The sequence below is a fragment of the Psychrobacter sp. VH5 genome (assembly GCF_050572635.1).
GTDB classification, from domain to species: domain Bacteria; phylum Pseudomonadota; class Gammaproteobacteria; order Pseudomonadales; family Moraxellaceae; genus Psychrobacter; species Psychrobacter celer.
The window spans coordinates 403,701-461,371 of sequence record NZ_CP192145.1; the positions used below are offsets into that span (position 1 = coordinate 403,701).

Sequence of the window (57,671 nt, forward strand, 5' to 3'; positions counted from 1 at the left end):
TCATGCCGATATCGCGACCATTGAGTTTGCTCGTAGTAGCATCATGGCGATGCTGGCGACGCGGGTGAGCTTTATGAATGAGATGTCACGCTTGGCAGATAGTCAAAACGTCGATATTGGGCAAGTCAGCTGTATCATGGGTTTAGATCAGCGGGTGGGCAGTAGTTACTTACAAGCAGGGTGGGGCTTTGGTGGCAACACTCTGCCAAGTGAGCTGCAGCAGCTGCAGCAAACTAGCCAAACCCATCGTTTAAATATGCCGCTCTTAGAGTCGGTCATACATATCAATGAAGATCAAAAAGAGCTGATATTTCGTAAGTTTTGGCAGTATTTTGATGGGTTTATTGACAATAAAACCGTGATGATCTGGGGCGGTAGTTATAAGGCCGGCTCAGGACGCACCTCAGGCTCGGCCATTCATCCGTTACTCGCTTTGCTATGGTCGTACAATATCCGCACACTGGTCTATAGTGATAAAGCGCAACATGAGCTGACCGGGCTGTATGGGCAGCAGCCGCTGCTGGAGCTGGTTACCCAGCCTTATCAGCATATAGCAGAGGCGCAGGCTATTTTTATCATCAGTTGGTCGCCGCGTGATCAGTTAGATATTGGCAAAATCAATCAGTACGCCATGCCGATATTTGATGCGCAAAACGCCATGAGCCGCTCACAAATTGCGGCCTTAGTAGGAAGCTATATGGGCATCGGTCGTGCGAAATAAAGGCGCGCTCATATTCACTAGCGAGCCTTTATTATCTGACCATTCACACTCTTTGTACCAAGGTACAGGCTTTATGCTGGCATCGCCCCTTGTGCCGCCAGCCACTGCTCGATCTCTTGTATCTTATCCGCCAAAAGTGGCTGATCGCCGCGCGTTTCGATATTGAGCCGAATGAGCGGCTCGGTATTAGAAGCGCGCAAATTAAAGCGCCAGTCGCCAAAGTCGAGGCTTAGGCCGTCAAGGGTGGTTTTGCTGGGGTTTTGGCTGCGATACTTGTCTTCAATGGCTCTAATAATAGCGGGCGCGTCATTTGTGGTTAGGCGAAAGTTCATCTCCCCTGAGCTGGGGTAAGCATTGATATAGCCGGTGACCAGCTCCGACAGCGTCTTACCGGTGATGGATAGCAGTTCAATGGTCAGTAGCCACGGAATCATGCCGCTGTCGCAATAGAAGAAGTCACGGAAGTAGTGATGAGCGGACATCTCGCCGCCATAGACCGCGCCCGACTCGCGCATCACTTGCTTGATAAAGGAGTGCCCAGACTTACTGATGACCGCCTCACCTTGATGCGTGTCAATCACCGCTTCGGTGTTGTATATCACTCGTGGGTCATAGACGATGGACTCGTTTGGATATTTATTTAAAAAGGCCTGCGCCAGCATACCCACCACATAGCTACCATCGATAAAATCGCCTGTCTCGTCGAACAAAAAGCACCGATCAAAATCGCCATCAAAGGCAATACCCAGATCAGCTTTGTGAGTCAAAACCGCTTGCTGCGTTGCGGCTCGGTTGGCGGTAATCATCGGATTGGGGATGCCGTTGGGGAAGCTGCCATCAGGGGTGTGATGCAGTGTGATGATGTCGATCGGCGCGCCCGCTTGCGTCAGTTTGTCAGTTAATAAATCAACGACAGGGCCGGCGCTACCATTACCAGAGTTGATGACCAGCTTTAGCGGTTTGAGCTTGTCGGTGTCGATAAAGGTCATCAAGTGATTGATATAGGCGCTTTTATCTGTCAGCAGCTGCAATGCCCCTGATTTATCACTGCTGGTAAATCGTCCAGACTCTGCCAATGCCTGAATCTCGGCCAGACCATCATCAGCGCTGACGGGTTTTGACTGCTCTTTGACCAGCTTTAGGCCATTGTAGTTGATTGGATTGTGACTGGCGGTGACTTCGATACCGCCTAAAGCCGCATAGTGGCTGGTGGCAAAATACACCTCCTCAGTACCGGTCATACCAAGGTCGATGACATCGACGCCTGCATCGACTATCCCTTTGATGGCCGCTTGTTTCAGCTCCTCACTTGAGTGGCGAATGTCGCTGCCGATGACGATAGCGGGCTTTAGCGTCGCCAGCTCACTATCTTGAGTAGCGGCTGCTTGCTGATACCGCTGAAACAATATCTGTGCAAAGGCGCGACCAATACGATAAGCGATGTCTTCATCGAGGCTAACGCCGAGCTCACCGCGAATATCATAGGCCTTAAATGAGCCAATCGTCATCGGTAGAAACTCAGACGCTGGTCGATAGCTGGGGATGGGAGAGGTGGGCATAATGATATATTCCTTTAATAAATAATAAACAATAAATAATAAACAGTGAATAATAAACAGTGAATGGCGGTATTTATCATCCAGCGCCGTAAAACCACGTCCTTCTAGGGCGTGGATATCAGGCGTCAGTCATTGTCGTACAATATTGCGAGTGCCTTGATAACCAACTGCATTAAGATCATAATTAATCCATGAAAACGCTCAAGCTACGCATCAAAGACAAACACGCCACTCAGCTCAATATCTTGGCTGGGTCGGTTAATTTTGTCTGGAATTACGTCAATGAGCTAAGTTTTAAACATCTTAAGTGTACAGGAAAATTCTTTTCAGCCTATGAGTTGGCTACTTATACCAAAGGTAGTGGCGAGTATTTAAACTTGCACAGCCAAACCCTACAAGCCATCTCTGAAACCCATGCCAAGGCTCGTAAACAGTTTAACAAAGCCAAACTCAACTGGCGTACCAATAATCCTAAAGCCAAGAGAAGAAGCTTGGGCTGGATTCCCTTTAAAAAAACAGCCATTAAGCATATCAGTACGCACCAAAGTGGTAAAAAGTCTTTAAAAAGCACCCTGCAATTTAGCTTAGCTAACCGTCAAAAGCTAACCATTGATTTGTGGGACAGTTATAACCTAGCCCTGTACAGCATCAACACGTGCGAATTAGTACAAGACAATCGCAGCCATTGGTATGCCTGTGTCACCGTCAAAGAGTTTCCAAAGATTAAGTGTGGTACTGGCCAAGTCGGTGTTGATTTAGGCTGTAAGGATTCAGCAGTCAGTAGTAATGGCGATGTTCTAACCACTAAGCTGACACATCAATATGCTGGAAAACTGGCCACCGCCCAACGTGCTAAAAACAAAAAGCGGGTTAAGGCGATTCACGCCAAGATTAAAAATACCCGCCAAGACTTAATCCATAAATTCACATCAAAGCTTATCAAGGCCAACAACTTAATCGTTGTTGGAAAGATTAAATCAACATCATTCACTTCATCCAAACTGGCCAAATCCGTCTATGATGCTGGTTGGTTTGAAATTAAGCGGCAACTGGATTATAAATGCGCGAACGCAGGTTGCCACTATATCGAAGTCAATGAAGCGTACAGCACCCAAACCTGCTCGTGTTGCGGCTCCCGCCAAGACAGTCCGAAAGGTAGATCAGGTCTTGGTATAAGAGAGTGGTTTTGTCGTTCTTGTAAAACGACCCATAACAGAGATGTTAATGGAGCAAAAAACATTCTCGCGGTCGGGCTTGGCCGTCTTTAGTAGGAATCCCCTCACTTTAGGGAGGGGAGGAAGTCAAAAGCCAGTTGCTATTCAATGATACACTAGCTGTCACAGGAACCAACCCGCAAAAACAAGAGCGTCTTTTATGAAACCGTTAGAGCAAACCACGTTGCCACCCACGCCTGTACAGGGCACCCCTGATGCCACCGGCCAGATCGATGATTTACTTGCCTTGATGGCGCGGCTGCGTGCTGACTGTCCGTGGGACAAAAAACAGACCAATCATAGCCTGATTCCTTATGCCATTGAGGAGGCCTACGAGCTTGGCGAAGCAGTACAAGCGGATGATGACGAAGATATCAAGGGCGAGCTGGGTGATGTACTGCTGCAAGTGGTGTTTCATTGCCAGCTCTACGCTGAGCAAGGGCGTTTTGATATGAGCGATGTGATTGCTACCTTGCAAGAGAAGCTCATTCGTCGTCATCCGCATGTGTTTGAAGCGGAGAGTCTTAAAGACGAGGCTGCGGTAAAAGCGCGCTGGGATGAGATAAAAGCGGAGGAGCGGCGAGTCGACGAAGCGCGGGGCAAACCGCGTCGGCGTTTGGATGCGACGAAGGCAGGTAGTGCGTTGATGCAAGCGCAGTCAGTACAAAGCCAAGCGTCAAAACTGGGCTTTGATTGGGACGGCATCAGCGGCGCTTTTGAGAAGTTAGAAGAAGAGATCGAGGAGTTAAAGGCGGAGGTTACGGATAAATCTAAGGCGGAGATAAAAGCCAATATTAGCGATATCGAAAAAGAGCTGGGTGATTGTATGTTTGCGCTGGTCAATGTGGCGCGCAAGCTCAGCCTCGATGCCGAAGCGGCAACGCTGACCTGTGTGCATAAATTCAAATCCCGCTTTGGCTATATCGAAGCACAGTTAGCGCAGTTAGGTAAAAGCTTGGAAGATAGCGATATTGAGGAGATGGATGCCTTGTGGGAGGCGGCAAAACGACATGAACGCTCATCATAAGCCTGGCTTGATCGGTGCTATGCTCAGCACAGCCATCAGTGCAGTCGGTGCGTCTGCTGCTGGGGCATTGCTTATCATGACACTCATGCTAAGCGAGGCTTTGGCAGCGACTTGTTTTGCCAGCCCGCAGCAAGCATACGCGTCTTTATTGGCGCAAGAGGCCGCGCAGTTGCAAGCACGCACGCAAACGGTGGTCAATATCAATCGTGCTGGTGAGGGCGAGCTGGTCTCGCTGCACGGTATCGGTAGTAGTAAGGCGCAGGCGATTGTTTTATACCGCGAGATGTTTGGCGGCTTTCAGACGGTCGATGACTTGGCAAAGGTCAAAGGCATCGGTCAGAAGACCATTGAGAAAAACCGAGCGCGCATCAGCGTACAAGATGAATAAAGGCGTTTGGCAATAATCAAGGCGAATATTGACAAAATAGCACGTAAGTAACGGTCATAACACACCCAGCAGGCGCAAAATTTGTTAAACTAGTCGTTACATCCGCCTGATAAACACTGTGTCTGTTAGGGGTGATCAAAGAATACCGGCGAGGAGTAGATGCATGGCCGAGCGTGCCGCCAAGCAGTTAGAACTGAATAAATCTGAATTACCCAATTCCATTACTGAAGTCATTGCCACATTGACCCGAGCTGGGTTTGATGCCTATATCGTCGGGGGCGGGGTGCGTGACACATTATTGGGTCTGCGTCCAAAAGACTTTGACGCAGTGACGGATGCCAAGCCGCATGAGATCAAAGACGTCTTTGGAAAGCGCTGCCGTATCATCGGCCGCCGCTTTCAATTGGCGCATGTGTATTCTGGCCGTGAGCTGATTGAAGTGGCGACGTTTCGCGGGCCACCGACCAACAACGCCAATACCAACCAAGATGGTATGATTTTGCGCGACAATGTCTGGGGCGATATCAAACAGGACTTTGCCCGTCGTGATTTTTCTATCAATGCGCTCTATTATCAACCACTCAAAGGCGTGGTCCATGATTTTTGTGGGGCGCTTGACGATATCGACAACCGCATCATTCGTCTGCTTGGCCACGCGCCTACTCGTATCGAAGAAGACCCTGTACGTCTGCTACGGGCGCTGCGTTTTAAGGCCAAGCTTGGCTTTGAGTTTGATGAAGCATTGGCGGAGCAGTTCCACGAGGACAACTGGGCGCTAATTGAGCAAATATCGCCGCATCGTCTCTATGATGAGACGCAAAAGATGTTTACAGGTGGCTATTTGGTACCGCTATTGCCGTTATTGTTTGAGTCAGGGGCGATGGATAGCTTGGTCATTTATCCACCTGCTGAGCCAAGCGCACTGGTAAAGCAAGTGGCGATCAATACCGACAAGCGCATCGCTGCTGGCAAAAGCATCAATCCGGCGTTCTTTTATGCGGCGCTATTGTGGGAAAACTACCTGCACCAGCTAGAAAAAGCCAAAAAACGCAACATGCCTTTTGCCGATGCGCAACTGCACGCCGCTGGCAAAGTCATCGACCGTCAGCGTATCAAAACCGCCATTCCAAAGTTTGCTGAGCAATTTATCCGTGATATCTGGATTTTGCAGCCCAAACTGTCCGCACCGCGTAACAAGCAAATCGTCCAGCTCTCTGAGCATCCACGTTTTCGCGCAGGTTTTGATTTTTTATTGCTACGTGAGCAGTGCGGCGATGCCAAGCATCCCTTGTCTGAGTCGACCAATGGTATGGGCGAATGGTGGCAGACTTATCAAACCTTGTCCGAGAGAGACAAGCAGCAAGCCATCGCTGATTTTGATGAAAACATACGCCGCGGCGCTTACAAAAAAGGCCAACGCGGCCGTGGGCGCAATCGCCAAAACCAAAAGTCAGATAGCAGCATCGATAGCGTGACAGATACCGCGTCGTCCAAGCCATCAAATGCGCCGCAAAAAGACAGCGCTGATACAGGCGGTATTCCTGCGCGTCGTCGCCGTGCCAAATCACAGCCAGCGACTAGCAAATCAAATAGTCAGCCAAACAGTAAGTCAAGCGTTGGTCGTCACGATGACAATCAGCCATTGTCGCAGGACGAGGCGGAGCTGGCACAATTGCAGCAATTGTCATTAGCCGCGACTAAAAAATCGCATAAAAAGCCTGCCGCGCCAAAGCCGTTGTTTGTCATCGAGCACGAAAAAGTCGTACCGCCGCTAAAAAAACAGCTGCCGCAAGATAAAGAGGCTCAAAGCACCGCTCAAGACAAACAGCAAGCCGCGCCTAAACAGTCGCAAAAACGACCGCAAAAACAATCAAAGACGCAAGCAGAAAACCCATCCACAACACAGCAGACGCCATCGGCTCAAGCCGTTAGCCGCGATGATAAGCACACAGCCGTCGCATCGGTACCAGATAAGCCTGCGCTCACGGTTGCCCAGTCGCCAGCACTGGTGAGTCTCAATAATGCGCCGATACCTTATCAGCGTCGCCGCCGTCAGCCCAGCAGTACTGCTACTACGACCAAACCGCAAGCGACCGATGCCAGCGAGCAGACGCCCGTAAAACCGGCTAAGGCTTATGCAAAACAAGCGCCAAAACCTGCTGCTCAGTCTACTACCGAAGCTGAGCCGCCAGCTAATCGCGGCACAGACAATAAAGAAGCCGCTACCGCTAAAAAAACAAAAACGTCTGCGCCCAGCACAAGCAAAAAAACACAAACTGCAATGCCTCAGCCGCTCATCAGCCTGATAGAGACGGATAAAGGCCCGATACCCGCAAAGCGTCGCCGTCGACAGCCTAGTGCTGAAGGCGCTTGATCGGTGACTGTGAGAGCCAATGGTATGAATAATCGCCTTCATAACAGTCAAAGTGCTGATGGTGCTGTAGACGTCAATAGTACACATGGTCACAGCAGTAATCAGGACGCGGCAGAGTGGACATGCGCTTATGTGGGGTTGGGTAGTAATTTGGCCAATGAGCTGGGCTCGCCGACCGAACATCTACAGACCGCCCTCAACGCGATACAAGCGCATGCGCAGATACGTCATTTACGGGTATCATCGTTTTATGCGTCAGCGCCGATGGGGCCACAAGACCAGCCTGACTTTATCAATGCGGTCGCGGGGTTTGAGACGACGTTATTGCCGTTTGAGCTATTGGCGTTTTGTCAGCAGCTAGAGGCGCAAGCAAAACGGGCGCGATTGCGCCGTTGGGGCGAGCGCAGTTTGGATATCGATATTTTGCTATATAATCAGCTGCAAATGACGGACGCTAAGCTGACCATACCGCATGCTGGATTGTGTGAGCGTAACTTTGTCTTGCTGCCGTTACGTGAGATAGCGCCAGAGTTACAGGTATTGGGCAAGCCGATTGCGGACTATCCACCAAGCTGCGATTGGACAGGTCTCAAGTTATTAAAAAGTAACTCATGAGCGGTGCGCTCGCCAGATATTCAGCTGATAATCAAAGGGATTGAGGGCCATATGACGACGTTATCTACGCTAAATAAATTTAAAAAAGAAGGCACTAAGTTTACGTGCCTAACCTGCTATGATGCGATGTTTGCGCGGATGATGGACAAGGCGCAGATTGACACGATCTTAATCGGTGATAGCTTGGGGATGGTCGTTCAAGGCCATGACTCAACGCTGCCAGTCACGGTTGACGATATGGTTTATCATACCGCCAATATCGCTCGGAGTAACAGCAGCGCTTTGATTTTGGCGGATCTGCCGTTTATGAGCTACGTCACTTTGCCAGAAGCGGTGGCCAATAGCCGCAAACTGATGCAGGCGGGCGCGCACGTGGTAAAGATAGAAGGTGGACGTGAGCTGTGCGAGCTGGTCACAACCTTAGCGCAGGCAGGCACCCCAACGTGTGTGCATCTGGGGCTGACGCCGCAGTCGGTCAATATCTTTGGTGGCTATAAAATCCAAGGCCGCGGTGAGACAGCAGCAGACAAGCTACTGGCTGATGCCAAAGCCGTCGTCGACGCAGGCGCAGCGCTGCTAGTATTAGAGTGTGTGCCCGCTGAGCTGGCCAAAGCGGTGACCCAAGCAGTCGCAGTACCAGTGATCGGAATCGGCGCAGGCGCAGATACTGATGGCCAGGTGCTGGTCATGCATGACATGCTCGGTATGGCGCACGGCCGCGTGCCGCGTTTTGTCCATGATTTTTTGACCGATACGCGCAATCGTGCTGGCAGTATTGAAGGCGCATTTACCCTGTATCAGCAGTCGGTACGTGAGGGCAGCTTTCCTACCACCCAGCATCAATTTAGCTAGTTTTAAGTTGGATTGATGATAGTTTGACAATTCTAGTGAGTTTGACTTTGTTTTTGGGCAATTACGATTATTAAGAACAGAAGGCTTTATCATGCCAATCATTTATCAGCAGATATCAGACTTGCGTGCAGCGCTGCAGCCGCATCGCACTCAGCAATCTATCGCTCTGGTGCCGACGATGGGCAATCTGCATGATGGCCACCTTGAGCTGGTAAACATCGCCAAGCAACACGCTGATATCGTGGTGGTGAGTATTTTTGTCAATCCCACGCAGTTTGGTGAAGGTGAAGATTTTGATAGCTACCCGCGCACGCTGGACGACGATGTGGCAAAGCTTGCCACAGTGGCAGCGGACTATGTCTTTGCGCCCAGTATCGAGGAGATGTATCCAGTCTTGCCGCCCGCGACAGCAGTGCTGGCAGGGACGATTAGCGCGCAGCTATGCGGGCAGTCACGTCCTGGACACTTTGATGGGGTGGGTATCGTGGTGTCAAAACTGTTCAATATCATCCAGCCTGATGCGGCAGTGTTTGGACAAAAAGATTACCAGCAGTTGGCGATTATCAAGCAGTTGGTGCGAGACCTTAGTTATCCGCTAGAGATTATCGCCGCGCCCATTGTCCGTGCTGCTGATGGTTTGGCGCTATCATCACGCAATCAGTACTTAACGGCCAGCGAGCGGCAGGTGGCTCCTGTGCTCCATCAAGCGCTGCAAAGTTTGGCGCAGCAATTGCAAGATATAAAGATAGCACCGCAAGGCTCGATATTGCCGCACATAACGGCGCTACTTGCACAGACGCGTGAGCACCTCACAAATGCAGGGTTTACTGTTGACTATTTACAGATAAAAACCGCTGAACTGGATGCTATAACAGAAGGTTTTGATAAAGATAGGCAAGAAATGGTTATTTTGGTAGCGGCATGGCTTGGGCGCGCGCGTTTATTGGACAATCAGCTAGTGACGCTTAAGTAGTTATTATGCAATTCGCCGTCATATCATTAGACATCGTAATATCGCAATGTGCAGGAAGCAATAGCGTCAACTACTGACAATAATTGCCATAGCCGCTCTGTGGCAAAAGCAAGACCGCTTTTATGATGGCTGAGTAGCGTATTTTAGTATGTATGGCTTGGATAACCTAGGACAGGTGGATGATGGACATGGATCAACACAATAGCAATCAGCAGTCTGAGCAGGCTTTGGAGCAAGTGCGACGACCAGCCGCCGATGCACTTAGCATCCTTGTCGTCTCGGGCCGCTCAGGCTCTGGCAAAACATCAGTGCTCAATATCTTAGAAGATCTTGGGTATTATTCTATCGATAATTTGCCTTTGTCTTTGGTGCCACAGGCAGTTCATAAGCTGGTGATGGAAAGCAGTATACGCCGTATCGCCCTTGGGGTCGATATTCGCACACCGCGCGCTGATTTGTCTAACTTTGCAGAGACTTATGAGGCGCTAAAGGCAACGTATGGCAAGCAGGCGGTCAAAGTCGTTTATGTTACCGCGCAAGAGCATACTTTAATCGCGCGGTTCAATGCCACTCGCCGTGTCCATCCGCTGATGTCGCAAGATGTGGATAGTGATAATGCCCGTCATATCGCCTTTAACCTGCCAGCGGCTATCAAAAGAGAGATAGAGCTGCTAGAGCCGATAGCAGGTCACGCTGATATCAGAATCGATACCAGCAGCTTAAATATCCATCAGTTAAAAGACAGCTTACGTGCGCATATCGGCATGGACAATCAGATTGTCATCAATCTTTTGTCTTTTGGGTTTAAGTATGGCAGCCCTATCGATGCTGATTTTGTCTTTGATGTAAGGGTGTTGCCAAACCCGCATTGGAACCCTGAGCTGCGAGCGGCGACTGGTCTAAATGCAGAGGTCGCCACATTTTTTGCCGACTATCCAGAAGTGGCAGAAATGACCGATGATATCGATCAGTTTTTGACGCGCTGGCTGCCTGAGTTTTTGCACAACAACCGTCATACCGTGACGGTAGCGATTGGCTGTACAGGCGGCAAGCATCGCTCGGTGTTTATCACAGATGCTTTGCAGCGCCGTTTGGCACAGAACATGCCAGCAGGGGTCAAGGTGTTGGCCAAGCACCGCGAAAAAAGCCGGTGGTAAAATCCTAGCAGACGTGCACTTTATTATTTTACTATTCATCACTTCGGAACGCTTTTATGATTGACTGGTCAGAACAGGATATGCGCGTCTCGCGCACAGAACTCAAAAAAGCCCATGAGCGCTTGCAGCAGTTATCCATACCGCTTGCAAGCTTGTCGAAAAAACAGCTAAAAAAACTGCCAGCCAGTGATTATTTTATGGCTGAGCTGATGGCATTGGCGGACATCACCAGTGCCAATGCGCGCAATCGTCAGACCAAGCGTGTGGGTAAGCTTATCGGCGAAGAAAACCGCCACGAGCTTGTCAAAGCGTTGTTTGATGCCTATTTTCCAAAAGAGCAAGTCTCCAAAATCGAGAGCTGGTATGATCGCCTTAATATCAATGACGAAGGCACGCTAAAGCAGTTTGTCAAACAATACAAAGCTTCTGAGCGCAACAGCATGTATCAGCTGTTGTTATGGATTGAATACGCCAAACACATGCAAGATGATGAGCTACTAGCAGAATCAGAAGCCGATTTGGCCAGTTATATACGAGAAGTGGCCATCTTGTCGCAGCTCAAAAAATAACTGCCCAGCGTCGCTATAGTGATTTCAGTATAAAAACGATACAGTGGGACTGGGATGAATTTTACGCAGCATCTGTCGGCGTAGGCACAGCACGCAAGAAAAATTTATACCAGTCCCACGTTGACATACAATGTATCTGTTTTATTTAGAATCGACTATATCAATGCTATAAACGCAAATAAATAAAAAAGCCAATCATCAAATGATTGGCTTTTATTTATAAGCTTACTATCATGATATGCCCGAGGCTGCGATAAGATCGAAGCGCTCGGTTAAAGGGCTGGGTTTATTTCTTTTCAGCGCGTGCTTTGTCGACCAAATAATCAACGACCTTGGGTACTTTGGCGCTTTCACCAGTGACGACGTATTTGCCTTGTACCACGACTGCTGGCACCCCTGAGAGCTGATAACGCTTTGCGCCAGCTTGTGAGCGGCCGATTTTTGTACCAACGGCAAACGAGTTATATAGGCTGTTAAATTTCTTTTCATCTACGCCTTTTGACGCATACCACTTGCTCAATGATGCTTGGTCAAAGAGTTTTTTGCCATCTTTATGAATGGCATCAAACAAAGCGTCGTGGGTTTTGTTTTCAAACCCTAATAGCTGGGCGGCATAAAAACCGCGGGCGTTGGCTTCCCAAACAGGGTTTAGCGCCGCTGGGGTTTTAAAGAACGCGACATCTTTGTCTTTGGTTTTTGCCCACTTTTCCATATGCGGATTGAGGACGTTACAATGCGGGCAGCCATACCAAAAAAACTCACGAACAATGATGGCGTCACCGCTGATTTTTTCTGGATTGTCGAGCACGCGATAGTCTTTTCCGGCGACATAGTCGGCAGCTTGTGCGCCCATAGTGGCAAGTCCAATAGCCATAGCCAGACCAGTCAGTGTAATGACACGTTTCATACTTTATCCTTGGGATGTATAAACTTAGGGTGATGATGGGTTTTATCGCTTAAACAGGCCAAAAGTGCTAAAAGCTGTATAAACGATATAGTGTCGAGTACGGTCGACCTACCATAGAGTAGCGCCTATGATAACGTAAAACATAGGCGCTTGTGAATCCGATTCTTAACGAATGGTTGTAAAGCTGTGAGCGAATCACTAGCCATGACTCACAATCCGTGACGATGTACCTCACGACAAAGCCGCTACTCTCATGCTAATATTGAGTGTATCGTCGTGCGCGTTGTAGACGTGGTACGACAATTTCTTCATATACGACACTTATAATGACAATAAAGGAAATATCATGAGCTCAGTCCATGCCTCTTCGTCAAATGCCAATGAGCAAACCGATAGCCGCGTCAATGATGGCGAGACTAACAGCATCAATGTGGATGCCAGCGAGGTGGATAAATTTAATAAGCTGGCAGGGGAGTGGTGGAGTAGCACGGGCGCCTTTGCGACATTGCACGAAATCAACCCACTACGCCTCAACTGGATAGAAGAAAATATCAAACGCGGCTATCAAAGCGCGCAGTCCTCTGTTAATGAGCAGCACACTGATAAGACCGCTGAGCAGGGTCTGGCGGGCAAAAAAGTGCTGGATGTGGGCTGCGGCGGCGGGATATTGTCAGAGTCAATGGCACGCCGCGGCGCAGATGTCACAGGCATTGATTTAGGAACCGAAAACCTAAAAGCTGCCGCCCTCCACGCCGAGCAAAGTGGCCTTGGGCACACGCTGCGCTATCAGCATATCCCTGTAGAGACGCTGGCACAAACGCACGCCGGTCAGTTCGATGTGGTGACCTGCATGGAGATGCTGGAGCATGTGCCGGACCCTCAGTCGATTGTGCAGGCGTGTTTTGAGCTGCTGGCACCAGGCGGGGTGTGCGTGCTATCGACGATCAACCGCAACCCCAAGTCTTATTTGTTTGCCATTATTGGCGCAGAGTATGTGCTGCGTCTGCTTGATCGCGGCACTCACGATTATGCCAAGTTCATCACCCCCGCTGAGCTTGACAAAATGGCTGTCCATGCTGGATTTAGACGCCAAGACATCATTGGCCTGCATTATAATCCGCTGACCAAACGCTACTGGCTGGCACAAAACGTCGATGTCAATTATATGATGGCGGTACAAAAGCCCCTACGATAGCGCCGCCCTCAAGTGATTTTGCCTACATTTATCTTTTAGACTAAGAGCATTTATTATGAGCCAATTTGTAAAAGCGGTTTTATTTGACCTTGATGGGACGTTAATCGATACTGCTGCTGACTTTGTCCGCATCATCGCAAAGATGAGCGGTGAAAACGATTGGCAAGCGCCGCCGGAGGGGCAAATTCGAGAGCAAGTCTCTGCCGGAGCCTCGGCCATGGTGCAGCTGATGCTGCGTCATAATGACCAACTGCAAGCGAGTGATGAAGAGCTGCAGCGCTTTCGTCAGCAGTTTTTGGACGATTATGAAGCAGACATCTGCGTCGATAGCTGCGTGTTTCCTGCGCTCGACGAGGTACTGAGCACACTGGAGGCAAAAGGCGTGCCATGGGGTATCGTCACCAATAAGCCGCGTTATTTGGCTGAGCAGCTGCTCAGTGTGATGCAATTAGATGAGCGCTGCGCGGTGCTGGTGTGCCCCGACGATGTCTCGCGCTCAAAACCTGATCCCGAGCCGATGTATGTGGCCTTAGAGAAGCTCGGTATTCCGCGCGGTGCAGCAGGCTGCGTACTGTATGTCGGCGATCATATACGCGATATCGAAGCCGGTAACGCCGCTGGCATGCCGACGATTTTGGCCGCTTATGGCTATATCCCACCTGAAGACCAAAAAAGCCTAAAAAAATGGGGCGCAGACTATATTACTGAGACGCCTGAAGCGTTGAATAAACTTTTATTGTCTTCGGGGCAGTTCGATTACTTATAGCCTCTACAAAATAAGTTCTACAAGATAAGCCTTAAAAGCCATTTATCGAAATATCAATTAAGCATCCTAACTATTTAATAATAAGCAGTGAGTAATGCCATGAGTGACACTACGAATCAGCCAACCAAACCGCAGAACAGTACAGACACAGCTGGTTTTACCCAGCCGTTGACACATGACGAGATCCGCAGCTTTGTACCCCCTGACAACTGCTTGGATGGCAAGACTATTTTGGTGACAGGAGCAGGTGACGGTATCGGGCGGGTCGCCGCCTTGACCTATGCGCGCTATGGCGCGACTGTATTGTTGCTCGGACGTACCAGCAGCAAGCTTGAGTATGTCTATGATGAGATTGAGAGCTTTGGCGGCAAGCAGCCTGCCATGCTACCGATGAACCTAGAGGGTGCCACTTATGCCGAGATGCAGCAGCTAGAGGGGCTGATCGATAAAGAAATCGGCCAGCTAGATGGCATCTTGCATAATGCTGGTCTGCTTGGGCAGCTGACACCGCTTGAGATGTATGACGTCGATACCTTTGCACAAGTGATGAAGGTCAACTGTACGGCGACATTTATGCTGACGCAGGCGCTGCTACCGCTGCTCAAAGACGCAGACAATGGCTCTATCGTCTTTACCTCTAGTAGTGTGGGCACGCATCCGCGCGCGTTTTGGGGTGCCTATGCGCTCTCCAAGCAGGCAGTGGAGGGTATGAGCGATATCTTTACCCAAGAGACAAAAAACACCACCAATTTACGTTTTAATTGTATCAATCCGGGTGGGACGCGCACCAACATGCGCGCTCATGCCTACCCAGGAGAAAACCCCATGAGCCTAAAAACCCCTGAGGATATCATGGCAGGTTATGTCTGTTTGATGAGTGATGCCAGTATCGGTGTGCGCGGGCAGGTGGTCGCGTTGCAACCAAAAGACTAGTGCTCGCCAATAAGATATAGACTCAGTCACGTCTCATCGTGCTTAGCCTATATCTGATGATGAAGTCTTCATCTACTGCCCCCAACTGGCATTGTAATCCATAAACACAACCCCATCTATTTGTTATTAAAGGCTTTTATTTTTTAAAAGCTAAATAGCATTAATAATAAATAGGATGACGTTATGGCAGGTGGATGGTCAAGAGATGGTGCTGAGCACGAGCAAATGGATGCAACGGTCAACGACGCATTAGAGCGGGCGCGACGGGCTATGCCTAAAGGTGAAAGCGCTGAGTTTTGTGATGAGTGTGGCAATGCGATCCCACAAGCACGGCGATTGGCCGTACCCGGTGTGCAGCACTGTGTCGGCTGTCAGAGTGAGCTTGAAAAAACCGCACGGGCAACGGAGCTGTTTAATCGGCGTGGTAGTAAGGACAGTCAGCTTCGATAGCAGGCAAACATGATAAGAGTGAATTGAAAAAGCCAATACTTCTACAATATTGGCTTTTTTTGTGTAGCCTGTATTGAAGCTATATATAGTCAGCTGAATGTAAAACTGTTATGGATTTAAACGCGCTACTGGTACAAATTTTACTTGCGTGCTGCGTACCCAGAGGCTGCGCAAAATTCATCCCAGTAGCGCTATGACATTTTTAGAGTGTATCGACTATAGAAGCGACCAATAAGTAAATAGAGGCTCGCTACCCTAATGCCACGACCATTGCCATAAGCTGACGATCATAGATTTGCCAGTCGATAGCGACAGGCGTATGGTCAGCGCCATCATTGTTGCTATTGTCAGTACCTTGCAAAATGACCTCCAAGCGGCTATCGCTCTGCGCACCGACTGTACGGGTAGTTAGGCTATCAGGCGTGAAGTTCAGCTGCAACCAACCATCCGAGGTGTGTACCACGCCTTTGATGCGTTGCCAGTTTGGTAGCCTCAGCAGCCAACTTTGTAAGGTATCTGCGGGCAGCACATAATGCGCTGGCAGTCGCCAACCGGCCAAAAGCAGGTCTTGCTGTGTCTCGTGATAACGATAAGGCAGCTCGTTATCGGTATTATTCTGGGCGCTATTGCCAGCCAAGGTAGTACCGGCCAACGCAGAGACGGCAGAAATGTTACCTTGCAATGGCGTGCGAATTGCTGATTTGGCCAATGGCCCAAGCGCAACCTTATGCTGACGGTTTAAGACCTGACTGGGCTTGGTCAACTGCTCGCGTAGCATGGTGATATAGGCTGGCAGCGCGTCATTTTTGTCACTGCTGCCATTGCTGCTGTTATCAGGATTATCGCTATGATCGCTGTCATGACTAACAGCCGCAGCATGCTCATGTGCCGCCCAAATGATAATAGCGTGCGGATTCAGTGTGGCTATCCATGCTTGTAGCGCTTGTATTTCGTTGGTGCTTAGATGGTCGTAACGATTGATAATCAGTGCATCGGCCTCTTGCACATGTACCGCAAAGCCCTCATGCTCACGATATTTGGCTTGCTGCCATTGTTTGGCATTTAAGACGGTGAGTACCGCTTGCATCTGTAGGGCAGTTTGCCAATGTGGCTCGCTCAGCTGCTGGACGAGCTCGCGAGGGTGAGCCAGTCCGGTCGGCTCGATGAGCAAACGCTGCGGCTTGTGCTCACTGAGTAGGCGGCTGATGGCGATTTGTAAGGGTAGCTGACTGGTACAGCAAATACAGCCGCCGCTGACCTCTCGTACCGCGATCGTCTCTTGTGCCGCCTGCCACCAATCAGCACCTTTTAGCAGCGTACCATCAATACCGATACAGCCAAACTCATTGATTAAGAGCGCCCAGCGCTGCTCGGTCGGTTTGGTAGTCAGTAAGTGATTGATGAGGGTCGTTTTGCCAGCACCCAAAAACCCTGTCACTAAGGTGCAGGGTATGTTTTGAAAAATAATTGGGTTTTTCACAGGTATGCTCATCATATTGGCACGTGTTTGTGAGTAACCAAACACGGCCTATATTAAAAGGAATTAGATCAGTCAAAAGCTATTCACTCTTGGCGGTTTCGGCTTCTGCCTCATCTGGTACAAACACATAACCCACGCCCCATACCGTCTGGATATAGCGCGCTTGTGACGGATTGTCCTCAATCAAGCGGCGCAGGCGTGAGACCTGTACATCAATAGAGCGCTCCATCGCCCCCCATTCACGGCCCCGCGCCAAATTCATAAGCTTGTCACGAGTCAAAGGTTCACGCGGGTGTTGCACCAAAGCTTTTAGGACGGAAAACTCGCCTGTCGTCAAAGTCACGACATTGCCGTCACGTTTGAGCGTACGCGTTGATAAATCAAGCGTCCATGGTCCAAACTCTACCACTTCTAGCTGATGGCTTGGCGCACCCGGCAGCTCACGGTTTTGACGACGCAGTACCGCTTTGATACGTGCCAGCAGCTCTTTTGGGTTAAAGGGTTTTGGTAAGTAGTCATCAGCGCCTGCTTCGAGGCCAGCGATACGATCAGCGTCACCACCTTTGGCGGTGAGCATGATGATAGGGATGTCGGCATTGTCTTCACGCAAGCGCTTACAGATACTAATGCCGTCCTCACCAGGAAGCATCAAATCAAGCACCACCAACGAAAACAGCTCGCGCTGCATCAGCTTATCCATCTGACTGGCATCATGGGCGGTACGCACGACAAAACCATCGTCTTCTAAAAAGCGCTGCAACAAAGAACGCAAGCGGGCATCGTCATCGACGACCAAAATACGCTGAGTCAAAGTATCTGGGCTATTATTATCTGTCATACAGGCATCCTCTTATAAAAATTATTATGAACATTCATTATCGGTGTCACGCATAAATTGCGCTAAGCAACACCCTTATCATTATTTGCTCTGTGATTAAAAACTGTCTAACAACAAAGTTCCCTCTTAATATGCCTTATAGTCAATCCAATATAAAAACACCGTTTCCTTGAGCGACGTGATGGCCAAGTATCTGATTTATTTGAGTTCGACTATAGCTTTCTAAATATAGAAGCACACAAAGTTATGTAGCGGCGGTAAGCGATACAAAATATAGTAGATACACTCTAAAAATGTCATAGCGCTACTGGGATGAATTTTGCGCAGCCTCTGGGAACGCAGCACGCAAGTAAAATTTATACCAGTAGCGCGTTTAAATCCATAACAGTTTTACATTCAGCTAACTAGAGTCAGACTTAGAGGTTCACGCTGCAAGACACCACCAAACTGCGCCGCTGATACTTTAGTGTATAAGATTGCACCAGCAATTGCATCATCCATCACGATAAATGCTGTATGCGTTTGTTTAACAACGCCGAAACAGAAAGGATAAAAGGCGATATCAGCCATAAAATCTAGGCAAAAGCGCAAAAAGATAAAAAGGATTTTTATTCATGCAGCTTTTGCTATAATGCAAAACTACATTTCTCAACGATTGATACGTATATGAGTAGCACTGATACCTTAACGCCATCTCAAACCCAGACAAATACACAGGTTTTGGATGCAACCACACACGCGAATATTCACGACAAGCTTGCTCGCGCGCTTGGCATTAAGACTGCTCAAGTCAATGCGTTTGTCAAACTTTATGATGAAGGCGCGACAGTTCCGTTTATCGCCCGTTACCGTAAAGAAAAGACGCAAAATCTTGACGATGCACAACTGCGAGCGCTAGAAAAATCGCTCAACTATGAGCGTGACATGGCCAGCCGCCGCCTCAAAATCACTGAGCTGCTCAGCACGCAAGGCAACTTGACAGATGAGCTGCAGGCGCGCATTGACAATGCGACATCGAAACTTGAGCTAGAAGACATCTATCTGCCATACCGTCCGCGCCGCCGCTCTCCTGCGGCCAAAGCCCGCGCCGCCGGTTTGGATGTACCGGCACAAGCGCTGTTGACCCAAGAGATTACCCCAACTGATGCATTGGCAGATTATGAGGCACCAGCCAGTATCTCTGATGACAAAGGCAATGAGATAGAGGTCGACTTTGGTGATCTAGACAAACAACTGGCGGGCGTACAAGCCATCATCGTTGATGAATGGACGCAAGCGCTGGATTTGCTTGATAACTTGCGTAATGGCTTTGCAAAGACAGCGAGCATCGTATCGACTGTCGCCAGTGACGAAAAACGCGAAGTGGGCGAAAAATTCAAAGACTACTTTGAACACAGTGAGAGCCTAGCGCGCCTGCCCAATCATCGCCTGCTTGCAATGCTGCGAGGACGCCAAGAAAACGTCTTGGGCCTAAAGATTGATGGCGAAGACGCTCCCTTTATCGAAAAAATCATCAGTCATTTTGATATCGATGCCAAAGCGCCTGCTGCCCGTCGTGAGTTTTTGCAGGAAGCGGCGACCAGTCTCTGGAAGGATAAATGGCGCCCGCATATCGAGCATCGTTTATTGACCGAAAAACGTCTGACCGCTGAGGCCGATGCAATTGAGGTGTTTGCCAGTAACTTACAGCATCTACTCATGGCTGCACCTGCTGGCCGCAAGGTGATTTTGGGCGTCGATCCAGGTATTCGTCACGGCGTGAAGATGGCAGTTGTCGATGCCCAAGGTCATGTCATGTTAGATAATGAAGACAAGCCTGTGGTGGCGACTGTCTATCCGTTTGCTCCTGATAATAAGATGGATGAAGCCAAAAAAATCATCGATGAGTTATTAAGCACTTATCAGGTTGATTTGGTGGCTATCGGTAATGGTACGGCCAGCCGCGAAACCGATGCGATGATCAAAGAGATTTTGGCCGCCAACGCTGAATTAAAAGCCAAAGCCGTGATCGTCAATGAATCAGGCGCGTCTGTTTATTCTGCCAGTGAGCTTGCCAGTGATGAGCTTGCTAATTTAGATGTCTCGGTACGCGGTGCGGTTTCTATCGCCCGTCGCTTGCAAGATCCGCTATCTGAGCTGGTCAAAGTCGATCCAAAAGCCATTGGCGTGGGTCAATATCAGCACGATGTCAACCAAAACCAGTTGGCCGACAGCCTTGATAAAGTCACGCAAGATAGTGTGAACGCGGTTGGTGTTGATGTGAATACTGCAAGCCCAGCTATTTTGGCGCATATCGCTGGTCTAAACAAAAACGTCGCTCAGCAAATCGTGACTTACCGCAAAGAGCACGGCGCTTTTGATAGCCGTGAAGCCCTCAAAAATGTGCCACGCCTCGGGGTCAAGACCTTTGAGCAAGCGGCAGGGTTTTTGCGTATCCACGGTGGCAGCAACCCGCTGGATGCGACAGGCGTTCATCCAGAGAGCTACGCGCTGGTTGATAGCTTGCTGGCGCAAACCGGTAAAGCATTGCCAGATGTACTGGGTAATGACGGCGTATTAAATAGCATTGATACCACAGCACTGGCGGCCAATGACGACAATGTCAGTGTAAAAGCCATCATTGAAGAGCTGGCAAAACCTGCGCGCGATCCACGCCCTGAGTTTAAGACCGCTAACTTCCGTGAAGACGTCAATAGTATTAAAGACTTAAGCGAAGGCATGCAGCTAGAAGGCGTGGTGACCAACGTCACCGCCTTTGGGTGTTTTGTAGATGTCGGTGTGCATCAAGACGGGCTGGTACATATCTCGCAGATGGCCAATGATTTTGTCGCTGATCCGATGAACCGTGTCAAACCAGGCGACATCGTCTCGGTACGTGTCATCTCCATTGATGAAAAACGTGGCCGTATTGGCTTTAGCATGAAGCCTGAAGCAGAAAAATCAGCGCGGCCAGCCGCCAAGCCTGCGACCCGCAATACTGGTGGTGATGAAAAAGCGAGCCGCCCGCGCGGCAATCGTCCAAACAATAAGCGGCCAGCGGATAAACGTGCAACAAAACCGCGTGACCATCGTCAAGCTAATGACAGTGCCTCGAACCGCAGCAAGGCTCAAAAAGCCGACACACCAGCCAAAATGGGGACTTTGGGTGCACTGCTACAAGAAGCCGGCGTGACCAAAAGCAAAAAATAATCAGTATTATAAAAAATAGAAAAAAGGCAGCCATTGGGCTGCCTTTTTTGTGTCATACGCTTGTATCAATTGTGCCTTACTAGGCAAAATACTATCTGTGTTTATGCTGTTTGTTGGCGACGCTATAATTGAGGCGCTGCTATTATCGAGACGCTATTATTGCGCCCAAATCTTAGCGTGCGATAGCGATACGGCGATTTTCTTTAAACTCGACATCCGCAGGCTGCGTTGCGAGTAGCTCACCACGCTTGTCTTTTTTCTTTTCTTGTAATGTGATTTCTGTGTTGGCAGCTTCGTCGTCGGTTGCGCCTTCACCTGCTAATAGTGGCTGATAGTTTGCATCACTGTGCTGCATGTTGAGTGCTGGTGCAGGCTGCTCGGTTTGAGCAGGTTGCATGCCAGCCGCTGCCATTGCATCATTTTCTTCCTCAGTAGCTTCGTTAGTCGCCACCTCCATGGCTGCTGCATCTGTGATAGCAACTGCCTCTTCACTTTCTACAGCGCCAGGTTGAGTGGCAAGTAACTCACCATCTGGGCCTTCGACTTCAGCTTGTAAGGTATTGTCTACGGGTTCGGCCAGTTTATCCGCTGGGGTCACCTCTGCTGTGTTGACTGGGGCTGCCATCGCCATGGTTGGTAAGATAAGTGTCGCACCCATAAGTAGTGATAAAGCCGTGTTTTTCATAATAAAACTCCAAAATATAATAAGATGATTATGTACAAAACCACAAATCCGCGCATAAGATGGTGAACTTTGAGTCACTACCTTATGTGCTGATACGATCTTGTTATTATTCCCAAACGCAAAGTACCAGCTCTAGGGCCAGTATTTCAGTAGTAAAGTCATTAAGGTTCTAACAGATTGGTGTTTTCTTGTGACATTATGAAACGTTGGTAATACATTTGCGACAATATCTATCCAAGCTTGTCTTTGGTTATCTTCGTTTTTTGGCGCTTTGAGCGCGTATTTAAAACAGGTTATATGCCAATCCTTTATTCATTTACCTCTTTCGTTACCTGAGGCATCTCGTCAGAAGTAGGAACGCGAACCACAGGGAAGGTTTGGTTGATTTCTGTGTTATCAAGGACGTCGGTATCGGCCTCTGCGCCCACAATCACAGCGCGATTGGTACTATCTTCGATGGCGATTGCCGTGCCTTGAGTGGTGTTGACACGTTTGATTTGATCGTCTGGAGCGATAATGACTTCTTTGACGCTGTACTTGGCTGGACGTATCACACGCGTTGTTTCGACGACGACAGGCTCTACGCTGCGCGCTTCAGTGACGAGTTGTATTTATTAACAGCCGCTCAGATTTGTCATTTGATGTTTCACTACATTTTCTAAAATTTTTGCCATAAAAAACCGCACCTTATAAATAAGACACGGTCAGAGACTATAGTCGATCTGCTATAAAATAAGTACAGTACGTCTGGGATGAATGTGATGCAGCTCCTCATCTACCCATGATAATAATGTTAGGCATCGACTACTTCAAAATGAAGGCCAGCATGCTCCTCTAAGCGCGACAGTAAGGTATTGCCCATCGCGGCGGCTGGCGTCCAAAATCCACCGGCCACATCGTCTTTGCTGATATCTTGTGCCAAGCAAAGAGCAGCCTGTGCCAGCATACGCGAAGTGCTGCCGTAACCTGGGTCTTTATCGCCGGTGACTTTGGTATTGATGGTCTGGTTGTCAGTGGTTTGACCAAACAGACGAATATCGAAGTAGCCGTTTTCTTGCTCTTCTTTAGAAGGGCCAGAGCCTGACTTGGGCAGCACATGCTTAGATAGTAGCTCACGGCTGGGCTTGATCATCATCGCTGTGGCAAACCCAAATAAGCCTGCGCTCATCGCATAGCTCGATAGTTGACCTTTGACGCCATCCTTCATCCACATTGCTTCATCGTATTTAAACTGACGCCCGTACTCATAGCCGAGCAGTTGGTTGGTGCGATGGACGATACGGGTGTTGATACTGGCCATGACAAAGGGCGCAAGCCAGCGCTTGTGCTCGCTGTCGTATTTGGGTTTACTGATGTTCTCTTGGCGTACGTTTGGCGCGTCTTTATCATCGTTTAGCAAATAAGGGTTGGCCACTTGCTTGCGGCGTGATTTGTCTTCTCCGACTTCTTCAAATATCGTTGCCATTGAGGCAATAGTGCCGCCAGACAGTCCACCTTTTGCCGCCTTGACGCGCATATGAATGACATCACATGTCTCACCAAATCTCTCTTCGGCTTGCTTTTGGGTAAAATAAACCCCCAAATCTGAAGGAATAGAGTCAAACCCACAGGAGTTGACAATACGAGCGCCACTTTGTTTTGCCGTCTCCTGATATTTATCCATCATGTCTTTGATAAAGATGGCTTCACCGGTCAGATCGACGTAGTCGGTGCCATTTTCTGCACAAGACTTGATCAGGGGCTCGCCGTACTTGAGGTAGGGGCCGACGGTTGAGATGATGACTTGGGTTTGTTTGGTCATCGCATCGAGGCTGGCGGCGTCGTTACTATTGGCAATGATGGTGTCGACTTTGCTGGCAAGTTTGGACTGCAAGTCGTTTAGCTTTGCTTCATCACGGCCGGCGATGGCCCATGTGACATTAGAGCCGTCTTTGTTTTTGGCATTTGACAAAAAATGGGTCAAGTAATGAGCGGTGATTTGCCCGACAAAACTGGTCGCTCCATAAAGCACGACCGCATAAGGTCGTTTTTCAGTGTTGTTTGCAGTGGTGTGATTGGTCGTATCCGTATTGGTATCCATAACTCTCTTCCTTATATGAATGGTTGTTTGTAGCGGCTCGTTCATTATCGTAGCTACCATCATCATAGCAACTTTTGCTCAATGATCATCTGGTCAAGTGCAGTACTGGCAGTCATTTTATGGTTGGATTGCGATTTTAACGGACAAAAAAAGCGTGACTTATAAAACACCATCTGTCGCTACACACAATCTTTATAAACAAAAACAAGATTTGGCGAGTATTAAGATTTGCTACAAAGGTTACATAATCCACCGATATTATTACCAAAATGAACGTTGTCTGGCGACAAATGTTGCTAATCTATGGTCGTAAGTCGTTGTAATAGGTATAAAAAAACAACAATTAATGAGTATGAAAAGAAGGGATAGCAGACAGATCTGCGATCTGGTTTTGATTATCATTCAAGGAGAAGATTATGTTTCGCTGGGCTATTATTTTTGCCGTTATCGCATTGTTAGCAAGTTTCTTGGGCTTCGGCGGTGTCGCAGGCTTATCAGCAAACTTTGCGTATATTTTATTGGCATTGGCGGTGATTTTATTTATCGTCGCATTTGTAAGCCGCCGTATGTAGTCGGCAGTTAAGCGGCTAAGATGTTTAACTATTTTAAATATGCAGGCAAGTTTAAATATACAGGCAAGATGCTTGAGTATGTTTGTTAAAAAAAGTCCTCGATTTGAATCGAGGACTTTTTTTGGCTGCTGTGTTTGTCTGTCAGATAGCGCTTATAAGCGTTTGGGCTGAATGATGTGCTCCATACGTTTGGCCAAACGGATATCCAAGCTTGAGATGCCACCTGTATCGTGGTTGGTCAAGCGCACTTCTACCACATTGTAGATATTACGCCATTCAGGATGATGCTCGAGCGCCTCTGCATGAAAAGCGGCTTGATTCATAAAGCTCATGGCTTCGATAAAGTCGCTAAAGTGATAGGTCTTGACGATACTATTGCCGTCACGTTGCCATCCTGCCAGATCTTCTAACTGTAGGTTGATTTGTTTGTCAGATAAACTACTCATATTAATAACCTTTATTGTTATGTGGTTTGGTTTATTAAAAATAACGATGACGTCAGCTGACTGGCGAACAGTCTGTTATATCAAGTATTTTATATCAAATTTTTTATACTAAGTCTTGATACTCAGGTCGTCTATTGATGTAGGAGGCGACAAATGAGCATTGCGGCACCACTTTTTTATCATGAGCGCGCGCATAGTCGAGAGAATGCTTGACCAGTGCTGTACCAAGACCACGGCCGCCTAGCTCTTTTGGCACGATGGTATGGTCATACACCAGCTTGTCGTCGCGCTCCTGATAGCTGATGTAGCCTGTATGACCGTCGATGGTGGTCTCAAAGCGGTTTGCGGACTCGTTGTGGGTGATGGTTGGGGCGTTGTCTGCAGTAAATTCCTGTGTACTCATCATATACTCCGTTGTTGGTTTTATCAGATAGCTTTAGGTTGAAGGTATTTAGACAGTGGCTCTTATACGAAAGCTCTAGATCGATGATAGATGGCGTTATTGCCTATTTATTATCTGCCCAAATACGTTAAGCCTTATTATGCGCTGCCTGCGAGTAGATTTATAGCCCTTTCGGGTAATCGTGGATAGGGTAAATGTTACGATAGCCTACCCTTATCAAAATCGTCAAGGCTCGTTGCGGCCGTCAAAAAACTCGATAAGGTTGGCATATTTCACCAATTAATCCAATACTTTAGCAGAAAAGGCACGAAAGCCGTCTACTCGCTTGCAGGGTATGCGCCACAATGCGATAATGGCAGACAATTTACAACCCTGATTTTTGAGGCGCAGCCCACTGAGCATCCGTGCAAAGTGCGACTGTCACGCCTTGTCTATGCAGTCTATCGGAGTGTTAATGGCTCAATATATTTACACGATGAACAACGTGTCAAAACTTGTTCCGCCTAAGCGTGAGATTCTAAAAAACATCAACCTATCGTTTTTCCCTGGTGCCAAAATTGGTGTGCTAGGTATCAATGGTGCGGGTAAGTCTACCTTGCTACGTATCATGGCAGGTGTCGATACTGAGTTTAGTGGTGAGGCGCGCGCGCAAACAGGTACCAAAGTCGGTTACCTACCGCAGGAGCCACAGCTTGATGATAGCAAAGACGTCCGTGGTAACGTCGAAGACGGTATGCGTGAGGCGTTAGATGCGCTCGCGCGTTTGGATGCGATTTATGCCGAATACGCAGAGCCCGATGCCGACTTTGATAAGCTGGCCGAAGAGCAAGGCAAGATGGAAGACATCATCCAAGCGTGGGACGCTCATAACCTAAATACCCAGCTCGAAAAAGCCGCTGATGCGCTACGTCTGCCGCCATGGGATGCAGATGTCAGCAAATTATCTGGTGGTGAAAAACGCCGTGTGGCGCTATGCCGTCTGCTATTGTCACGTCCTGATATGCTACTACTTGACGAACCGACCAACCACTTGGATGCCGAATCTGTCGCGTGGCTTGAGCAGTTCTTGCAAAACTACAGTGGTACCATCGTCGCCATTACTCACGACCGTTATTTCTTAGACAATGTCGCGCAGTGGATTTTGGAGCTGGACCGTGGCCATGGCTATCCTTATGAGGGTAACTATACTGAGTGGCTCGAGCAAAAGAACAACCGTCTTGAGCAGCAGCAAAAGCAAGAAGAGTCTTTTGCCAAAGCACTGAAAAAAGAGCTTGAGTGGATTCGTAAAAATCAAAAAGGCCAACAAGCCAAATCTAAATCTCGTGTACAGCGTTTTGAAGAGCTGAACTCAAAAGAATTCCAGCAGCGAAATGAGACCGCTGAGATTTATATTCCGCCCGGTCCGCGTCTAGGTAATAAAGTTATCGAGGTCAATAACATCTCCAAGTCATTTGGCGATCGTCTGCTATATAAAGACCTTAGCTTCAATGTCCCAGCGGGTGCTATCGTTGGTATCATCGGGCCAAACGGTGCGGGTAAAACCACGCTATTTAACATGATTACTGAGCGTGATACCCCAGATACTGGCTCAGTCGAGCTGGGCGAAAGTGTCAAGGTTGCCTATGTTGGTCAGGTGCGTGACAACCTAGACGACAAAAAGACCGTCTGGGAAGAAGTATCAAACGGCCTTGACATGATTACTGTCGGTGACTACACCACGCCAAGCCGTGCCTATATTGGCCGCTTTAATTTCAAAGGCTCAGACCAGCAGAAACATGTCGGTCAATTATCAGGTGGTGAGCGTAACCGCTTGCAATTGGCGAAGACTTTGAAGCAAGGCGCAAACGTACTGCTACTCGATGAACCCTCGAACGATTTGGACGTTGAAACCTTACGTGCGCTAGAGGATGCGATTCAAGTATTCCCAGGTACGGTCATGGTCGTCTCGCATGATCGCTGGTTCCTTGACCGTATCGCCACCCACATCTTGGCGTTCGAAGAAGAAGGCCCTGTATGGTTCGATGGTAACTACTCTGAGTTTGAAGCCTATCGCAAAAAGACCATGGGTGATGATGCTACTCCTAAGCGTATGAAGTATAAAAAGATTTCTACCTAAGAGCGGTGCTTATGGTACTCAATAAAATATAGTGCTCAATAAAAAAAGACCTCTAATCAGTTAGAGGTCTTTTTTATGCTGCTCAATATCTTGAGCAGCTTAATATAACGGTATCAATTAACGCTTACGACCAAATTTACGCTGCTTTTTATTGCTAATCTCAGTAATCGCGTGGGTAATCTCTTCTTCGTCTAAGCTTGCGACTTGCTGCAAGATTTGCATCATATCAGGCGTCAGGACGTACTTGGCATGGTGAGCGATGTCATTGATACGATGATCAAAGGTCAGCACCCCAGTTTCTTCATCTTTTTGTATGTAGTCAAGGCGCGTCAAGGCACTGATAAAGCTGGTAAACAACGCCCGATCAAAGAAATCCGGAATGTCGTCGGCATATAGCACCGACAAGCGCTGACCGAGCAAGTGACACAAATCCACGACCTCTTTTTCAGTCAGATTGCCCGAGCCTTGCTGCGCGAGTAGGGCAAGGGTCATAAAGTAACGCTCGAGACTCTGCCCGACAGGCGTGGCCAGTACTTGTAGCTGCTGATAGCCTTTACTATTGGACTCAGGGACGCTCAAGATACCATCGCCAAGCTCGACGATAAGACCATGAGCGAGCAGGCTATCGACTTTTTTGTTGAGGGTATCGTTTAGGCTGTGCGCCGGATAGTACAAAAACAGCTCGCTTTGTAAAAATGGATACATCTGCGTGGCAATATTGTCCAAACGGCTGCGCTCGATACGGCCATTACGAGCGACCAAGGCCGATAAGAACGACAGCAAAATAAAGACGTGCAATATATTGTTACGGAAGTAGCTGAGCAACGCTGCCTGCTTGCCAGCAATCTGAATGATGTCGCCTAAGATATGCGGCGTGCGCTCGATGAGCTTGAGCTTGATACCATAATCAATGATTTGCTGCGGGCTCATATCGGTGATAAAAGTATCATCAGCATAAGGCAGCTGCTGGGCGAGCCCCTGATACAAGGCGATTTGCTCGCGGCAGATGTCTTCATCAAGTGCCGCTTTTGGGGCTGATAGCAATACCAGTGACAATAACGATACTGGCGTGATGACAGCGGCTTTGTTGATATGCTGCATGATTTTGACGCCGATATTGTCCACCATGGCGCTGGTTTTTTCGTCAAGTGGGGTATCGGTGCGATCGGCAGGTAGGCTGTCTGCTGGTACATCGAACTTTGTCATAAAATCGCTAAGATGCAGCGGTGTACCAAAACTTAGATGTACATTACCAAAAATACGCTCAATTTTACGACCCACTTTGAGTAGCCCAATCAACGATTCTGATTCTTTTGGTTTGCCCTTTAACTCACCGATATAAGTGCCGCCTTCCATAATACGCTCATAACCAATATAAGTTGGGATGAACACCACAGGCTTATTGGTTTGACGTAACTGGCTATGTACCGTCATCGCCAGCATACCCATCTTCGGCGGTAGCAGTCGCCCTGAGCGAGAGCGGCCCCCTTCGATAAAGTACTCAATCGGCGTGTTGCGGGTGATGAGAGTATGCATATACTCACGCAACACCGCGGTATAAAGCGCGTTACCACGGAAACTACGGCGAATATAAAACGCTACCGCGCCGCGTAGTAGCGGCCCTAATACTGGTACGTCTAAATTGTCACCAGCGGCGACATAAGGAATGCTCAGACCGCGCTTGTAGATGACATAAGACAATAGCAAATAGTCGACATGGCTACGATGACACGGCACATAGACCAGCTCGTAGTCTGCCGCCAGCTCGCGTACGCGCTCGAAATGATGGACTTCGACGCCATCATATAGCTGTGTCCATAGCCACGTCAAAAACTTGTAAAAACCACGAATGATCGAGTGCGAGTAGTCGTTGACCATCTCATTGGCATAGCCTTTGGCGACATTGCGCGCTTCGCGTACGCTGGTACCCGTAGCCTTGGCCTCGGCTTCTATCGCGTGCTTGATGGCAGGCGAGTACACGAGCTTGTCTACAAGGTTGCGGCGGTCTGATAAATCAGGGCCCAGCATACTGGCGCGCTGCTTGTCCAGATAGGTGGTGAGCTGCTGTTGCAACATCCGCACCAGCTCGCGATTGCCATCCGCGCCAGTGGTCAAGGTATAAGCGGGCATCTCATCGCTGACAGGTTGAGCATGGTCGTCTTCTACGGGCGTGGTATGTAACTGTTCGTGGATCAGCGCACGCAAGTCCTGCGGCGGATGAAACTGCACAAAGGTATCGCGCCCCATCACTCCGATATTAAATAATTGCTTGGTGATGCTTGGGTCTTCCCAGTTATCGGTGGTCAACAGCTTAAATAACGAGTCCTCTTTTTCTGGCGCGCGTCCCCACAAAATAGACACCGGCACTAACCGAACCTTCAGCTCTGGATACTGCAACACCGCAGAGACCAAACGCGATAGTCGCGGCGAGAGTTGGCTGTCTTTGGCACTTGGGTGCTTTAAAAAGATAATAGCGGCGTTTTCTTTGATGTTATGAGCGCTATCTTGGACGCCGACCAACGCAGGCGGCAGGTTGTGCTCTTGGGTCTGTAGGTCAATCAAAATACTATTGGAGCGCGAATAATCTTGCAGCACATAAAACCTGAGCGTCTGATCATCGCTGTCAAATTCAGGCAGCTCTCCTAGTAGTTTGGGTTTGACCGCGACGTCCAGTATTTGTCCCGATAGCTTGCGATAGAGCTGATTGATCGGGGCGTTTGCATAAGGCTTAGGCGTGACTGGTTGGCCGTCAGTTGCGGCGTTGTCCGTGGTGACGGGCGCTTTAAAAATCCGTTTTTTTAGGAACTTCGGTATCATAATCAGTATCAAAAATCATCAAATATAGTGCGCTTATGATGCCATAAAAGCCAGCAAAGCGATATATGCTGTCTGTATATACTACTAATATTCATATGCCAGCGGTCATCGCTTATCTATCAGTCATCAGGCAGTAAGCGAGAACAGCGTTTAAAGACAGCACTTAAGGGCAGCAATGAAAGACAGTATTTAAAAACAAGGCTAGGCGCGCGCAGCTGGCGGTACAATCGTTTGAAAGTTGACCCGTTTAGCGCAATAATGGACGCACTGACTGATGAAAACCGCTCTGTTCTGATATCTATTAGAATGTATCTATTAAAAAAGGTAAGTGAACCTCTTATGACGCCTGCTATCAATCTTGCCAAAAAACACCGTCTGGATTATCAATTACACGAATACACCCATGATGCACAAGCGGCCTCTTTTGGTCTTGAGGCGGCAGAAAAACTGGGCGTAGATGCCGCTCAAGTCTTTAAGACCTTAGTGGTATCGAGCGATGCAGGCGCGCTTGCCGTGGCCATATTGCCCGTTGATAAGACCTTAAACTTCAAAAAAATGGCCAAAGCCTTGTCTGCTACCAAAGCCTTGTCTTGCAAAAAAGTACAAATGGCGGATAGCAAACTGGTTGAGCGCACGACCGGCTACGTACTAGGCGGCGTCAGCCCGCTTGGACAAAAAAAGCGCTTGCCGACGATGATAGATTGCTCGGCTCAAACGCAGTCTGCCATCTACGTCAGCGGTGGCCGTCGCGGCTTAGAGATAGAGTTGCCGCCGCATCAATTGGCGACGACGCTAAATGCGCATTTTGCTGCGATCACCGATGACTAGCAGCATGGTATTGACATGGTATCGATAGGCTGATGGCTGTCGGTATTTGCGACTATCGTTTTTATACTGCACTCACTCTATATAACTCGACCACATTTTTATCTTCTCACAGATATTTTTCTCGCTTTTTGATATTCTATGACACATAAAAAAAGCGCCTAAATCATAGGCGCTTCTTCATCGTTATAAATGAGTGCGAGGGGTAGTCTTAGTCTAAGAAAGCAAAGCTGTCGATGTCCATCGCTGTCATGCTCTCGCTTGGGGCAACCATACTTTCAGCATGACCTGAGGTGCGTGGCAGTAGCTTATCGAAATAGAACTCAGCGGTTTGGATCTTGGCTTGGTAGAACTCTGGCGCTTCTGTGCCGCCGTTTTTGAGCTTGTCATACGCGACCGCTGCCATACGCGCCCAGTGATAGCCCATCATCACATAGCCTGAGTACATCAAAAAGTCATCAGAGGCCGCAGAGATGATTTCGCGGTCTTTACGTGCCATCAGCATCAGACGAACGGTCAAGGTGTTCCACTCAGCACATAGCTTGGTCAATGCCCAAACGAACTTACGCATGTCTTTATCTAGCGCATACTCGCCGCACCATTTCATGATGCTTGAGGTATAGTCACGGATGATCTTACCTTTAGATTGCAAGATAACTTTACGGCCCAGTAGGTCTAGTGCCTGTACACCCGTGGTACCTTCGTACATGGTCGCGATACGAGCATCACGAGCGATCAGCTCCATACCCCATTCTTTGATATAGCCGTGGCCGCCATAGACTTGCTGACCGTGTTTGGCCGCCTCGATACCCAGCTCAGTTAAGAACCCTTTTAGGATGGGGGTATAAAAACCTAGCTTGTCATCCCATTTCTCAAACTCTGCTTCATCGCCATTGGCCACGCCTTGTGCCATTTTGTCCGCATAGCGCGCTGAGTGATAGATCATCGAACGACCACCTTCAGCAAAGGCTTTTTGCGTCAGTAGCATACGGCGTACGTCAGCGTGGTGGATGATTGCATCAGCCACTTTTTCAGGGTCTTTGGTACCAGAAAGGGTGCGCATAGAGCGGCGTTCTTTGGCATAAGGCAAGGCGTTTTGGAAAGACAGCTCCGTATGTGCCAGACCTTGGATACCTGTACCGATACGAGCAGTATTCATAAAGGTAAACATGGCTTTTAGGCCTTTGTGTGGCTCACCGATAAGATAACCAGTCGCACCATCAAAGTTCAATACACAGGTCGAAGACGAGCTGATACCCATTTTGTGCTCAATTGAACCACAGACGACTGCATTGCGTTCACCGGCCTCACCTTCAGCATTGGGCGTGAATTTTGGTACGATAAACAGCGAGATACCGCTCGTGCCTTCTGGGGCATCGGGTAGGCGTGCTAAAGTAATGTGAATGATGTTATCTGTTAGGTCGTGCTCACCGCTTGAGATAAAGATTTTGGTGCCGCTGATTTTATACGTACCGTCTTCTTGCGGGATGGCTTTTGATTTTACTTGCCCCAAATCGGTACCACACTGCGGCTCAGTCAGACACATGGTACCTGACCATGAGCCTTCGACCAGCTTTGGTAGATAGATGGCTTTTTGCTCATCAGAGCCGTACTGTAATAAGGTGTTGATACAGCCAGTAGATAGACCAGGATACATCGCCCATGGCCAGTTGGCCGTGCCGATCATCTCAGCTTTAATGAGGTTGATGGACATCGGCAAGTTCATACCGCCGTACTCTTCAGGGTATGAGATGCCTTGCCAGCCGCCTTCTACAAATTGGTCATAAGCTTCTTTAAAGCCCTTTGGTGTGGTGACTTCACCGTTTTCAAAATGACAGCCTTCTTCGTCAGCAGGCTGGTAAAGTGGTGATAGGACGTTTTCGGCAAAATCCGCCATGCCTTGCAAGATCATATCAACGGTTTCGGGATCAGCGTTTTCGCCGTTGTCTAAGCTTTTGTAGTGTGTCTGATAATCAAACACATCGTTGATCAAAAATTTGATATCACGTAAGGGTGCTTTGTAAGTTAACATAATCACTCTCTTTGGTTGGTTCGCTCTCATAGGTTTGTGGCGCAGTCGTTGAGCCAGTGTTTATGTAAGCGATCTTTACTTATTTGGGATAGAGGTAGACACTGTCTCTATTTGATAACCAATGGTCTGTTAGTCGTCTGTCAGTGGTCATGGAGGGAAGAGCAGCCAGTCGATGTCTTCCATGAAAGCTCTACAAACGTCTTTAATAAAAGTCAGCTGCTATGGCGTTTGTATGAGTATAAATCTTCTATGCGTACAAATATACAATATATAACTAATATTCATGTTTTTAATAAAATTTTATTACTTTTAGTTTTGTTGAAATGCGAATGATGGGGCTTTTTTTAGTCTGTTACTTTCATCACTTTTCTTTTAGCAGTCTTATTTTAGCACTTTTATATCAAAACCTTTATATCAGTGCTCTGCTTTTGTAGCCGCCGTTATCACAGCGGTCTAGGAGTAAGAGCAGCGTGACAATAATCAGCAGGCACTATCTAAGCAGGCATTACCTAAAGAGCAGGGTAGGCCACCGACTAAAGCAACCTATATCTAGGAGACAGTAGGCCAATTATGGGCAAAAAACTACGCAACCAGCATGTCGTTTGGCGCACCGCCTTGTGGACTCGTATCAAGTCGCTCATCGATGGCGAGCTGGATCATCTGCTTAAGGTCAATCGCAGCAAAAGACCGTGGCACACGCCCATTATCGCCGCGCTTGCTATTAGTTTTCCGGTGTTTGTCGGGGCATATTTTGATGCGCTGCCTTCAGGTATTAAGGCGTCGCTGGGGGCGATGATTATCTTAAACCTACCGCTGGTGGGTACTTTGCCGTATCGGTTGGTGACGGTCATGGCATGGGGGTTTGCGATGGCGATGAGCTTTGCTTTGGGGCTGATAGCTCAGCAGTTGCCATGGCTTAGGTTGCCGGTGTTTGTGCTGATGGCCTTTGGGGTCGTGCTGCTGGGGCGTTACTATCGTCAGCCGCCACCTGCAGGGTTGTTTGTGATGATGGCAGGCGCGATAGCACTGTTTATGCCGACACCACTGGCGCAGGTGCCAGCGGCGATGGGGCTGGTGGTTTTGGGCAGCGGGTCGTCGATGTTATTGGCGGCGCTGTATACGCTGTTTTTGCTGATGACGCGTACGGTCAAGCCTGCGCCTGTCTATCATTATGAAGCAGATACGATCGGTGATAGTGCGATTGTGGCGGGCTTTGTCAGCTTAACCTTGGCGCTCGCCATGTTTTTTGAGATGCCCTATCCTTACTGGGCGGCGATGAGCTGTTTTATCATCGTTCAGGGCATGCAGCTACGCACGATGTGGATCAAGCAGCTACACCGACTACTCGGCACTATCGCTGGCATGGCGGTCGCCGGCTGGATGCTGTCGTGGGGGCTGTCGCAGTGGGGCGTGGCCGCCTCGATACTCGCGATGATGCTGTTGATCGAGTCATTGGTCGATCGGCATTATGGTCTGGCCGTGATCTTTATCACGCCGCTGACTATCTTTATCGCTGAGTACGGCAGTGCCTCAATGGTGGCACCGATAGCAGAGGAAGTCATGCGTGCGCGGCTGCTTGATACGGCGCTCGGCTGCGTGGCCGGCCTAGGTGGCGGGCTGGCCATGCATTCGATGCGCCTACGTTGCCCATTAAGGCGTATAGAAAACTGGCTGCTGGCGCATGTTGGTTAAGCGCTATTTATCACAGTATTATTTATCATGTACTGCCTTATCATGTAACGCCGCAGTCGCTACAGCAACATCTACCTTTTGCGTCGTCCAGCGCTCAAAGCTCAGGGCTGCTTGGCCGATGAGCATGCCGTAACCGTCCGATGTCTGCGCGCCGCGAGCGGCAAAGTGCTGCAAAAACGGCAGCGTGCGTCCGTACATCATGTCGTAGGCATAATGAGCCGTTAGCGTATCTGTCAGTGGCAACGTCTCACCAGATAGCCCAATAGAGGTGGCATTGATAATAATGTCAAAGGCTCCTGTCAGCTCGCTTGTCGCACAAGTCGAGATAGCATGTGCGTTAATCACGTCGCTTGCAGCGCTCAACTCACAAGCCAACTCCTCCGCCTTGCTCACTGTACGATTGGCAATGCTCAAATCACCGATACCTGCCTGAATCAGTGGCAAAATCACCCCGCGAGCTGCGCCACCAGCGCCGATCAGTGCCACGCGCGCGCCTGCAAGTGGCCAGCCCAAGCTCAGTATATGATTGACCAAACCTTGACCGTCTGTGTTATCGCCATAAATGGCCTCAGTGACGGAAGCACCGTTTTTTAACAATGCTGTATTTAACCATAAAGTATTGACCGCGCCTGCTACCTTGGCATGTTCAGACAAGCCGCCACGCGCCGCGCAGCATGCATAGGCGACTTGTTTAAACGGCACGGTGACATTGGCACCCACGCCGCCGCCATGAAAAAACGCTTCGAGCAGCGCCGTAAAGCTGGCGGCATCATCAGGACAGTATTGGCGCTGATAGCTGATATCCATCCCCGTCTGAGCGGCAAACTGGGCATGAATCTCAGGAGATTTACTGTGGGCAATAGGATTGCCGACGACGATAAAGTGTTGGGTCATAGAGAGTCCGCGAATAAACAATGAGCAAAAGGTAATCGATAAATCTCTGCTAGAGACCAATCATCATAAGGGATAACGCGGGTGTTGACAAACCCTACGCTTGAGCAGATGGATATAAGTCATGGCTATGCGGAAGCGGAAGTACGCTATGCGTTTTTTTGACAACCTTTTGACAACGGTTTTGCTGAAAAAGGCTTTGCTGGGTTAGGTTTTTAACAAATCTGTACTTTCTGGGAGGGGGATGCGTAACGTAAAGGGTAGTCAAGTGTTATGCAGTTGGGTAAACTAACAAGCTTATGAGGCGCGTATAAGCTATATAGCCGATGCACTCTAAAAAGCGCATAGCGCTACTGGGATGCTATTTTTAAACGTAGGTTGCAGCCTCTGGGAACGCAGCACGCAAGTAAAATTTATACCAGTAGCGCGTTTAAATTTATACAACAGTTTTATGTTCAACTGACTATATAGAGTAGAGCATCACTGTTTTATAAAGTACAAATGAATATAAAGTACAAATGAATAAAGTATAAGCTGTTACCCAATCATTCATCGTTATCAGCGGCATCGCTGCCAGCTCGTTAATACTACGTTGAGACCCATCTAAAAGTGTGAGTAAATTGCCCATGTGGAATAATAACCTACAGACCCTTCTAGTCGGTACAATAATGGCGACGGCTCTGTCATTGAGCGGCTGTGATAGCAACAAAAACGATCCTGAAACCTCAGATGCGGCCACCGATAGCAGTGCGCAGGCCGTCACTGAACCGCAAGTCCAAGACAATGCGGCCTCAGACTCAGATCTCGACGGTGCGGTGGCTGAGCAGGGCACGCCTGTCAAATACGATGTCTCGGCATGGAGTAATGAAAAGGTAGAGCCTCTAAAAGTCACCGAGCTGGACGGCATCAAAACCACATTTGGCAAGGTGCTCAGTACAGACGAAAACAGTCTCGACTATGCCAGCAATCCAGCATCCAAATATCGTTTTATGAAGACCGACGCGCCGTATCTAGATATTATCGATTCCGAAAAATATCTTGAGCTTGGCTGGTACTACGCCAATCCCACCGACTCAGATACAGAAAAAGAGCACAGTCAAAACCATGCCAAAAAAGCCTACAAGCTGGCACGGCAACTGATGGGCGACGATGGTGGTAAAGTCATCGCCGATATGCTGACGGGTCAAGTCGTCAAAAACAAAGTCATCGGTGGTCAAAAAGTCGAGCTGGCCAAGTGTGAGTTTTATAGCTGTATGCTGATCATCAATAAATCAGCCGCCCAAACAGATGACGGCTAAGCGATTCAATGCTGCCATCTGATATAGCACTACCGCCTGCTAACGCCGCCTCCCTACCGAGCAATGCTTGGCACTGCCTACAATTGGCCGGCCAGCACCTAGAGGCGCTAGACTTAGATGCTGCAAAACAACGATCAGCGGCATCTGCAGTCGCCTTAGACAATCGCGGACTGGCATACGCTGATGGTTTCTTTACCACCATGGGCGTCGTCGACGGGCAGATACTGTGGCAGCAGCAGCATCGACAGCGACTGCTTAGCCATGCAAAAGCGCTGCAGCTGGATATAGACTGCCCAGCACTCATGAGCCGCCTGTCCGTCTATGGCAAGCAGCTGCAACAAGGCATGCTAAAGCTGGTCGTCACGCGTAGTACGCAGGCGGTACGCGGCTATGGCTATGCGCCTGATGCAGCTGGTCGCACCTGTGATGTCTGGCTAAAAGTGGCCGCTATGCCTGTCAAGACAGCAGAGCAAATCACGCTACCTGATGGACGCATGATGCCTAGGCAGTCTAATTGCGCCGCCGTTTGTCTATCGGCGAAGATCGCTTGCCTACCGCCGCCATTGGCTGGACTCAAAAGCCTCAATCGCTTGGATAATGTCCTCGCAAGCGGTGAGCTGCAACGGTACAAAGCGCAATGGTTAAATGCTCAGCCGGTGCCAAACCCTCCACAACCAGAGATCGGCGAAGGTCTGCTACGCGATATGAGCGGACACTGGATGGAGGGCACGATGAGCAATGTGTTTTATCAACTAGCAGAGTCGCCGCCACCTGTGTCAACCAGCAGCGATAACGACCAAACTCAGGCCAATTATCTGACCACTGGCCAATGGTATACGCCGTCGATGGCGCAGTCGGGTGTCGCTGGGGTGTTGCGACAAGTAATCATCGATGCACTTGCGAATACAGAACGACCAGTAGTTGAGCGTTCATTACATGATGAGGATTTGCCACGGATAACGCGGCTTTTCTTTTGTAATGCGCTGCGCGGGGTGATGCCGATGAGCTCGCTTACTTTGCTATCGGGTGAGGTGGTTGATGTTTTTTGAGTTGCTATTAATCATCGGTTTTATTTAACAGTCGATAAAAATGCTGCTTAAAAAATGCCTTTCTACCTTCGTTCTGTAGGTCTTTATAACGTGCTTGGCTAAGTTTTAAATATTCATCTTCTTGATCAATACCAATAAAGCGCCGTCCTAACACATTACTTGCTACCCCTGTAGTAGAGGAGCCAGCAAAAGGATCAAGGATAATAGCGTCTTTTTTAGTCGAGGCTAGGATAATTTGTGCTAATAGTGCTAATGGCTTTTGCGTAGGATGCTTGCCGCAGGACTTTTCCCATTTAGCAACAGCAGGTAGCCGCCATACATCTTTCATTTGTTTATCGTTATTCAGTTTTTTCATTAAATCATAATCATAATAATGTGGCACTTTTGGATGCTTACGTGCCCAAATTATAAATTCAGTGGAATGAGTAAAAAATCGACAAGAAAAATTAGGCGGTGGATTGGTTTTCTCCCACGTGATAACGTTAAGTATTTTAAAGCCTAATTCAGGCAATATACGACCTAAGGTAAAAATATTATGATGCGTACCACTAACCCAAACTGTGGCGTTATCTGCCATTTTTTCACGTACTGCTGCTAACCATTCATAAGTAAAAGTAGTGGCATCGTCATCACTGATTAGCTTGTCCCATTTACCTTTATTGACAGACTGAACCTTGCCGTTTTTTACTGTGAGACCATCGTTAGATAAAAAGTAAGGCGGATCAGCGAAGACCATATCTAATTCTGTTTCTATCGACGGAATAAGTGTCAAGCAATCGCCTTTCATCAGGCTAAAATCAGCTTGTTCACTTTGAAAAAATAAATGATCTGTCATATTTATTCCAGCATGTCGGCTAAAAAATAAAGCAGGGAGGGTAAGTCAAACTCGCCTTCTACAAAACCATATTGCTCGCATTCGTCTGGAATGACAACAGTTTGTCTGAGAAACCGAGGATCTTCGCTAATAATACGCAGCATGTTAGTCAGCTCATCCCTTACAGCTACTGGGCTTTGGGTTTTTAATAAATCATCGGTTTCTGATGGGGTGGCATTTACATTAATAGTAAAGTTTTCGATGTTTATCATAGCACTGTCCTCGATAACGCATTTCAGAAATATCGAAATAACACTAGTTGTGTGTTTTTAATGGTACACAGTTTTGAAGGTGATTGCAAATGGAAAGTTCGGTTTTAATTAAGTTTGGACAGCGTATCAGAACATTACGCAAAGCGCGCAAGCTTACTCAAAAACAGTTGGCTGTAATAACTGGGTTTCACTATAACTACATTGGCATGGTAGAGCGGGGTGAGCGTGATTTAAGACTTACAAATATAGAGTTATTCGCAAGTGCGTTTGATATGAGTTTATCGGAGTTATTTAATATATAAGGAATGGTTATGGCGCTGCACACTGAAAGACTAGATTTACCTAGCGGTCTTGATAGAGCTGAGATACGTAGATTTGTCATCAATGTATTTTTAGATGAATTACCAGGTGATATTAATGAATCTCAGCGATATGAATATATCGTCGAAGAGTGTGAGAATAGAGATATAATCATTGCTCGTCAAACACAATTAAATAAAGGAATGGATTTTAGGATACAGTTCAGAGATATCTATTTTCAAGGAAGAACTAGACGAACTAGGAGTCCTTCTCATCAGCATATAGTGGAAGATCTGACAGAAAAGAAGAACTATGATGAAGCAGCTTATGCTTTATTGGCTGAAAAAATAACATCTATATATAATTGTGAAAATGATAGTCAGATAACCGAAGATCTGAGAAGTCTCGATTTACCAGTAGGGTATCTATTGCCTGAGGAGATATGCCTTACTCTTAAATGGTTGTTTATAGAGCAAGACATAACTTATTGGGGTTATAGCGGCAGAGCAAAGCTCTACAACTATCTAGTAAGTTGCGAATTATTATAGAATAATTTTTTCTAAATATCCATTCTGTAGCATATCAATGTTAATCAACAGGTTGCCACGTTCAAAATAATCTTTAAGAGGATTTTGAGTGTTGGACCAACCCTTACCATCTGTGACCCAGATAAACTCTACATCTTGATTTTTCCAAAATCGGCTCATTTCTATATATTCTGTAGCAGTAGATTTTAGTTTGGATCCGCCGCCACTATAAAAATTAACTTCGATAAAAAAGAGCTTGCTATCTTGCTTTCTATAAATAACAAAATCAATAATCCTAGAGGACTTATCGACTTGTAACTCTATATTCCATGTCTCTTTAATTTTCTTTGCATTGGCTTGAGCAAGATACTCTAGCTCATGTTCATGGCAGAGTATAGCAACGAAAGACTCAACCAGTTGCTCCATTTGGGTGCCACCACGATTTTTACGCCCATTCGAATCTAGCCCGACTTCTACACCAGTACAATAGTCAGGTAAGCTCTTAATCTGTTTATTCTTAATTAGCTCCCCAAGTCCACTTTTCATAACAAAATCAACTAAGCTATCTATATCGCTATCTGAAAACTTTTTTTGTTTGAAATTAAAGTGCTTATGGATATAGTTTGTTTTATCAATAAGAATATTGACAGATTTATCACGAATAGCAAGTAAAGCTGGTAAGGCTTTTATTGTTTTTGGATATTCTTTGAAAATATTGAATAGCAACTCTTCAATATTTTCTTTACCTACCGCAGTATTGAGAAGGTTTAGTTCCTTTTCTATAGGTTCAATATTATTCAGAACTTTCGCCCAGTTGACAAAATAGTCATATTGAAGGATACCTTTGAGATTTAAAGTATCTATAAATTTCTCAAAATGTTCTACTGCGTATAAGGTCTTCATTTTTTAATAATTCCTAATTAGTAGTTCATTAATCTGCCCACGCTTTGAGCCTCTTGAATTGATGCTACGGCTCGCCTTGACCCTTTCAATTTTATAATTTGAATATAGGTCATCAAAGAACTTATTTTCAGGATCAAGGTTAGTCGTATCAGAGTTGCTCAATAGCCATTGATAGCTTTTTTGATCTAACACATCACAGAAAAACTTCAGTTTTTCTTGATCATCATCATCAAAGCTATCCTTTGCATAAGAAGTAAAGCTTGATGAGTCACTTAGTGGCTTATACGGTGGATCAAGGTAGAAAAAAACAGGCAAGTTTTGCTGATTTGATTGCTCCAGATAAATCAGAGTATCATCATAACTGCCATTATATATCTCTACATTACTGAGCAGGTTCGAGGCTTGTAATATAGTATCTTCAAAGACAAAGTTAGGCTTTTTATAGCTACCAATAGGCACATTAAACTTATTTTTACTATTGACGCGATATAGACCGTTAAAGCCTGCTCGATTCAAAAAGATAAACAGTCCAGCATGCTCGACAGGGTCAGCACTGCGGGTATTAAAAGCTTCACGTTTTGCATAGTAATAAGGCTGCTTTGCCTCTTTATCTTCTAGCTTGTCATATTCTATTTGAATGGCTTTTAGGTATGTTAACAATTCTTGAGGATAAGACTTTACAACTTGGTAAAGGTTAACAAGATCTTCGTTTACATCGTTTAAGATGACAGCAGAGGGTGGATAGTCGCTATCCAGAAGGTATAAGGCAAATGCTGCGCTACCACTGAAAGGCTCAACATAGATATATGGTGCACCATCTTTTATATACTGAGGTAAACGTTCAGTAATTTCAGGTAATAACTGACTTTTGCCACCTGCCCATTTGATAAATGGTTTTGCCATTGCCTATAACCTTTTCACTTAAAGTGTACTTCTATATTGAGCGCGAAATTATAACAGTTTTAGCTCATTAGTCGACAAGCTAAACAAATCCCATTGAAAATCACACAGTTCAGTGCTAAATTCTAGCAAACTTCTGCCCCGCGAGTTGTCATGAGCACACCAACACCTGAGTCGCCGCCCGAACGTCCCAATGATACACCAGAAAACCAGCAAGACCATGCTGCATCGTCCAATGCTGACAAGCCGCGTACGGATGACACGCCTGTAGAGCCGTCAGCCACCAACGTAGCAGATACCCCTGCGACAGATATATCGCTCATCAGCGGCGAGGGCAAACCGCGCACTTACAAAGTCGACAATCCGTCGTTTTTTATGCAGCGGGGCTATCAGGTGTTACTGGTGCTGGGGCTGATCGCCGTGTTTTTTTTGGTGATGGTTTATCAGACGCTGTTTGGCCGTATCGAGCAGCCAGCGCAGATGGTGATGATTGAGCAGGGTCAGACTTACTATGGGCTATTGCCACAGTGGCAACAGCAGATTCCGCTGTTTTCTGCCAGTGTGGCCAAGCTTTATATCAAGTCGCAAGTCGATGCGCCGCTGCACGCTGGTATCTATCAGCTGCCTGAAAATCCAACCATCGCCGAGGCACTACAGATACTAGAGCAAGGCGCAAAAGCTGCCATGGTCAAGATACAGATCATCGAAGGCAAGACCGCAAGCGACCTTTATCAGACTTTACGTGACAACCCAGGCATCAAAAAAGAAGTATTGCTAGACAGTGAGGACAGTACCCGTCCCGCGAGTAATGCCAGCATCGCTCAGGGGCTTGACCTGGTCGGTATCTTGCCAGAGGCGGTAATCAGTAGCAACGACCCCATCGTCAATCACAACCTTGAGGGCTGGTTTGCGCCAGACACTTACTATTATGGTGAAGGCTCAACCGATAAGCAGGTACTAACGGATCTGTATAAGCGTCAGCAGCAAGCACTGTTTGATGCGTGGGAAAGCCGTGCGCCGAACCTGCCGTATCAGACGCCTTATCAGGCACTGGTCATGGCTTCTATTATCGAAAAAGAAACCAGCATCGCTGATGAGCGTCCGTTGGTATCGGCAGTGTTTAAAAACCGTTTGGATAAGGGCATGCGCCTGCAAACAGACCCAACCATCATCTATGGTATGGGCAGCCGTTATGATGGTAATATTCGCCGTAAAGACATTGATGAAAAAACGTCATATAACACCTATCAAATCGATGGGTTGCCGCCAACGCCCATCGCCCTGCCATCAGCCGCTTCTATCGAGGCGACCTTGCATCCAGCAGATAGCGAGGCGCTATATTTTGTGGCAACCGGTAATGGCGGGCACAAATTTACCAATAGCTTGGCTGAGCACAATCAAGCGGTAAGAGATTACCTAAGCGTCATGCGCGAAAAGAAAGCACAAACACCGCCGCAGTAATACCCGTTAGCGATAATTTCCGTTACGTGATGCTCTTTTTGAAACCATACATCTATTTATCGAGCGCTATGTCACCTCATAGCGCTTAATCATGACACAAGGTCATCTCATGTCTGTATCTATACCTGCCAATGCCGACACCAATCTGGTGCAAGACACTACTGATAATCAGATAATACAAGGTCGCTTTATCAGTTTTGAAGGCACTGAGGGCGTGGGTAAAACCACAGCAATCGAGCAGCTATGCACACGTTTAGATAGCCGTGGTATCGACTATCTGCGTACCCGCGAGCCTGGTGGCAGCCCATTTGCTGAGCATCTGCGCCAGATACTCCTAGACCCTGCGACCGACATAAATGACGACACTGAGCTACTGTTGATGTTTGCTGCGCGCTGCGATCATATGCAGCAAGTGATTTTGCCCGCGCTACAAGCTGGCAGGTGGGTAATATGTGATCGTTTTACCGACTCAACCGTGGCTTATCAAGGATTTGGCCGCGCCCATGGTGATGAGTCAGTGCGCGCAAAGATTGATATGCTGATTGCCCAGTTTGTACCGCAGTTGCCTGAGCTGACGTTGTGGTTAGATTTACCAGTCGCTGAGGGGATGCGGCGTGCTGGCAAGCGCAGCGCCGCCGATCGCTTTGAGCAGCAAGCGGATGCGTTTTTTGCGCGGGTGTATGAGGGGTTTGACACGCTTGCGCGCCAGTATCCTGAGCGCATACAGCGCATTGAGGCGTCGGGCAGCGCCGAGGAGGTTGGTGCACGCATCTGGCAGGCGGTACAAAAGAGGCTGGAGCTAATATAAAAACGGCGTCGTAGAAAAAACCCCCAACGTCGGTTGGGGGTTTTTCTATGGTTGCTTGTCTGGTGATGCGCCAGTTATAGCTCAGTTATGCGTCAGGGTCTTTGCGGCTGTCCGTGTCGGTTGCAGTATCTTGACCGGCATCAGGGAAGCGATTGGGATCCAGCGAGCCTTTTTTGGTCTTAGGCGCATGACCATTGCCATTGGTATTGCTGTTATTAGCTGCCTTTGTCTTGGCGACTGTAGCTGAGCTGGCAGTATCAGCATTGTCGTTTTTTACTTGAGCTGCTGAGCGGTCTGGCGTCGCGGCGGCGTTTGCGACTGTATCCAAGCTACTGCTTGCGTCTTTTGGCATGTGCGTCGGCGCATTTTGCTCAGTATTTTGCTCGGCGGTTATATCGCCAGCGACTTTGTCTGCGCCCGTTACGCTCACAGGCTCGGTAGCGTCAGTACTTTCTTCGTTCAGCTCTTTTTCTTTGCGTTTTTCAGGCGCTTTGGAGCTGGATTCAAAGTTGGCATCCGCCGCCATACGCGCTTGCTCTTGCTTTGGCGTTACATCGACTGGCTTTGGCTGTACCTCATCGTCCACCACCAAGGAGATAAGTTTGCGATCGCGTGGCACCGTCCCATCAAACTTGTCGGTGATGACGTGGAGCTTGCCTTCTTTGTCGACGGTATAGAGCGGCACAAATTGTTTATTATCGGCCTTATATTGCTCAAAGCTATAGCTGTCAGTGATGTTGGTGATTTTGATACGTGCCTTTTTGGACAGCATACTGGCGAGCTTGGTATAGGTGACGTCTTTGCCAAACAGCCACTGTGAATGGAAGTTTGACTGCTTATCGTCGCGCTCGCTTTTGACTTTTTCGTCACTAAACTTAAGACGATATAGCTTACGCTCACCAAACTCGTGACGATAATGAATCTCAGATAAGGTGTTCATCTCCTTATCCATACTCATGGCAAACAGACGGCCGATACCAATCAAATCCAGATGATGGTCGGCGTGGTCTGAGATGGGGTTGCCAAAGTAAGTACGTAGGCCACTCATGCGGGCGCGAGCAATATTGGTGTAGTTGTTGTGAGCGACGATGACATCAAAACCTTGGTCCTTGAGTGAGGTGGCGATAAGAAGTGCGACAGGGTTTGAGCCGACCACCAATATGCCATTGGTTTCAGGCTCACGCACGCCCAGCAAGTTGCCGACCATTTTGGCACCCAAGCCTTGGATCAATACCGTGCCGATGATGACTATAAATACCAGTGGCACTAGCAGCTCGACGCCTTGGATATCATACTCTTGTAAGCGGATAGCAAACAAAGATGAGATAGCAGCAGCGACGATACCACGCGGCCCAATCCAGCTGATCATCAGCTTTTCATTGGTCTTAAGGTTTGAGCCGATGGCCGATGCCCAGACAGACAAAGGCCGAGCCACAAACATGACGATAGCCAGCAGCACCAATCCTGCAAACCCAACACTTAGCAAGCTTGCCAGCTCAACACGGGCGGCCAAAATAATAAATAGCACAGAGATGAGCAAGATGGTTAAGGATTCATTAAACTCCAAAATCGTCTCGCGCGGGAATTTGGGCCAGTTGGCCAGCGCCACACCCAATACCGTCACCGTCAATAGACCAGACTCGTGCTCTAAATGGTTCGATACTGAAAACAGCACCAGCACAAAGGCTAGGGTAAAGACATTGCGCAAAAACTCAGGAATCATATGACGACGCATGAGGAATGCAAGCAGCCAAGCGCCTGCCATCCCAAGCGCTGTCGCTAGTACCACAATCTTGGCAAACAATAAGATACTGCTGGCTTCGCCGCCTGAGATGATGTACTCATAGACCAATACCACCGCGATAGCACCGATCGGGTCGATGATGATGCCTTCCCATTTGAGGATATTGGAGATGGTCTTATTGGGGCGTACACTACGCAGTAGCGGCATGATGACTGTCGGGCCTGTGACACAGACCAAGGCCCCGAATAGCAGGGCAATCAGTGGATCGACATCAAATAATAAATACGTCGATAACGCCACGATAGCAATGGTGATCAGTACGCCGACCGAGACCAGCATTTGTACGACGGTGCCGTGTTGCTTGATTTCATCAAACTCTAGCGTCAGCGAGCCTTCAAATAGAATAATCGCCACCCCCAAAGAGATAAAGGGGAACATCAGCTCACCGAGCACCAAATCAGGGTCAAAAATACCCAAAACCGGCCCGACGATGATACCTATCAATAATAAAAATAAAATGGACGGTTGCTTTAAATACCAAGCCAGCCATTGGGCGGCGATGCCAATCCCAACCACGCCAGATAGTAATAGGGCGGTATCCATACATTAATCCTTTTGTAATCTTGTCATATGTTATATCTATCCATTACTTGGGCGACCGCGCTGCCTGCCATCGGCAGTGTGTATCGATGTCGCAAACGGTCGCAAGCTTTTTAGTAGCAAGGCCATCAGCAGATAGCCATCATGCATCCAAACATGAGCCAGATGTGATATATACTATAAAGTAATAAAGACAAAAGCATTCCTAGATAAAAATACCAAATCCAACAGTCAATCCGTGTCATCAAACCTACTCCAGTCATGTACTCAGTTGGCCGGTTTATATGACTCATATGGCCTACTTAGTAGCTGATAGGCGGCTTTGAGTTATTGACAAGGTTGAGATAAGGTATAAACGCCTCTAGTCATGCAAAAGATGGAAAATAAGGGCGATACGAGCCAAGTTGATAAACGCAAGGTCAATCCAATCAATGTTTTTAATTGACTTTTGTTTGTTTATAAAGTTATTTGGCTTGCTATCATAACATGATTTTATTTCATCGCTGCTAGTTGCCGTGTGACTGACTATTGCGTGATAACCGGCCATATCTGGCAGCGTTAGCGCCGCAGCAGATCATGATGTGGCGCTAAAAGATACTGGTCTTATGCAGATAATATAGGCCAGCGCTTTGATTTATCATACAGTAGCTGCCTTTTTGTCGCCATCTTTGTCGTACCGATGGCCTGTCGCTACTATAAAGATAATGATATAAAGATACTGACGGCCAATGGTATTGCAGCAAAAAAACCAGTAACCTATTGCATAACAAAAAGGGATTGAAATCAGGGACAACAGCACGGCCACTGACAATAATAATGATCACTCATATGGAGGACACGATGCCTATCAATATGTCTACAGCGCCAGCCAAACCTCGTATGCGCCATTGGCTACAGCGCAGCACTTTAGCGCTTGCCATGAGCACAGCGATGCTGGCAGGGGTATATACCACGGCGATGCCAAGCGCGCATGCTGCCGTCACCACGGCGGATTTTTCGGATTTGGTACAGCAGGTCACCCCAGCGGTGGCGCGTGTCAATGTGACCAAAACCGTCAGTGAGGCGGAGCTTGCTAAGGCCCAAACGGCAGAGCTGCTCAGGCAGTTTTTTGGTGATCGTCTGCGTATTCCGGATCAAGCCGCGACCCCAGCGATTGAGCATGCCTACGGCACCGCGTTTTTTGTCACTACAAATGGCTATATGTTGACCAATCATCATGTGGTCGAAGGCGCGGACAAAATCACCGTCACGCTCAACGACAGGACAGAGCTGGATGCCACCTTAGTCGGTAGCGATGAGCGCTCGGATGTGGCAGTACTAAAGGTCAGTGGTAAGCAGTTTCCCGCGTTACCGATCGGCGACTCAAATGGTTTAAAAGTTGGGGAGCCTGTACTGGCGATTGGCTCGCCCTTTGGTTTTGATTATTCAGCCTCGGCTGGTATCGTCAGCGCCAAATCGCGCAATTTTTCACGCGATACCAGTGTGCCGTTTATCCAAACCGACGTGGCACTAAACCCAGGAAACTCAGGTGGCCCACTGTTTAACCAGCGCGGCGAGGTCATCGGTATCAACTCGCGTATCTTTAGTGGTACAGGTGGCTATATGGGGCTGTCGTTTTCTATCCCGATTGATGCGGCGATGGATATCTACGAGCAGCTAAAAACCAATGGTGAAGTCGCCCGTGCTTATCTGGGTATCTATCCACAAGACATCGATCGCAACTTGGCAGAAGCGTATAACTTGGCGCGTCCGCAAGGGGCGTTGCTGACTCGCGTATCGCCAGATTCGCCCGCTCAAAAAGCAGGGCTAAAACCTGGCGATATTATTTTGCAGTATAATGATGCGCAAATCATGCGCGCCTCGGATTTGTTGAATTTACTCAACCGTGCCAAGCCCAACGACGCGTTTCATGTGCAGATTCAGCGCGATGGTAAACGGATGATCGCGCGTGGCACGCTGGCCCATGCGCCCAATGATGTACGAGCACAAAGCGGCGATCAGCAAGACAATGATATACAGCTTGGGCTGCGCTTACGTGACTTGACCGCCGATGAGCAAGCAGAGCTGGCAGTTGACAACAAAACCGGCATCTTAGTCACCACAGTCGACCCCACAGGCCTGGCGGCGCGCTCAGGCATCATGGCAGGCGATGTGATCACCAATTTTCACCAAAAGCCGATTAAAAAAGTCACTGATTTTTCCAGTGCCATCTCAACGTTACCAAAAAAAGGCGTGGTGACCATTGAGGTCATTCGTCAAGGTGTTCCGGGTATCATCGGTCTGCGTATCGAGTAGCCTTGTGTCATACAGGAGTCGTCACGCAATGCGAGCATCTGACTGGACAAAACTGAATAAATAGGGCAATGATTGACATAGGCTGTCAGTATAATGAAGCAGCCAGCAGAATGATGAGCGGGTCGATCAATCCTATGCTTCAATCCTATGGTTCATTAGAGACGTCTCGGCAAGTACCATCAGTACGGCACGCAAGATAGGTCAAGTGAATACATGGGTTTACAATTGTGCTTGTCTATCATAGAGCTCGGCCTCTATAATGGCTGATTTTTTATCCGACTCGCCACATATCGTTTGGGCGATGCTGGCTGGTCGCACGTTCGGCTGTGGCAGGCGCTGTCTAATCGCTAGGGTTTGCCAGCTATTATTTTATGATCTGCGTCTTGTCAGCCCTACGTGGTCGGCCCAGTTGATAAGGCGTTGTAGCCCCTGCTAAATAAGCATTGACTGATAAGCAATGATGGCTAAGTGCTGCTCAAAAGCCACTGCTCGATTGTTCCACCTTTATCCATAACCGCTAGGTAATTATGACTGACCACGCACTTTATACGCTAAATATCTCTATAGCAGCCGCATTGCTTGCGTATATTCTATTATGGTCAGGATTACAGACGTTCAATGCCAATCCGACCAAAAGGTTTTTGCGTATCTGGGGCAAGCTCATACTGTATTATGCCGCGTACACCATGCCTGTTTGGGCGCTGCTTCTACTGACAGGCTGGATGGAAGGTCTATTTGCCCTAGCGTGGCCGGTGCTCCTCAGCGCGGTGGCGGCTATGCTGCTCTATTTTTATACCGTTATCATTCAGCCCAATTGTTTGCGCCTTGAGCACCATGCTGTCGATTTGGGTTTGTCAGCACCATTGACGGTGGCTGTATTGGCAGACCTGCGCATTGGGTTATATAGTGGCAAGCCGCGCCATATTCGTAAGCTGGTCGCGACCATCAATGACTTGGCAGTGGATGCGGTTTTGATTACCGGTGATTGGCTGTATTATCCTAGTGCCGATTTGGTCGGGCAGTTGATGCTGTTTAAAGGGGTCAACAAACCGGTCTATACAGTGATGAGTAGCTCAGACTTGCGTTATCAGTCGCTCAACACTACCAAACAAGGCCAGCCATTATTAGAAGACACTTTGGCCTGCGCATTTGATGTGCTTGATATCAGCTACATTGGTCAGCAGTGTACTTCGTTGCCGCTCAGATGCGCCGCCATGCCGATATCTGCCAGTCGTTTTGATAATACAAAAGAGCCCCAACGCTTAGCGGCGCACGCATCAGATGCGCCTGTAGCTGTGCTGTGTGGTTGGCAAGATTTCCCTGTACAATGTGGCGCAATCGATGAGCAAAACAGTGCTGACAAAGCCAAACTTGGGACAAAAATCACCCACGCGCGTCAGCCGGTGATTATTCTGGCCTCACGGTTTGATAGTATCCGCGACTTGCCAAAATCGCCACAACCACGGCCGTTATTGATCACAGGGGCAGCAAAAGGCACACAAAAAAACATATGGCAGGCGCAAAAGCAACAAGACATCCAGCACAGTGGCCACAAGGGTATGCTTGGCAATAGTCGTATGGGTAAGCAGCGCGGTTTATACCAACATGCCAGTGCCCAGATATTTGTCAGTAGCGGTATTGGCACGCGTGGTCTGCCGTTTCGCTTGTATCGGCCCACTATCGATGTGTTGACGATTCGTTAATATTTTGTAAAACACTTATCAGCGCTGCTGCATTGCGCTACACTAATCAGTCATTAATAAGCCACCAAATGGTGACTCATTAATGACGGGTAGCACTTTTGATGTAGGTCATGGGTGAGCGGCGGTGAGCAGTTTATTGATTAGCGACGTAGATGTAATCTCAATTGATTGATAGCGGTCAAATCAAAATATGCTACACTAGCAGGCGTTTTTTATGATCATGTTTTAATGATTATATTTTAAAATCAGACAGACGCATTTATATCGCAAGTGCTTGGTGTACACCAGCATTTCCACAGTACGACAGTACGTAAGATAAAACATCGCACGTAATACCATGAGTGTCTATTTTTGCCTATATAACGATAGGTAGAGTAGAGGCGCACACTGGCATTTGCAAACGACCTATCATGTGATAGCTTTGATAAAAGCTAGGATAATACAGTAAGGCACGGTTATGAGCACAGCATACGACGAGATTAAAACCCGACTACAAGGCTCAATGGTAGCCTTGGTAACGCCCATGCATCCTGACGGCACGGTCGATTATAAACGTCTGGCAGACCTCATAGATTGGCAGATTGAGCAAGGCACGCATTGTCTGGTGGCCGTTGGTACCACCGGCGAGTCAGCAACGCTATCAATGCAAGAGCATAGTGATGTGATTCGTTATTTTGTGCAGCATGTCAAAGGTCGCGTACCAGTGATTGCGGGCACAGGCGCCAACAACACCATGGAAGCCATCAAGCTGACTCAAGATGCTGCCGACGCTGGTGCAGATTGCGCCTTGCTCGTTGCGCCTTATTATAATAAGCCGCCGCAAGAAGGGTTGTTTCAGCATTACAAGACCATCGCCGAGGCGGTCAACATTCCGCAGATGCTCTATAACGTGCCAGGACGCACCGTCGTCGATATCGCCCAAGAGACCGTCGAGCGCTTATGTGATATCGACAATATCGTCGCCATCAAAGACGCTACAGGCTCAGTGGGCCGCGGTGAGCAGCTGATCAAAGCTGTGGGTGATAAAATGGTGGTGCTATCTGGTGATGATGGCACCGCGCTTGATTTGATGAAAGTCGGCGGTAAAGGCAATATCTCCGTGACAGCCAACGTCGCACCAAAAGCCATGAGTGAGACCTTTGCCGCTGGTCTGCGTGGCGACTTTGCTGCTGCTGACAAAGCTCATGATGTGGTCAAGCATTTGCATCGTGATCTGTTTATCGAGTCAAGCCCGATTCCTGCCAAATATGCCCTGCACAAAATGGGTATGATCGACAAAGGGATTCGCTTGCCGTTGGTATGGCTGGCACAAAAGCATCATGCCACTATCGATGAAGCTTTGGTGCGTGCCAACTTACTATAGTAATATCGAGCTATCGTATGATCGAGCACCATTGTCATCAAGCAATAGCATTATAGAGCCTAGAGCCATAGTATCATCGAGCAATAATTGCTAACTCAGAGAGATAACATGATGAAAACATCATCGACGATCACAAAGATAATCCCTGCGCTGCTAACCGTCGTTTTGGGCAGCACCTTCGTATTGAGCGGTTGCCAAAGTATCAAAAACGTACTGGGCAAACGCGACAATGGTAGTTTGGAATACCAACAAAGCAAAAAACTGGCACCGATTGAGTTGCCAGCAAATAAAGAGCCTGCACCTTTTGTCCCTTTATATCCTACGCCTAACGCTGGTACAAACACCCTAACACTAAAAAATGACTCAGGCAGTCAGTATCAACTGCCAAAGCCTCAGCGTACGGTTAGCACGCCTTCAAACTAATTTTATTTCTTTACTTATACCGCTGAGTTTTTGTCTTGCCGATTGTATGTGATCGATTGGGCCAAATCAAAGCGGTAACTGCGCGTTTTTACCACATAAGCTTGAACGAACAGGAACTCCCATAATGCAAAAGCAACAACTGCTGTACAAAGGTAAGGCCAAATCTGTATATGAAACAGAAGACAACGATCTTCTGATTTTGCACTTCCGTGATGATACCTCAGCGCTGGATGGTAAGCGTATCGAGCAATTAGCACGCAAGGGCGTCGTTAATAACCGCTTTAATGCGTTTATCATGCAAAAACTGGCAGACGCGGGTATCGAAACCCACTTTGAAAAGCAGCTGTCAGAAGACGAAGTGTTGGTCAAGCGTCTGGATATGATTCCAGTAGAGTGCGTGGTGCGTAACTTTGCCGCCGGCAGTTTGGTGCGCCGTTTGGGCTTAGAAGAAGGGCAAGCACTGACGCCGCCTACTTATGAGCTCTTTTATAAAGACGATGCGCTGGGTGATCCTATGGTAAATGAGTCACTGGCCGTGTCTCTTGGTTGGGCGACCCAAGAGCAGTTGGCAAAAATGCAAGAGCTGACCTATCAAGTCAATGACGTACTAAAAGCGCTGTTTGCCGCTGGTGATTTAATCCTAGTGGATTTTAAACTAGAGTTTGGCGTATTCCACGACCGTATCGTCTTGGGTGATGAGTTCTCACCCGATGGCTGCCGTATTTGGGATAAAACCACCAAGAAAAAACTGGATAAAGACCGTTTCCGTCAGTCATTGGGTGATGTGATCGAAGCATACGAAGAAGTGGCCAACCGCATTGGCGTCCCATTAAGCTAAGCGATTTTTTTAGACCGTTATAAAAGACTGAGCCGTGTGCTCAGTTTTTTATGTCATTATATTTATAATGGTTCCCTAGTGAGGACTTGAACACTAGGCTCTGGGCTAGTGGTAGCGATAGTTCGAGTTGTTGAGGTAACAGCAGTGTACTCAATGGTGTACATGCAGTGGGATTTTTGAGGGTATTTTTAATTTACTGTACTTACAAAGCTCGTCCAGTTTTTAATGCAAACTCCCAATCTTTGCGATCGTTTTTTAAAGCCAGTTTAGCTGCCGCTTCAAAATCGTAAGGAACTTTGATATGTTCAACTTTCCACTGTTTTCCTTGCTCGGTTTCAATACCTGTTACAAGAGCATAGCTTGCATCAGGAGAGTAATTTTGCATTTTGTGGACAACAGGCAAATCATCAGTATAGGCAGGGTAGCCCACACTCCCAGTATTAATTACAATTTGACCTGTCGATAACTTTACCATACGTGGGGTGTGAGTATGACCGCATATAATAATAGGCTTATCAATATCGTTAAGTATGCTCAAAATATCTGAATCGCTACGAACTATTGGCTGACCAGTTTCTACATTTTCTAATAGATACACCATGTCATCAGTTGGTGAGCCGTGGCATAGATAAACATTTCCATCTAACTCATAGTCGAAAGGCAAAGCCTTCATCCATTGAATAGCCTCATTGGGTAAGTCCTCTACAATAAACTGTAGAGTTGGGTTGCTATCAATATCAGCCGTCGTAGCTTCATAAATCTGCCTGTCTTGATTGCCACGAATAGTAATAATATCTTTTTGATGTTTCATTAATAGTTCATAAGTGGCTTTAGGCGCAATTGGACCGTATAGAATATCTCCAAGGTTGACAATTTGTGTAGCATTTCTTTGTCTAATATCTTTTAGTACAGCTTCGAGAGCGAAAACATTACTGTGTATATCTGAAATGGCAGCTATAGTAATTATCGGCTTAGCACCTTTGGAATACGACATTACAATTCTTTCCTTTAAAAAGTTTTTTTAAGAATATTCGAGTATACCCCAAGGGAACTAGCAAAACAGACCTCTTAATCAATTAACAGACCACTTAAAATAGACTGCTATAATGGAACCACTTATAACAGACTATAATTCATATCCATTTATCAACCAATAACATCCTTTAGGCACGGGCTAGTAGTTTAGCTCGTATAAAAAATCAAACATAGCGCCAACACTGTACTCCATACCTTGTCTTACTTTTATGCTAATTTGTTAGTACTTACACATATCAATTAGAACATAAAAATAAGAAAAGGTTTCGCTAATGTCTACTGCTTCATCGACCATTTTGGAGCCTGACTGGTTTACGCGTCCCACCTGTGTGGTCGCCGCTGATTTGATAGGTAAGGTGCTGTGCAGGCGGCTGATAGATAGTGACGGCACAGAAAAAATCCTACGTATGCGCATCTCGGAGACCGAAGGCTATATTGGGGCAGCAGATCCAGCTTGCCACGCTCATGCTGGCACGCGCACTTCACGTACCAAGATTATGTATGAGCCAGGTGGCGTGTTTTATGTTTATCTGACTTATGGCATCCATCACATGCTCAACTTAGTCAGCGGCGCTGCCCAGTCGCCCGAGTCTGTGCTGATACGAGCAGGGTTTGTGACCGACGACAGTGACTGCCTCACAGACGAGCAGCAATGGCGTCCCAGTAAGCAGCGGACAGATCCCAAACAGTTTGCAGGGCCAGGTAAACTGACCAAGCGCTTGCAGATTGATCGCGATTTATATGGCAAGCCTATTGCCTCAGCATCTGACGTTTGGGTCGAAGACGATGGCTGTCAGCCGCCAGTGTCATTGCGCCCGCGTATCGGCATCGACTATGCAGGCGACGCCAAGGACTGGCTGCTACGCTATATATGGACTGATCATCCGTCGTTATCTAAAAAATAGTAAATTTATAGCTATGGTAGTTTTTTTAAATAAGCTCGAAGGAGGTAGTCTATGTATAAATTAACCGTTTTTATCCCTGATGAGGCGCTCGAGTCGGTAAAGTCAGCGCTGTTTGCCGCGGGCGGCGGTAAGATTGGCAATTATGAAGCGTGCTGCTGGCAAGTGCAAGGTACAGGGCAGTTTAAGCCTTTGGCAGGTAGTCATCCGCATATCGGGGCGCAAGATAGACTAGGAAAAGTAACCGAGTGGCGCGTCGAGATGGTGGTGGCAAAAGAAAACATCGAGCAGGTCATTGGTGCGTTAAAGCAGGCGCACCCTTATGAGACGCCTGCTTATGATGTTATCGAAGTACTTGACTGGTAAGAGATGAAGCAGGAGGGCTAATAGTAGTTCAATCTTCTTTTATTTTAATCACCTGATAGCTTGGGTAATCAAGCTCGATCTTATAGTCTTCGCCGCCGCGTCTGGCTTTTACCTTTATTTTGTGGTCGCCTTTCTTGTATTTTACCTCTTTGACACGGTACCCCATGCTGCTGACTTTATTGGCAGCGCGCTGCTCGATTGCAGGCTGATACAGCTCTTTATCGATATTTTTCAGCGTTTTTTTGTGCTTCTTATACAGCTTGGTGTCTTTATAAACGTCTTCATATAGATCGCCATAGGCATTGTAGCCAGGCGCGGTGACGCAGCCAGTCGTCAGTACCAAGGCAGCAACCATAGCAGTCACTGCAGTGGGCTTTACAAAAGTAGTGATTTGCATAAAAACCTCTTATGGGGTCAAAATGTGATGAGTCGGTTTATAAAAAATGGCCAAACAAACCAAGGGCTGGCTTATTTGACCAGAGGCATCAAGACCACAACGATGCCAAAACTTAATAAAAAGTCGCGCGAATAACGCACAGACAAACAAGAATAATCGATAAGACGTGCACTATCTCATCAAAATTAGTCTTTTTCTATTTTGATGACGTTTAGGTTGGGATAGCCAAGCAATATTTCGTACTCTTGGGAGCCGCGTTTTGCCTCAATCTCAAACACTCCACGATTGTTTTTTTCTTCCAGCTCAATGTCTTTGACGCGGTAACCCATGGCGCCAATCTTTCTGAACGCCCGTTGTTTGATGGCAGGGTAGCGTGACTCTTGTTTGATACGATCCTCGACGTCATCACCTTTATAGTGCTTATTGTACTTACCATGATTCTTATATTTATCGTTCTTATGATGATCTTCGTCGTCCCAAATATTGGACCAAGATTTTTTGTTTGAGCCGATCAAGCGCAGATCAGGATAGCTATATTTTAGCTCATATGCTTGGTTGTTCTTTTTGGCATAAGCAATGAGCGCACGGCGGCCTCGATGACTGTCCGCTCTAATATCCATTACTTGATAGCCTTTACGGCGCAAGTTATTGCGTAGCTGCTGACTGACGCGCTTATAACTGACACGGTCATAATCACCATCTCCGCCGTAGATGGGATAATCATAACCGTATCCAGGCGCAGCGACCGTGCAACCGACGGTAGAGACACTCAGTAATGCGATAGCAAGACCAGAGGTGACCACCGCTGATAAAGACGAAGGTCTTAATATTTTCACAATGTTTTCTCCTATAGGGGATATTTCTTCTTTTTGAAATATTTGCTTACATAACCATAGTAGGACGCTAATCTCATTACTGCGTGTCTTGGCTGTTAATAAGTTGTAAACTTTGCAAATATTTGCGTAAGCATCGGCTACTTTGGGTGACTAATGTGCAGGATGCAGAGAAGTTTATCGCCAATCTATCTTTATTGCCGTATGATTTTTCGAAGTAGGCGGTTGCTTTTATAAAATAAAATGGATAATTATCAATAGTTTGCATGGATAAAAATGAGTGCAGAAGTGCTTATGTAAGTATATGCTTACACGCAATGACGCTTACGCGACTTAACATCACATTATAGATTGGGCATTATAGTCACACGGCATTAGGGAATGTGACTCAAGGATTGAGTTGACCGCATTAAGGATAATGATTCAGTAATCAGCATCAGGATGATAGTGAGAACTGAAGTAAGGACACATTTTCTTTGCTGACAACAGCAGTGATTGCTGTTAGTCGTAGAAAAGGGCAGGATGCCCAGTATCACACTATGTTGAATAGCGTGCAAGGATGCACATGACGCAACCGTGATAGGTAACATGGATGGTTAACAATAAAACCGCATAACAATTCATTGCTATGCGGTTTTATTGTATCTGCTCGTTTGATACAAAAAAAGACCGCACACTCTCATGCGGTCTTTTTTATTCTCTACTATTTATCATTCATTTACTTAACAGCAAGTGATTGAATTGGTCACTGTGAGTGAGTAAAGAAAACTAGCTCAGTGAGTACAATTAGTAGTTACTGTTAGTAATTATTTTGGCGACGCCATTCGTCTACTTCGCGCTCTGCATGGTCTTTGGCATGGCCATAACGCTCTTGTACACGGCCTACTAGCTTGTCGCGGCTGCCTTCGATATGAGTGAGGTCATCATCGGTGAGCTCTGCCCATTTTTGTTTAACCGCACCTTTCATTTGGTTCCATTCACCTTTTAGCGTATGTTCATTCATTGTTATATTCCTTTTATTATGATCGAATTTATTGTTGGGACTGATTCTAAAAGCTAAGTTTTGTCTAAAGA

At 47.5% G+C, this 57,671-nt stretch carries 53 protein-coding genes and 1 pseudogene (1 of these 54 only partly in view); 32 read left to right on the forward strand and 22 right to left on the reverse strand.

The annotated features are described in order from the left end of the window. Positions 1–721: the 3' portion of a UDP-glucose/GDP-mannose dehydrogenase family protein gene (locus ACNFVB_RS01720; protein ID WP_430737879.1), read on the forward strand. The gene continues 680 nt to the left of window position 1, outside the view; 721 of the gene's 1,401 nt are visible here — the last part of the coding sequence; the start codon falls outside the window, past its left edge; its stop codon occupies positions 719–721. 71 nt (positions 722–792) lie between these two features. On the opposite strand, the gene ACNFVB_RS01725 is transcribed toward ACNFVB_RS01720, so the two are convergent. Next, positions 793–2,280, reverse strand: coding sequence for a phosphomannomutase CpsG (locus ACNFVB_RS01725; protein WP_430737880.1), 1,488 nt, complete (start codon positions 2,278–2,280; stop codon positions 793–795). A 191-nt stretch (positions 2,281–2,471) separates the two neighbouring features. Between ACNFVB_RS01725 and ACNFVB_RS01730 the strand changes: the two are divergent. The 9 genes and pseudogenes from ACNFVB_RS01730 (at position 2,472) to yjgA (ending at position 11,449) form a co-directional block, all read left to right on the forward strand. Further along, positions 2,472–3,568, forward strand: a pseudogene (locus ACNFVB_RS01730) (RNA-guided endonuclease InsQ/TnpB family protein). 86 nt (positions 3,569–3,654) lie between these two features. Continuing rightward, positions 3,655–4,521 carry a nucleoside triphosphate pyrophosphohydrolase gene (mazG, locus tag ACNFVB_RS01735; protein WP_430737881.1) on the forward strand — a complete coding sequence of 289 codons (867 nt, stop codon included), beginning with the start codon at positions 3,655–3,657 and terminating at the stop codon, positions 4,519–4,521. Further along, complete coding sequence (locus tag ACNFVB_RS01740; protein ID WP_430737882.1) at positions 4,505–4,909, forward strand: ComEA family DNA-binding protein; 405 nt, start codon at positions 4,505–4,507, stop codon at positions 4,907–4,909. Before mazG ends, ACNFVB_RS01740 begins: the two co-directional genes overlap by 17 nt. 163 nt (positions 4,910–5,072) lie before the next feature. Then, the gene (gene pcnB / locus ACNFVB_RS01745) at positions 5,073–7,283 is read left to right on the forward strand and encodes a polynucleotide adenylyltransferase PcnB (protein ID WP_430737883.1); all 2,211 of its coding nucleotides are present in this window, start codon (positions 5,073–5,075) and stop codon (positions 7,281–7,283) included. A gap of 24 nt (positions 7,284–7,307) precedes the next feature. Beyond that, positions 7,308–7,898: a 2-amino-4-hydroxy-6-hydroxymethyldihydropteridine diphosphokinase gene (folK, locus tag ACNFVB_RS01750; RefSeq protein WP_430737884.1), complete on the forward strand. Its 591-nt coding sequence runs from the start codon at positions 7,308–7,310 to the stop codon at positions 7,896–7,898. A 51-nt stretch (positions 7,899–7,949) separates the two neighbouring features. Further along, positions 7,950–8,750, forward strand: a complete 801-nt coding sequence (gene panB / locus ACNFVB_RS01755; RefSeq protein ID WP_430737885.1) for a 3-methyl-2-oxobutanoate hydroxymethyltransferase — start codon at positions 7,950–7,952, stop codon at positions 8,748–8,750. Positions 8,751–8,841: 91 nt separating this feature from the next. Then, complete coding sequence (gene panC, locus ACNFVB_RS01760) at positions 8,842–9,723, forward strand: pantoate--beta-alanine ligase (RefSeq protein WP_430737886.1); 882 nt, start codon at positions 8,842–8,844, stop codon at positions 9,721–9,723. A gap of 182 nt (positions 9,724–9,905) precedes the next feature. Beyond that, positions 9,906–10,880: an RNase adapter RapZ gene (gene rapZ / locus ACNFVB_RS01765; protein WP_430738449.1), complete on the forward strand. Its 975-nt coding sequence runs from the start codon at positions 9,906–9,908 to the stop codon at positions 10,878–10,880. Between the two features lie 56 nt (positions 10,881–10,936). Then, positions 10,937–11,449 carry a ribosome biogenesis factor YjgA gene (gene yjgA, locus ACNFVB_RS01770; RefSeq protein WP_100748714.1) on the forward strand — a complete coding sequence of 171 codons (513 nt, stop codon included), beginning with the start codon at positions 10,937–10,939 and terminating at the stop codon, positions 11,447–11,449. A gap of 286 nt (positions 11,450–11,735) precedes the next feature. Here the strand turns inward: yjgA and ACNFVB_RS01775 are convergent, their stop codons facing one another. Beyond that, positions 11,736–12,356 carry a thiol:disulfide interchange protein DsbA/DsbL gene (locus tag ACNFVB_RS01775; protein ID WP_075102176.1) on the reverse strand — a complete coding sequence of 207 codons (621 nt, stop codon included), beginning with the start codon at positions 12,354–12,356 and terminating at the stop codon, positions 11,736–11,738. Positions 12,357–12,702: 346 nt separating this feature from the next. Here ACNFVB_RS01775 and ubiG point away from each other — a divergent pair, with 346 nt between their 5' ends. From ubiG to ACNFVB_RS01795, 4 genes are all read left to right on the forward strand, one after another. Beyond that, complete coding sequence (ubiG, locus tag ACNFVB_RS01780) at positions 12,703–13,551, forward strand: bifunctional 2-polyprenyl-6-hydroxyphenol methylase/3-demethylubiquinol 3-O-methyltransferase UbiG (RefSeq protein WP_430737887.1); 849 nt, start codon at positions 12,703–12,705, stop codon at positions 13,549–13,551. Between the two features lie 55 nt (positions 13,552–13,606). Continuing rightward, the gene (locus ACNFVB_RS01785; RefSeq protein ID WP_075102178.1) at positions 13,607–14,317 is read left to right on the forward strand and encodes an HAD family hydrolase; all 711 of its coding nucleotides are present in this window, start codon (positions 13,607–13,609) and stop codon (positions 14,315–14,317) included. A 99-nt stretch (positions 14,318–14,416) separates the two neighbouring features. Next, positions 14,417–15,250, forward strand: a complete 834-nt coding sequence (locus tag ACNFVB_RS01790; RefSeq protein ID WP_430737888.1) for a YciK family oxidoreductase — start codon at positions 14,417–14,419, stop codon at positions 15,248–15,250. A gap of 183 nt (positions 15,251–15,433) precedes the next feature. Continuing rightward, complete coding sequence (locus ACNFVB_RS01795) at positions 15,434–15,700, forward strand: DksA/TraR family C4-type zinc finger protein (protein ID WP_075102180.1); 267 nt, start codon at positions 15,434–15,436, stop codon at positions 15,698–15,700. Positions 15,701–15,950: 250 nt separating this feature from the next. Here ACNFVB_RS01795 and ACNFVB_RS01800 read toward each other — a convergent pair whose 3' ends face one another. From ACNFVB_RS01800 to ACNFVB_RS01810, 3 genes are all read right to left on the reverse strand, one after another. Further along, positions 15,951–17,180 carry a GTP-binding protein gene (locus ACNFVB_RS01800; protein WP_430737889.1) on the reverse strand — a complete coding sequence of 410 codons (1,230 nt, stop codon included), beginning with the start codon at positions 17,178–17,180 and terminating at the stop codon, positions 15,951–15,953. Between the two features lie 79 nt (positions 17,181–17,259). Then, positions 17,260–18,018, reverse strand: coding sequence for an osmolarity response regulator transcription factor OmpR (gene ompR, locus ACNFVB_RS01805; RefSeq protein WP_198335632.1), 759 nt, complete (start codon positions 18,016–18,018; stop codon positions 17,260–17,262). Between the two features lie 396 nt (positions 18,019–18,414). Further along, the gene (locus ACNFVB_RS01810; RefSeq protein WP_430737890.1) at positions 18,415–18,588 is read right to left on the reverse strand and encodes a hypothetical protein; all 174 of its coding nucleotides are present in this window, start codon (positions 18,586–18,588) and stop codon (positions 18,415–18,417) included. 96 nt (positions 18,589–18,684) lie between these two features. On the opposite strand from ACNFVB_RS01810, the gene ACNFVB_RS01815 reads away from it, so the two are divergent. After that, the gene (locus ACNFVB_RS01815) at positions 18,685–21,207 is read left to right on the forward strand and encodes a Tex family protein (RefSeq protein WP_430737891.1); all 2,523 of its coding nucleotides are present in this window, start codon (positions 18,685–18,687) and stop codon (positions 21,205–21,207) included. Positions 21,208–21,379: 172 nt separating this feature from the next. On the opposite strand, the gene ACNFVB_RS01820 is transcribed toward ACNFVB_RS01815, so the two are convergent. The 3 genes from ACNFVB_RS01820 to ACNFVB_RS01830 all read right to left on the reverse strand — a co-directional run bounded on the left by ACNFVB_RS01820 (position 21,380) and on the right by ACNFVB_RS01830 (position 23,972). Next, a complete protein-coding gene (locus ACNFVB_RS01820) occupies positions 21,380–21,892 on the reverse strand; it encodes a hypothetical protein (protein WP_201584520.1) in 513 nt (170 codons plus the stop codon). A 308-nt stretch (positions 21,893–22,200) separates the two neighbouring features. Next, complete coding sequence (locus ACNFVB_RS01825; protein ID WP_430737892.1) at positions 22,201–22,446, reverse strand: hypothetical protein; 246 nt, start codon at positions 22,444–22,446, stop codon at positions 22,201–22,203. Between the two features lie 239 nt (positions 22,447–22,685). Beyond that, the gene (locus ACNFVB_RS01830; RefSeq protein WP_430737893.1) at positions 22,686–23,972 is read right to left on the reverse strand and encodes a saccharopine dehydrogenase family protein; all 1,287 of its coding nucleotides are present in this window, start codon (positions 23,970–23,972) and stop codon (positions 22,686–22,688) included. Positions 23,973–24,388: 416 nt separating this feature from the next. On the opposite strand from ACNFVB_RS01830, the gene ACNFVB_RS01835 reads away from it, so the two are divergent. Beyond that, positions 24,389–24,544, forward strand: a complete 156-nt coding sequence (locus tag ACNFVB_RS01835; protein WP_011512513.1) for a DUF1328 domain-containing protein — start codon at positions 24,389–24,391, stop codon at positions 24,542–24,544. A gap of 152 nt (positions 24,545–24,696) precedes the next feature. Here ACNFVB_RS01835 and ACNFVB_RS01840 read toward each other — a convergent pair whose 3' ends face one another. After that, on the reverse strand, positions 24,697–24,990 hold the full coding sequence (locus ACNFVB_RS01840; RefSeq protein ID WP_192995764.1) for a 4a-hydroxytetrahydrobiopterin dehydratase: 294 nt from the start codon (positions 24,988–24,990) through the stop codon (positions 24,697–24,699). A 103-nt stretch (positions 24,991–25,093) separates the two neighbouring features. After that, on the reverse strand, positions 25,094–25,393 hold the full coding sequence (locus tag ACNFVB_RS01845) for a GNAT family N-acetyltransferase (RefSeq protein ID WP_430738450.1): 300 nt from the start codon (positions 25,391–25,393) through the stop codon (positions 25,094–25,096). 454 nt (positions 25,394–25,847) lie between these two features. Here ACNFVB_RS01845 and ettA point away from each other — a divergent pair, with 454 nt between their 5' ends. After that, the gene (gene ettA, locus ACNFVB_RS01850) at positions 25,848–27,509 is read left to right on the forward strand and encodes an energy-dependent translational throttle protein EttA (RefSeq protein ID WP_430737894.1); all 1,662 of its coding nucleotides are present in this window, start codon (positions 25,848–25,850) and stop codon (positions 27,507–27,509) included. A 117-nt stretch (positions 27,510–27,626) separates the two neighbouring features. On the opposite strand, the gene plsB is transcribed toward ettA, so the two are convergent. Then, positions 27,627–30,326, reverse strand: a complete 2,700-nt coding sequence (gene plsB / locus ACNFVB_RS01855; RefSeq protein WP_430737895.1) for a glycerol-3-phosphate 1-O-acyltransferase PlsB — start codon at positions 30,324–30,326, stop codon at positions 27,627–27,629. A gap of 339 nt (positions 30,327–30,665) precedes the next feature. Here plsB and ybaK point away from each other — a divergent pair, with 339 nt between their 5' ends. Then, positions 30,666–31,154, forward strand: a complete 489-nt coding sequence (gene ybaK, locus ACNFVB_RS01860; RefSeq protein WP_430737896.1) for a Cys-tRNA(Pro) deacylase — start codon at positions 30,666–30,668, stop codon at positions 31,152–31,154. A gap of 208 nt (positions 31,155–31,362) precedes the next feature. Here ybaK and ACNFVB_RS01865 read toward each other — a convergent pair whose 3' ends face one another. Then, entirely contained in the window at positions 31,363–33,183 is a 1,821-nt protein-coding gene (locus ACNFVB_RS01865; RefSeq protein ID WP_430737897.1) for an acyl-CoA dehydrogenase C-terminal domain-containing protein, read from the reverse strand. Between the two features lie 570 nt (positions 33,184–33,753). Here ACNFVB_RS01865 and ACNFVB_RS01870 point away from each other — a divergent pair. Then, positions 33,754–34,875, forward strand: coding sequence for an FUSC family protein (locus tag ACNFVB_RS01870; protein WP_430737898.1), 1,122 nt, complete (start codon positions 33,754–33,756; stop codon positions 34,873–34,875). An 18-nt stretch (positions 34,876–34,893) separates the two neighbouring features. On the opposite strand, the gene aroE is transcribed toward ACNFVB_RS01870, so the two are convergent. Further along, positions 34,894–35,769, reverse strand: coding sequence for a shikimate dehydrogenase (gene aroE, locus ACNFVB_RS01875; RefSeq protein WP_430737899.1), 876 nt, complete (start codon positions 35,767–35,769; stop codon positions 34,894–34,896). Positions 35,770–36,392: 623 nt separating this feature from the next. Between aroE and ACNFVB_RS01880 the strand changes: the two genes are divergently transcribed. Next, positions 36,393–37,064 carry a hypothetical protein gene (locus ACNFVB_RS01880; RefSeq protein WP_430737900.1) on the forward strand — a complete coding sequence of 224 codons (672 nt, stop codon included), beginning with the start codon at positions 36,393–36,395 and terminating at the stop codon, positions 37,062–37,064. A gap of 8 nt (positions 37,065–37,072) precedes the next feature. Beyond that, positions 37,073–38,113 carry an aminotransferase class IV gene (locus tag ACNFVB_RS01885; RefSeq protein ID WP_430737901.1) on the forward strand — a complete coding sequence of 347 codons (1,041 nt, stop codon included), beginning with the start codon at positions 37,073–37,075 and terminating at the stop codon, positions 38,111–38,113. 7 nt (positions 38,114–38,120) lie between these two features. On the opposite strand, the gene ACNFVB_RS01890 is transcribed toward ACNFVB_RS01885, so the two are convergent. Beyond that, positions 38,121–38,948 carry a DNA-methyltransferase gene (locus tag ACNFVB_RS01890; RefSeq protein WP_334220944.1) on the reverse strand — a complete coding sequence of 276 codons (828 nt, stop codon included), beginning with the start codon at positions 38,946–38,948 and terminating at the stop codon, positions 38,121–38,123. A gap of 2 nt (positions 38,949–38,950) precedes the next feature. Further along, entirely contained in the window at positions 38,951–39,199 is a 249-nt protein-coding gene (locus ACNFVB_RS01895) for a hypothetical protein (RefSeq protein WP_430737902.1), read from the reverse strand. Positions 39,200–39,288: 89 nt separating this feature from the next. On the opposite strand from ACNFVB_RS01895, the gene ACNFVB_RS01900 reads away from it, so the two are divergent. Both ACNFVB_RS01900 and ACNFVB_RS01905 read left to right on the forward strand, forming a co-directional pair. Continuing rightward, complete coding sequence (locus ACNFVB_RS01900; RefSeq protein ID WP_334220946.1) at positions 39,289–39,501, forward strand: helix-turn-helix domain-containing protein; 213 nt, start codon at positions 39,289–39,291, stop codon at positions 39,499–39,501. Positions 39,502–39,510: 9 nt separating this feature from the next. Beyond that, positions 39,511–40,047 (forward strand): hypothetical protein, encoded by a 537-nt coding sequence (locus ACNFVB_RS01905; RefSeq protein WP_334220947.1) that lies wholly within the window; start codon positions 39,511–39,513, stop codon positions 40,045–40,047. Here the strand turns inward: ACNFVB_RS01905 and ACNFVB_RS01910 are convergent. Then, positions 40,042–40,929: a type II restriction endonuclease gene (locus tag ACNFVB_RS01910; protein WP_334220948.1), complete on the reverse strand. Its 888-nt coding sequence runs from the start codon at positions 40,927–40,929 to the stop codon at positions 40,042–40,044. The genes ACNFVB_RS01905 and ACNFVB_RS01910 overlap by 6 nt on opposite strands. Before the next feature lie 3 nt (positions 40,930–40,932). Continuing rightward, positions 40,933–41,832: a DNA adenine methylase gene (locus tag ACNFVB_RS01915; RefSeq protein WP_334220949.1), complete on the reverse strand. Its 900-nt coding sequence runs from the start codon at positions 41,830–41,832 to the stop codon at positions 40,933–40,935. Positions 41,833–41,982: 150 nt separating this feature from the next. Between ACNFVB_RS01915 and mltG the strand changes: the two genes are divergently transcribed. Further along, positions 41,983–43,290, forward strand: a complete 1,308-nt coding sequence (gene mltG, locus ACNFVB_RS01920; RefSeq protein ID WP_430737903.1) for an endolytic transglycosylase MltG — start codon at positions 41,983–41,985, stop codon at positions 43,288–43,290. Between the two features lie 175 nt (positions 43,291–43,465). Then, complete coding sequence (tmk, locus tag ACNFVB_RS01925) at positions 43,466–44,098, forward strand: dTMP kinase (RefSeq protein ID WP_430738451.1); 633 nt, start codon at positions 43,466–43,468, stop codon at positions 44,096–44,098. An 85-nt stretch (positions 44,099–44,183) separates the two neighbouring features. Here the strand turns inward: tmk and ACNFVB_RS01930 are convergent, their stop codons facing one another. Continuing rightward, positions 44,184–46,445, reverse strand: a complete 2,262-nt coding sequence (locus ACNFVB_RS01930) for a cation:proton antiporter (protein WP_430737904.1) — start codon at positions 46,443–46,445, stop codon at positions 44,184–44,186. Between the two features lie 876 nt (positions 46,446–47,321). Between ACNFVB_RS01930 and ACNFVB_RS01935 the strand changes: the two genes are divergently transcribed. The 5 genes from ACNFVB_RS01935 to purC all read left to right on the forward strand — a co-directional run bounded on the left by ACNFVB_RS01935 (position 47,322) and on the right by purC (position 53,064). Continuing rightward, complete coding sequence (locus ACNFVB_RS01935) at positions 47,322–48,737, forward strand: Do family serine endopeptidase (RefSeq protein WP_430738452.1); 1,416 nt, start codon at positions 47,322–47,324, stop codon at positions 48,735–48,737. Between the two features lie 527 nt (positions 48,738–49,264). Continuing rightward, the gene (locus ACNFVB_RS01940) at positions 49,265–50,440 is read left to right on the forward strand and encodes a hypothetical protein (protein ID WP_430737905.1); all 1,176 of its coding nucleotides are present in this window, start codon (positions 49,265–49,267) and stop codon (positions 50,438–50,440) included. A 457-nt stretch (positions 50,441–50,897) separates the two neighbouring features. Next, on the forward strand, positions 50,898–51,803 hold the full coding sequence (gene dapA / locus ACNFVB_RS01945; protein WP_105244623.1) for a 4-hydroxy-tetrahydrodipicolinate synthase: 906 nt from the start codon (positions 50,898–50,900) through the stop codon (positions 51,801–51,803). Between the two features lie 108 nt (positions 51,804–51,911). Further along, entirely contained in the window at positions 51,912–52,226 is a 315-nt protein-coding gene (locus ACNFVB_RS01950) for a hypothetical protein (RefSeq protein ID WP_227679979.1), read from the forward strand. A 124-nt stretch (positions 52,227–52,350) separates the two neighbouring features. After that, entirely contained in the window at positions 52,351–53,064 is a 714-nt protein-coding gene (gene purC / locus ACNFVB_RS01955; protein ID WP_192995856.1) for a phosphoribosylaminoimidazolesuccinocarboxamide synthase, read from the forward strand. A 202-nt stretch (positions 53,065–53,266) separates the two neighbouring features. Here purC and ACNFVB_RS01960 read toward each other — a convergent pair whose 3' ends face one another. After that, the gene (locus ACNFVB_RS01960; RefSeq protein WP_430737906.1) at positions 53,267–54,058 is read right to left on the reverse strand and encodes a metallophosphoesterase family protein; all 792 of its coding nucleotides are present in this window, start codon (positions 54,056–54,058) and stop codon (positions 53,267–53,269) included. A 313-nt stretch (positions 54,059–54,371) separates the two neighbouring features. Between ACNFVB_RS01960 and ACNFVB_RS01965 the strand changes: the two genes are divergently transcribed. Together ACNFVB_RS01965 and ACNFVB_RS01970 are read left to right on the forward strand one after the other, a co-directional pair. Continuing rightward, positions 54,372–55,004 carry a DNA-3-methyladenine glycosylase gene (locus tag ACNFVB_RS01965; protein ID WP_430737907.1) on the forward strand — a complete coding sequence of 211 codons (633 nt, stop codon included), beginning with the start codon at positions 54,372–54,374 and terminating at the stop codon, positions 55,002–55,004. A 51-nt stretch (positions 55,005–55,055) separates the two neighbouring features. Continuing rightward, a complete protein-coding gene (locus ACNFVB_RS01970; RefSeq protein ID WP_430737908.1) occupies positions 55,056–55,367 on the forward strand; it encodes an NGG1p interacting factor NIF3 in 312 nt (103 codons plus the stop codon). A gap of 28 nt (positions 55,368–55,395) precedes the next feature. Here ACNFVB_RS01970 and ACNFVB_RS01975 read toward each other — a convergent pair whose 3' ends face one another. The 3 genes from ACNFVB_RS01975 to ACNFVB_RS01985 all read right to left on the reverse strand — a co-directional run bounded on the left by ACNFVB_RS01975 (position 55,396) and on the right by ACNFVB_RS01985 (position 57,600). Continuing rightward, positions 55,396–55,764 (reverse strand): hypothetical protein, encoded by a 369-nt coding sequence (locus tag ACNFVB_RS01975; protein WP_430737909.1) that lies wholly within the window; start codon positions 55,762–55,764, stop codon positions 55,396–55,398. Positions 55,765–55,949: 185 nt separating this feature from the next. Continuing rightward, entirely contained in the window at positions 55,950–56,600 is a 651-nt protein-coding gene (locus ACNFVB_RS01980) for a hypothetical protein (RefSeq protein WP_430737910.1), read from the reverse strand. Between the two features lie 796 nt (positions 56,601–57,396). Beyond that, positions 57,397–57,600, reverse strand: a complete 204-nt coding sequence (locus tag ACNFVB_RS01985) for a CsbD family protein (protein ID WP_192995850.1) — start codon at positions 57,598–57,600, stop codon at positions 57,397–57,399. Positions 57,601–57,671: the final 71 nt, after the last annotated feature.

Excerpts from the sequence above, each read along its gene's own strand:
- ACNFVB_RS01965 (WP_430737907.1), top strand. The coding sequence starts at position 54,372 with ATGTCTACTGCTTCATCGACCATTTTGGAGCCTGACTGGTTTACGCGT.
- ACNFVB_RS01970 (WP_430737908.1), top strand. The coding sequence starts at position 55,056 with ATGTATAAATTAACCGTTTTTATCCCTGATGAGGCGCTCGAGTCGGTA.
- ACNFVB_RS01960 (WP_430737906.1), bottom strand. The coding sequence starts at position 54,058 with ATGTCGTATTCCAAAGGTGCTAAGCCGATAATTACTATAGCTGCCATT.
- plsB (WP_430737895.1), bottom strand. The coding sequence starts at position 30,326 with ATGATACCGAAGTTCCTAAAAAAACGGATTTTTAAAGCGCCCGTCACC.
- purC (WP_192995856.1), top strand. The coding sequence starts at position 52,351 with ATGCAAAAGCAACAACTGCTGTACAAAGGTAAGGCCAAATCTGTATAT.
- ettA (WP_430737894.1), top strand. The coding sequence starts at position 25,848 with ATGGCTCAATATATTTACACGATGAACAACGTGTCAAAACTTGTTCCG.
- ACNFVB_RS01880 (WP_430737900.1), top strand. The coding sequence starts at position 36,393 with ATGTGGAATAATAACCTACAGACCCTTCTAGTCGGTACAATAATGGCG.
- ACNFVB_RS01900 (WP_334220946.1), top strand. The coding sequence starts at position 39,289 with ATGGAAAGTTCGGTTTTAATTAAGTTTGGACAGCGTATCAGAACATTA.
- ACNFVB_RS01845 (WP_430738450.1), bottom strand. The coding sequence starts at position 25,393 with ATGAGTACACAGGAATTTACTGCAGACAACGCCCCAACCATCACCCAC.
- ACNFVB_RS01985 (WP_192995850.1), bottom strand. The coding sequence starts at position 57,600 with ATGAATGAACATACGCTAAAAGGTGAATGGAACCAAATGAAAGGTGCG.
- dapA (WP_105244623.1), top strand. The coding sequence starts at position 50,898 with ATGAGCACAGCATACGACGAGATTAAAACCCGACTACAAGGCTCAATG.
- folK (WP_430737884.1), top strand. The coding sequence starts at position 7,308 with ATGAATAATCGCCTTCATAACAGTCAAAGTGCTGATGGTGCTGTAGAC.
- ACNFVB_RS01935 (WP_430738452.1), top strand. The coding sequence starts at position 47,322 with ATGCGCCATTGGCTACAGCGCAGCACTTTAGCGCTTGCCATGAGCACA.
- ACNFVB_RS01740 (WP_430737882.1), top strand. The coding sequence starts at position 4,505 with ATGAACGCTCATCATAAGCCTGGCTTGATCGGTGCTATGCTCAGCACA.
- ACNFVB_RS01810 (WP_430737890.1), bottom strand. The coding sequence starts at position 18,588 with ATGGCTGATATCGCCTTTTATCCTTTCTGTTTCGGCGTTGTTAAACAA.
- ACNFVB_RS01835 (WP_011512513.1), top strand. The coding sequence starts at position 24,389 with ATGTTTCGCTGGGCTATTATTTTTGCCGTTATCGCATTGTTAGCAAGT.
- aroE (WP_430737899.1), bottom strand. The coding sequence starts at position 35,769 with ATGACCCAACACTTTATCGTCGTCGGCAATCCTATTGCCCACAGTAAA.
- ACNFVB_RS01930 (WP_430737904.1), bottom strand. The coding sequence starts at position 46,445 with ATGGATACCGCCCTATTACTATCTGGCGTGGTTGGGATTGGCATCGCC.
- mazG (WP_430737881.1), top strand. The coding sequence starts at position 3,655 with ATGAAACCGTTAGAGCAAACCACGTTGCCACCCACGCCTGTACAGGGC.
- ACNFVB_RS01725 (WP_430737880.1), bottom strand. The coding sequence starts at position 2,280 with ATGCCCACCTCTCCCATCCCCAGCTATCGACCAGCGTCTGAGTTTCTA.
- rapZ (WP_430738449.1), top strand. The coding sequence starts at position 9,906 with ATGGACATGGATCAACACAATAGCAATCAGCAGTCTGAGCAGGCTTTG.
- ybaK (WP_430737896.1), top strand. The coding sequence starts at position 30,666 with ATGACGCCTGCTATCAATCTTGCCAAAAAACACCGTCTGGATTATCAA.
- ACNFVB_RS01975 (WP_430737909.1), bottom strand. The coding sequence starts at position 55,764 with ATGCAAATCACTACTTTTGTAAAGCCCACTGCAGTGACTGCTATGGTT.
- mltG (WP_430737903.1), top strand. The coding sequence starts at position 41,983 with ATGAGCACACCAACACCTGAGTCGCCGCCCGAACGTCCCAATGATACA.
- ACNFVB_RS01795 (WP_075102180.1), top strand. The coding sequence starts at position 15,434 with ATGGCAGGTGGATGGTCAAGAGATGGTGCTGAGCACGAGCAAATGGAT.
- panB (WP_430737885.1), top strand. The coding sequence starts at position 7,950 with ATGACGACGTTATCTACGCTAAATAAATTTAAAAAAGAAGGCACTAAG.
- ACNFVB_RS01905 (WP_334220947.1), top strand. The coding sequence starts at position 39,511 with ATGGCGCTGCACACTGAAAGACTAGATTTACCTAGCGGTCTTGATAGA.
- pcnB (WP_430737883.1), top strand. The coding sequence starts at position 5,073 with ATGGCCGAGCGTGCCGCCAAGCAGTTAGAACTGAATAAATCTGAATTA.
- ACNFVB_RS01870 (WP_430737898.1), top strand. The coding sequence starts at position 33,754 with ATGGGCAAAAAACTACGCAACCAGCATGTCGTTTGGCGCACCGCCTTG.
- ACNFVB_RS01775 (WP_075102176.1), bottom strand. The coding sequence starts at position 12,356 with ATGAAACGTGTCATTACACTGACTGGTCTGGCTATGGCTATTGGACTT.
- ACNFVB_RS01940 (WP_430737905.1), top strand. The coding sequence starts at position 49,265 with ATGACTGACCACGCACTTTATACGCTAAATATCTCTATAGCAGCCGCA.
- ubiG (WP_430737887.1), top strand. The coding sequence starts at position 12,703 with ATGAGCTCAGTCCATGCCTCTTCGTCAAATGCCAATGAGCAAACCGAT.
- ACNFVB_RS01785 (WP_075102178.1), top strand. The coding sequence starts at position 13,607 with ATGAGCCAATTTGTAAAAGCGGTTTTATTTGACCTTGATGGGACGTTA.
- ACNFVB_RS01890 (WP_334220944.1), bottom strand. The coding sequence starts at position 38,948 with ATGACAGATCATTTATTTTTTCAAAGTGAACAAGCTGATTTTAGCCTG.
- ACNFVB_RS01830 (WP_430737893.1), bottom strand. The coding sequence starts at position 23,972 with ATGGATACCAATACGGATACGACCAATCACACCACTGCAAACAACACT.
- ACNFVB_RS01895 (WP_430737902.1), bottom strand. The coding sequence starts at position 39,199 with ATGATAAACATCGAAAACTTTACTATTAATGTAAATGCCACCCCATCA.
- ACNFVB_RS01790 (WP_430737888.1), top strand. The coding sequence starts at position 14,417 with ATGAGTGACACTACGAATCAGCCAACCAAACCGCAGAACAGTACAGAC.
- panC (WP_430737886.1), top strand. The coding sequence starts at position 8,842 with ATGCCAATCATTTATCAGCAGATATCAGACTTGCGTGCAGCGCTGCAG.
- yjgA (WP_100748714.1), top strand. The coding sequence starts at position 10,937 with ATGATTGACTGGTCAGAACAGGATATGCGCGTCTCGCGCACAGAACTC.
- ACNFVB_RS01885 (WP_430737901.1), top strand. The coding sequence starts at position 37,073 with ATGCTGCCATCTGATATAGCACTACCGCCTGCTAACGCCGCCTCCCTA.
- ACNFVB_RS01915 (WP_334220949.1), bottom strand. The coding sequence starts at position 41,832 with ATGGCAAAACCATTTATCAAATGGGCAGGTGGCAAAAGTCAGTTATTA.
- ompR (WP_198335632.1), bottom strand. The coding sequence starts at position 18,018 with ATGACAGATAATAATAGCCCAGATACTTTGACTCAGCGTATTTTGGTC.
- ACNFVB_RS01820 (WP_201584520.1), bottom strand. The coding sequence starts at position 21,892 with ATGAAAAACACGGCTTTATCACTACTTATGGGTGCGACACTTATCTTA.
- ACNFVB_RS01910 (WP_334220948.1), bottom strand. The coding sequence starts at position 40,929 with ATGAAGACCTTATACGCAGTAGAACATTTTGAGAAATTTATAGATACT.
- ACNFVB_RS01865 (WP_430737897.1), bottom strand. The coding sequence starts at position 33,183 with ATGTTAACTTACAAAGCACCCTTACGTGATATCAAATTTTTGATCAAC.
- ACNFVB_RS01840 (WP_192995764.1), bottom strand. The coding sequence starts at position 24,990 with ATGAGTAGTTTATCTGACAAACAAATCAACCTACAGTTAGAAGATCTG.
- ACNFVB_RS01950 (WP_227679979.1), top strand. The coding sequence starts at position 51,912 with ATGATGAAAACATCATCGACGATCACAAAGATAATCCCTGCGCTGCTA.
- ACNFVB_RS01815 (WP_430737891.1), top strand. The coding sequence starts at position 18,685 with ATGAGTAGCACTGATACCTTAACGCCATCTCAAACCCAGACAAATACA.